Raw genomic sequence first — 56,820 nt, forward strand, 5'->3', positions numbered from 1 at the left:
AAATCCCTTGCAGCATTTCCTGGGCTTTCAATGCCGACAGCACGGGCTTGAGGGCGTAATCGACCACCAGCATGTGGGCGATGCTGCCGCCCGTGGCCATCGGCAGCACAATTTTGTGGTTCAGGGCGCGTTCCGGGAGCAGATCGAGCACGGTCTTCAGCGCGCCGGAAAACGACGCCTTGTACACCGGCGTGGCGATCAGCAGACCGTCAGCGTTTTCAATCTGCGCCAGCAGGTCGAGCACCTTCGGGCTGTCGAAGCGGGCGTGGAGCAAGTCTTCGGCCGGGAAGTCCCGCACCTGATAACTCACCACCTCCACCCCCTGCTCCTGCAACCAGCGTTGCGAGCGCTCCAGCAACACCCCGGAACGGGAGCGTTGGCTGGGACTGCCACCGAGTGAGACGACCAGCATTCAGACGATTCCTTGCGCGTTACAGGCGATTCGCGGGTTGCGATCTCGCTTCGATGGAGTGACCTTACCAGCTGATTTATATATCCATAAATCATATTTATTCATTTGGTTATGCGTTTAAGAGATATGAGGTTTGCTTTGTTCCGGGCAAAAAAACAGGCCGTGAAAACGGCCTGAAATCCCCTGCTTAGTGGTTCTGAATTCTGTACTGCCCGGACTGACGCCTTCGCGAGCAGGCTCGCTCCCACAGGGGACTGCATTTCAAATGTGGGAGCGAGCCTGCTCCGGGCGGCGTTCCGACGAAAGCGCCGGTAGCTACAACAAATAGCTCACTGGATTCACTTATTCGGCTGCGGCGTCAGGCGCAGGTATGGCTTCACCGCGCGGTAGCCCTTCGGAAAGCGCTGCTTGATCTCTTCCTCGTCCTTGAGTGACGGCACGATCACCACCTCCTCACCGTCCTGCCAGTTGGCCGGGGTGGCCACCTTGTAGTTGTCGGTAAGTTGCAGCGAATCGATCACCCGCAGGATCTCGTGGAAGTTGCGCCCGGTGCTCGCCGGGTAGGTGATGGTCAGGCGGATCTTCTTGTTCGGATCGATCACGAACAGCGAACGCACGGTCAGCGTGTCGTTGGCGTTCGGGTGGATAAGATCATAGAGATCGGACACCTTGCGATCGGCATCGGCCAGGATCGGGAAGTTGACGACTGTGTTCTGGGTTTCGTTGATGTCTTCGATCCACTTGTGGTGCGAGTCCACCGGGTCGACCGACAGCGCAATGGCTTTGACGCCGCGCTTGCTGAACTCATCCTTGAGCTTGGCGGTGAAGCCCAGCTCGGTGGTGCACACCGGGGTGAAGTCGGCCGGGTGGGAGAACAGCACACCCCAGCTATCGCCCAGCCACTCGTGAAAACGAATCTTGCCGGCGCTGGAATCCTGTTCGAAGTCGGGGGCGATGTCGCCGAGTCTGAGGCTCATGATGCTGCTCCTGATGAGTTGTTGGAGAACTCAACTGTAGCTCGGGATTTGCCATCATGAAAAAGAATAAATAACTAGATATCTAGCACTTAAATGAATATTAAACATCGTTCACTGGACGCTCGTCGTCATCGCGACGAACATCGACCCCAAGGTTCGAGAAGGCCTTGAGTAGCTGCAAAAGAAGGGAATGTCGGGACAGGCTTACGGGGGTGAGCCTGACCCGAAAATGCAAAAGCCCCGTCCGGCGCAATGCCGGACGGGGCTTTTTTACATCAGCCGCTTGAGCGCGCTATTACAGCAGCGGGATCGAGTAGCTGACGATCAGGCGGTTTTCATCCTGGTCACGCTGACCTGGGATGTCGTTGCGCCAGGTAGCGTTTTTCCACATGAAGCCCAGGTTTTTGGCCGGGCCTTCAGGAATAACGTAACCGATGGTCAGATCGCGTTCCCACTCGGAGTTGCCGTTGCCGTTCTCACGACGGTTGGAACCCACGGTGTCGATGTCGCTGCCGCGCAGGTAGACCATGCCGGCGGTCAGGCCTGGCAGGCCGACTTTGGCGAAGTCATACGAGTAGCGTGCTTGCCAGGTTTTCTCGCCAGCACGACCGAACTTCTGGATCTGCATGTCGGTAATGGTGTAGTTCGACGAACCGTCGCCCTGGTTGAGCCAAGGGAAGTCGGAGCTGCCGTTGGAAACCTGATAGCCGCCACCGAAAGTGTGACCTTCAACGGTATACAGGAACAGGCCGCTGTACAGGTTGTTGTCGATCGGACCTTTACCGCTGACATTGCCGACGTAGTTACCGTTGCCGAAGTAGGCGGCGGTGTTGCCGTTGGCGCCGTCGTCGCTGCTGTGGAAGTAGCGGAAGTCAGACTTCAGTACGCCTGGGCCGATTGCCCAGTTGTGAACCAGACCCAGGAAGTGCTGCTTGTAGAAGTCTTCCAGGTTGCCGTAGTAGTACTGGGCAGTCAGGTCCTTGGTGATTTTGTAGTCACCACCGGCGTAGTAGAACTTGTTGCTGTTGGCCACGCGAGCGTTCGCACCGCCAACAGACAGGTTCTCGTTGTTGCTGGAGTTACGCCCTTTCACTGCTTCGATCTGACCAGCGACCAGAGTCAGGTCCTTGATCTCGCCGGAAGTGATCTGGCCACCCTGCCAGGTTTGTGGCAGCAGACGACCGTCGTTGGTCACGATGACCGGGTTCTTTGGCTGCAACGTGCCCAGCTTCAGTTCGGTCTGAGAGATTTTGGCCTTGGCGGTCAGGCCCAGACTCGAGAAGTTATCAACAGCTTCGCCATTGGACTTGCTCGGGAACACGGTGCCACCGTAGGACGTCGAGGTTGCACCGTTGGTGCCGCCGCCCGAATCCAGACGCACGCCCAACAGGCCGATGGCATCGATACCGAAGCCTACGGTGCCTTGGGTGTAACCGGAGATGAAACGCAGATCGAAGCCTTGGCCCCATTCTTCGTTCTTGTTCTGAGCGCCAGCCGCTTTGGTGCCGGAGTCACGGTTATCAGTGTTGATGTAGAAGTTACGCAGCCCCAAAGTAGCTTTGCTGTCTTCAATGAAACCGGCGGCGCCTGCCTGCTGCGCCAAAACCCCTACGGCCACAGCCAGGGCCAAGGTGGACTTGTTCATGTAAAGCTCCTCTCGTTTCTAATTCTTGTGTTCCTGGCCCGGGGTCTGATGCCCTGGATCCTAAGATGCGCGATTAGCGCCAGACCGTGACTGACAAGTCAATCGTAACCTTGTGTGTCTACGACCAAGGTCTAATCGCAGTGATTTGGTCCGTGCAGAGTAAAGATTTCCTGATAAACCCAAAAAGAATTTATTAATTCTTTTTAATATCATTTCGAAATATGGCCAGTATCGTGCCACCTCCGCCGGGAAACAGCGTATCGGCGACTAAGCTCATTCCTAAATGGTATTTGTTAGCCTTTTTTTATATCGATTAGCTTTGGCGCAACCCCGATTCGTCAAACCCTATCGAAAAGGCGACGCCATGATGGCCAAACGCGCACTATCTAGTCAATTTGTTACAGTTTGTGTATCGGCGCTGATTTCTTTTTCCGCCCATGCCGCCAACCTCACCGTTGGCTATCAAACCGGTATCGACCCGAGCAAAGTCCCTCAGGCCGACGGCGTCTACGAGAAGACCATCGGCGAGAAAATCGACTGGCGTCGCTTCAATAGCGGCCCGGAAGTTGTGACAGCCATCGCATCAGGCGACGTACAGATCGGCAACCTTGGCTCCAGTCCTTTGGCAGCGGCCGCATCGCGCAATCTGCCGATCGTCGCTTTCATTGTTTCAGCGCAGATTAACGCCGCCGAGGCGCTGGTGGTGCGCAATGGCAGCAGGATCAATACCCCGCAGGACCTGGTCGGCAAGACCATCGCCACGCCTTTCGTTTCCACTTCCCACTACAGCCTGCTCGGCGCACTCAAGCACTGGGGCCTGGACACCTCGAAAGTCAAAGTGGTGAACCTGCAGCCCGCAGAAATCGCAGCGGCGTGGAAGCGTGGAGATATAGATGGCGCGTTTGTCTGGTCGCCGGCGCTGGGGGAAATCCGCAAGACCGGCAAGACCCTGACCGATGCCGCACAAGTCGGCCAATGGGGCGCACCGACCTTCGAAGTCTGGGTCGCGCGCAAGGACTACGCCGAAAAGCATCCTGAGGTGGTGGCCAGGTTTGCCAAGGTCACTCTAGATGCGTTTGCCGATTACGCCAGCCATAAGGACAGCTGGACAGCGGACTCGGCGCCGGTGCAGAAAATCGCAAAACTGACGGGTGCCAATGCGGCCGACGTGCCGGAGCTGCTGGCCGGTTCGGCCTTCCCGGATGCCAAGGCGCAGCAATCCACCGCACTGCTGGACGGTGGCACGGCGAAAGCGATTGGTGAGACGGCGAAGTTTTTGAAGGAACAGGGCAAGGTCGAGACGGTGCTGCCGGATTATTCGCCGTACGTCAGTGCGAAGTTCATCGCTGAGTAAACACAAAACCCTGTAGGAGCTGCCGAAGGCTGCGATCTTTTGACTTTGGGTTTCTGAATCAAGATCAAAAGATCGCAGCCTGCGGCAGCTCCTACAGGGGACTCGAATTACAGGGTCTTTTCGAAGATCTTCGAAAAGACCCTGTAATTCGAGTCCCCTGTAGGAGCTGCCGAAGGCTGCGATCTTTTGACTTTGGTTTTCTGAATCAAGATCAAAAGATCGCAGCCTTCGGCAGCTCCTACAGGGGACTCGAATTACAGGGTCTTTTCGAAGATCTTCGAAAAGACCCTGTAATTCGAGTCCCCGGTCGGAGCTGCCGAAGGCTGCGAACTTTTGACTTTGGTTTTCTGAATCTAGATCAAAAGATCGCAGCCTTCGGCAGCTCCTACAGGGGACTCGAATTACAGGGTCTTTTCGAAGATCTTCGAATTGCGCTGATAGTTGTACAGCGATGCCCGCGCCGCCGGCAGGCGTTCGACGCTGCTAGGCTCGAACCCGCGCTCGCGGAACCAGTGCGCGGTACGGGTAGTGAGCACGAACAGGGTTTTCAACCCTTGCGCCCGGGCACGGGTCTCGATGCGCTCCAGCAACTCATCGCCGCGACCGCCATGGCGGTACTCCGGATTCACCGCCAGGCACGCCAGCTCACCGGCGTCCGAATCGGCAATCTGGTACAGCGCTGCACAGGCAATGATCATCCCTTCACGCTCAACCACACTGAACTGCTCGATCTCGCGCTCCAGCACTTCGCGCGAGCGACGCACCAGAATCCCCTGCTCCTCCAGCGGACTGATCAGGTCAAGCAAACCGCCGACGTCTTCAATCGCCGCCTCGCGCACCAGTTCGAATTGCTCCTGAGCCACCAGCGTACCGCCACCATCGCGGGTGAACAGTTCGGTCAGCAGCGCGCCGTCTTCGGCGTAGCTGACGATATGGCTGCGCGCGACACCGCCACGGCAGGCCTCGGCGGCGGCATCCAGCAGTTCGGCCTGATAGTTGTTGCCCAGACGCGCCAGATGCGCAGGCACCTGTTGCGGCCGCAGTTCGCGCACCAGTTTGCCGTTTTCGTCAATCAGACCGAGGTCAGCGCCGAACAGCAACAGCTTGTCGGCACCGAGGTCGATGGCGGCGCGGGTGGCGACGTCTTCGCAGGCGAGGTTGAAGATTTCCCCGGTCGGCGAGTAGCCCAGCGGCGACAGCAGCACGATCGAGCGCTCGTCGAGCAGGCGATTAATGCCTTTACGGTCGACCCGGCGCACTTCGCCGGTGTGGTGATAGTCGACACCCTCGAGTACGCCGATCGGCCGCGCCGTGACCAGGTTGCCGCTGGCCACCCGCAGACGCGAGCCTTGCATCGGCGACGAGGCCATGTCCATCGACAGCCGCGCTTCAATGGCGATGCGCAACTGACCGACTGCATCGATCACACATTCCAGGGTTGCCGCATCGGTGATGCGCATGCCGTGGTGATAGTGCGGGGTCAGGCCGCGAGCGGCGAGGCGGGTTTCAATCTGCGGACGCGAACCGTGGACCAGCACCAGACGCACACCGAGGCTGTGCAACAGCACCAGGTCGTGGACGATGTTGCCGAAGTTCGGATGCTCCACACCGTCGCCGGGCAGCATGACGACGAACGTGCAGTCGCGGTGAGCGTTGATGTAAGGGGACGCGTGACGAAGCCAATTGACGTATTCGGGCATGAACCTGGGCCTGTAATAAATAGCAGCCGGAAAAAAGGGCGAAACGGAAAACGCACAGCGGGCTGATGGTTATCGTCGGAACAGGCTTGGCGACACGCGCGTTCTCCTCATGAATACGGGTTGGATTCCCACTAATTTAACGTCTTCCCCTGTAGGAGCTGCCGCAGGCTGCGATCTTTTGACTTTGTTTTTAAGAGACAAGATCAAAAGATCGTCCGAACGCGGCCCGAGCCTTCGGCAGCGCCTACAAGGGATGTGTTCAATTCTTCAGGCAGTAATGTTCAACCAACTGCCGCAATAGATGCACGGTAGGCTGCAAACGTGACATTTCGAGGTATTCGCCGGGCTGGTGGGCACAGGCGATGTCGCCGGGGCCGAGCACGATGGTTTCGCAGCCAAGGCGCTGAAGATAAGGCGCTTCGGTGCCAAACGCCACTGTTTCGGCACGATGGCCGGTGAGCTTTTCGGCGATGCGTACCAATTCGGCGTCTTCGGCCTGTTCGAACGGCGGTACTTCCGGGAACAACGGTTTATAATCGATCTTCACCTGGTGCCGCTCGGCCACGGGATTGAGCTTGCGCAGGATCTCCGCACGCAGCACTTTCGGGTCCATGCCCGGCAACGGACGCAGGTCGAACTCCAGCGAACACTGGCCACAGATGCGATTCGGGTTGTCGCCGCCATGAATACAACCGAAGTTCATCGTCGGTTGCGGCACGCTGAACTGCGGATTGTTGAATTCACGCTGCCACAACAGGCGCAAACCGCGCAGCTCGCCGATGGCATCGTGCATCGCTTCGAGGGCACTGTGCCCCAAACGCGGATCCGACGAATGGCCGCTTTGCCCGAGGATATCGATGCGCTCCATCATGATGCCCTTGTGCATGCGAATCGGCTTGAGCCCGGTCGGCTCGCCGATCACCGCCGCCCGGCCCAACGGCTTGCCGGCCTCGGCCAGGGCGCGGGCACCGGACATCGAACTTTCTTCATCACAGGTGGCGAGAATCAGCAGCGGTTGCTTGAACGGTTGATCGAGCAGCGGCTGCACGGCCTCGATGATCAGCGCGAAAAAGCCCTTCATGTCGCAACTGCCCAGCCCGACCCAGCGGCCGTCAACTTCGGTGAGCTTCAGCGGATCGGTCTGCCACAGCGCATCGTCATAAGGCACGGTATCGCTGTGCCCGGCCAGGACCAGGCCGCCGGGGCCGCTGCCGAAAGTGGCGAGCAGGTTGAATTTGCCGGGGCTGACCTGCTGGATGTCGCAACTGAAGCCCAGATCACCCAGCCAGCCGGCGAGCAAATCGATCACCGCCCGGTTGGACTGATCCAGGCCCGGTTGGGTGCAGCTGACCGACGGTGCGGCGATCAGTGCAGCGAACTGGTCTTGCATGGACGGCAAAGGCATCGCTGACTCCAACTCCGATTTGAAGTCCATCATAGAGCCATCCGGCGCCAGGAATAAACCGCCGCAGGGCGTAGGAAGTTTGAGTCCTGTACACTGCACGGCCTTGGCAGCCACACATTCCCCCGGCTGCGCTCCCGATCCTGGATTTTCCGGCCATGCAGAAAGAAACCGAAATCAAACTCCGCGTCAGCCGCGAAACCCTCGCAGCCCTGCGCGAGCACCCGCTACTGAAAAAACGCAACAAAAATGGCTGGGAACGCCGTGAGTTGATGAACCAGTACTTCGACACCCCCGAGCGCGACCTGGCCCAGGCCAAAGTTGCCCTGCGCCTGCGCAAGGACGGTGACGAAGTGATTCAGACCCTCAAGACCCGCGGCCAGAGTGTTGCCGGTCTGTCCGAGCGTAATGAATACGACTGGAAGTTGCCCAAAGCCAAGCTCGACGTGAAGAAACTCGACGGCGAATGCTGGCCCGAGTCGCTGGCCGAGCTGGACAAGAAAACCCTGAAACCGATCTTCACCACCGATTTCGTCCGCGAGCGTGCGGAAATCGCCTGGGGCCGCGGCAAGGCCAAAGTGGTCATCGAAGCTGCGCTGGACCTCGGTCATGTGGTGGTCGGCAAACAGAAAGAAGAAATCTGCGAGCTGGAACTGGAATTGCGCGAAGGCGAGCCGGCCGCACTGCTGGAACTGGCCGCCGAGCTGGCCGAAACCCTGGCCCTGATGCCCTGCGACATCAGCAAGGCCGAGCGCGGCTACCGTCTGTACGACGCCAACAGCTACTCGCTGAGCCTGCCGGCGCCGCAACTGACCCCGGAAACCCCACTCGACGACGCCTTCGCCGCACTGGCCTGGCACTTGCTCGGCAGCAGCCAGCGTCTGGCCGAACAATATCGCTTCAATGGCCACTGGCGCCTGCTGCAGGACTGGGTCGAGAACCTCGCCGAAATGCGCGCCCTGCTCAGCAGCCTCGGCCAGGCGGCACCGCGTCCGGCCACTCACGACCTGCGCGTGGCGCTGGACGCATTGCTCGAAGACTGGCGCCCGCTGGTTCAGGTCGGCATCGAAGACGAAGACGTGCGCAAGGCGGCGCCGGAGCAATTCCTCGAAGAACTGGAAGACCCGCGCTGGGGCCTGTTCTCGCTGACCGCATCACGCTGGCTGCTGGCCCGCGCCTGGACCGCCGAGCGCAACACCCGCGGCAACCGCCAGGGCGCCGCGCAATTGCACAGCTGGCTGCCGCGCCTGCTGGGCGAAGAAGCCACCTCCCTGCAATTGCAGCGCTATCAGCAGCAACCGGAAGATCTGGCCGAACAACTGCCGCGCATCGAGCGCATCCAGGTCTGGCTGCACCACGCGCGCAACGTGCTGGAGATCGCGGAAATGGATCGCCTGTACGGCGAACTGAACAAACTGGCACAACTGGCCAACGAACCGACCATCACTGACGAACTGCTCGATGCGCGCAAGCAGCAGGCGATTGCGGTTTATCAGAATCGTGCGTGGAAAATGCTGCTGCGCATGTGATGACTGTATGGTGAGGGGATTCATCCCCGATGGACTGCGCAGCAGTCCCCTGCTTTCGACTAAAGCGGGGCCGCTTCGCGACCCATCGGGAAAAATCCCCTCGCCACAGAGGCCATCAGCGCATGACCGGCAGGCTGGTGGTGGACTTGATCTCCGACAGCGCCACAATCGAATTCACTTCCTGAATCCCCGGCACCAGCGACAGTTTCTCGAAAAAGAACCGCTCATACGCCTCGATGTCCGCCGCGACAATCCGCAACAGAAAATCTACCGCGCCCATCAGCACGTAGCACTCCAGAACCTCCGGAAAACCGCGAATCGCCTCGGTGAATTCGGTGAAGTTCGACCGCCCGTGGGCGTTGAGCTTGATTTCGGCGAAGATCTGCGTGTTCAGGCCGATCTTCTTGCGATCAAGCAAGGTCACCTGACCGCGAATAATCCCCTCCTCCTTCATTCGCTGAATACGCCGCCAGCACGGTGACTGCGACAGGCCCACCTGCTCGGCGATCTGAGCGCTGGACAAGGAAGCGTCCTCTTGCAGCAGGGCGAGAATCCTGCGGTCGTAGCTGTCCAGCTCGCTGTGCATAGAAAAACCTCAAATATGAATTAATGCGAATCAAACTGGTCGATCATTCGCCAATAACATCGATCTTAGCCAAGAAATGCCCGGCACCGAATGTAAAAATTTCTCCAGTGTTTTTTGGAGACTCGCCATGCCGCACCTCGAAACCGTGAATACCGCACCAACCCGGGCCGATGTCTGGAACGTCAACAACAGCCATTGCCTGGCGCAGTATCAGATCCTCGCCGAAGCCGAGCCGGATCTGCTGGTGCGGGTGCTGAACCTGTTCGCGCTGCAGTTCCTGACGCCTGAACAGGTCAATGTGCAGCGGATGGACGACTTGATGTCGATCGACATCGTCATGGGCGGTTTCAGTTGGCATCGCGCCCAAGTGATTGCGGAAAAACTTCGTAACCTGATCAGCGTCTGCTCGGTCAACCTGCAAAACGCCGACGCGGCGTGGGATACGCCCGCGCAAGCGGTTGGCTGAAAAATCCGGCAACGGCTTTGTCGGGTAGTGGCCCAACGGTCTGCGGGGCCACGACTATCCTTTGCGAACTGTCGTTCAAAAGGAGCCCGCATGTCCGTTCAACTCGCCACTCAGGACCGCTGGCTGGATCTCAACGATGTGTTGCGTGAATTGGTCGCCCAAGGCTTCATCAGCCAGGATTCGGCGGAGCAGGCGCTCAACGCCCGGCGCCGCCACGCGACCCACGGCCAGCAGCATCCGCTGGAGTTCATTGCCAGCCAGCAGCTGGATGACCTCAGCCGTCCGGGTAAACATCTGGATCTGGAAAGCCTGACCTTGTGGCTGGCGCAGCAGGCCGGCCAGCCGTACATGCGCATCGACCCGTTGAAGATCAACGTCGCCGCGATCACCCCGCTGATGTCCTACGCCTTTGCCCAGCGGCACAGGATTCTTGCGGTGGCGGTCGACCGCGACGCCGTGGTCGTGGCCAGTGCCCAGCCCTACGTCACCGCTTGGGAAGCCGACCTGACTCACGTGCTGAAGCTGCCGATCAAACGGGTGGTCGCCAACCCGGTGGACATCCAGCGCTTCAGCGTCGAGTTCTTCCGCCTCGCCAAATCGGTCAGCGGCGCCAGCAATGCCGATCAGCAAAGCGGCAACCTCGGCAACTTCGAACAACTGCTCAACCTCGGCGCCAGCGATCAGGAGCCGGACGCCAACGACGCACACATCGTCAACATCGTCGACTGGCTGTTCCAGTACGCCTTCCAGCAACGCGCCAGCGACATTCACATCGAACCGCGCCGCGAACAGGGTACCGTGCGCTTTCGTATCGATGGCGTGTTGCACAACGTCTATCAATTCCCGCCGCAGGTGACCATGGCGATCGTCAGCCGCCTGAAAAGCCTCGGGCGGATGAACGTCGCCGAGAAGCGCAAACCCCAGGACGGCCGGGTCAAGACCAAGACCCCGGACGGCGGCGAGGTGGAGCTGCGGCTCTCGACGCTGCCCACCGCGTTTGGCGAAAAAATGGTCATGCGGATTTTTGACCCGGAAGTGCTGCTCAAGGACTTCGATCAGTTGGGCTTTTCCGCCGATGACCTGCGCCGCTGGCAGGACATGACACGCCAGCCCAACGGCATCATCCTGGTCACCGGGCCAACCGGTTCGGGCAAGACCACCACGCTCTACACCACGCTGAAGAAACTGGCGACGCCGGAGATCAACCTCTGCACCATCGAAGACCCGATCGAAATGGTCGAGCCGGCGTTCAATCAGATGCAGGTGCAGCACAACATCGAGCTGAGTTTCGCCGCCGGGGTACGCGCACTGATGCGACAAGACCCGGACATCATCATGATCGGCGAGATTCGCGACCTGGAAACCGCGGAAATGGCGATTCAGGCGGCGCTCACTGGCCACCTGGTGCTGTCGACCCTGCACACCAACGATGCCCCCAGCGCTATCAGCCGATTACTCGAACTCGGCGTGCCGCACTACCTGATCAAGGCCACGGTGCTCGGGGTCATGGCCCAGCGTCTGGTGCGTACCCTGTGCCCGCACTGCAAGGCGCCGCTGACGCTGGAAGAGGAAGACTGGCAGACCCTGACCCGCCCCTGGCAGGCGCCGCTGCCGGGCAATGCGCAACGGGCGATCGGCTGCCTCGAGTGCCGCGACACCGGTTATCGCGGGCGCGCCGGGGTTTACGAAATCATGCAATTGAGCGACAGCCTCAAAACCCTCATCACCCCGGACACCGACCTTACTGCCATCCGTCGACAAGCCTTCAAGGAAGGTATGCGCAGCCTGCGCCTTTCAGGTGCGCAGAAGGTCGCGGCAGGGCTGACCACCCTTGAAGAGGTGCTGCGGGTGACACCGCAGAGCGAGCAGAAATAGGCCGCTACGGAACCGGATCGGGGAATCGTTATCCAACGCCGTAGTTAACCCCCAGGAGTCACTCAATCATGCGTCTAAAACTTGCTGTCGCCACCCTTGCCTTGCTGTCCCTTCCCGTTGGTTCAGCGATGGCCGACAGCTTTTGGCGTAACGTCATTTCGTCCGGCGCCACCACCGGTTCGACCTACCTGACCTTCAAGGATCACAAGCTGATCGTTGCCGCGCAGGACGACGCCGGCAGCTTCGTCGCCAGCGATGGCAGCATTCGTGGGCCATACCTGGAAGCAGCCATGCAGAAAGTCCGCGCCGACAATCCGGGCCTGCAGGCCACGGACATGGAACTGGCGAATGCGATTCTGGCGAAGAACGCAGTGGCTTCCGAGTAAACCGGGCGCCAACAAAAATGCCGCTCGATCGAGCGGCATTTTTTTGCCCGTAATGTCGAATTCACCACAACCTCTGTGGGAGCGAGCCTGCTCGCAAATAAAGTGGGTCAGATACATGTTTGTCTTCTGACACGACGCCTTCGCGAGCAGGCTCGCTCCCACATTTGGGCGGTTGTACAACCTGGAAATCAGCGGTACTCGTCCACCGGGACGCAGGCACAAAACAGGTTGCGGTCGCCATAAACGTTATCCACCCGATTCACCGCCGGCCAATACTTGTGCGCCTTGGTGTGTGCATCCGGGGTGATGCCCTGCTCGATGCTGTAAGGCCGCTCCCAGACTCCGGTGACATCGGCCAAGGTATGCGGCGCACGCTTGAGCGGGTTGTCTTCCGCCGGCCAGTTGCCGTTCTGCACTTCGGTGATTTCTGCACGGATGCTCAGCATGGCGCCGATAAACCGGTCCAGTTCGGCCTTGGATTCGCTCTCGGTCGGCTCGACCATCAACGTCCCCGGCACCGGGAATGACATGGTTGGCGCGTGAAAGCCGTAATCCATCAGGCGCTTGGCGACGTCTTCTTCGCTGATCCCGGTCTGCGCCTTCAACGGCCGCAGATCGAGAATGCATTCATGGGCCACCCGCCCGTTGCGCCCGGTGTACAGCACCGGGAATGCGCCGGATAAATGCTGGGCCAGATAGTTCGCCGCGAGGATTGCCACTTCGCTGGCATCCGCCAATTGCGGCCCCATCATTGCGATGTACATCCAACTGATCGGCAAAATACTCGCACTGCCCCACGGCGCCGCGCTGACCGCGCCGTTCTGCGGCAGCGGGCCGTCAATCGGCACGACCGGATGACTGGCGACGAACGGCGCCAGGTGCGCGCGAATGCCGATCGGCCCCATGCCCGGCCCGCCACCGCCATGGGGAATGCAGAACGTCTTGTGCAGGTTCATGTGCGACACATCGGCGCCGATGTCCGCCGGCCGCGCCAGCCCGACCTGCGCGTTGAGATTGGCGCCGTCCATATACACCTGCCCGCCGTGCTGGTGGATAACTTCGCAGATCTCGCTGATGCCTTCCTCGTACACGCCATGGGTCGACGGATAGGTCGCCATCAGGCACGACAATTTGTCCCCCGCCTCGGCCGCTCTGGTTTTCAGGTCGTCCAGATCGACGTTGCCGGCCTCGTCGCATTCGACGATCACCACGCGCATCCCGGCCATCTGCGCCGAGGCCGGGTTGGTGCCGTGGGCCGAGGACGGGATCAGGCAAATATCCCGTGCGCCCTGCTGCCGGCTCTCGTGATATTTGCGAATCGCCAGCAGCCCGGCGTACTCGCCCTGAGCCCCGGAGTTGGGCTGCATGCAGATCGCATCGAACCCGGTGATCGCGCACAGCCAGCGCTGCAGTTCTTCGATCATCAAGGTGTATCCGACTGCCTGCTCCCGAGGCGCAAACGGGTGCAGATTGGCGAACTGCGGCCAGGTGATCGGGATCATCTCACTGGTGGCGTTGAGCTTCATGGTGCAGGAACCCAACGGGATCATCGACTGGTTGAGCGCCAGATCCTTGTTCTCCAGTTGCTTGAGGTAGCGCAGCATCTCGGTTTCGCTGTGATGTGCGTTGAACACCGGATGGCGCAAGTAAGGCGTCTTGCGCTGGAGGCTGTCGGGGATGCCTGAAACCAACGTTTCTGCATCGAGTTGCTCGACGTTTAAACCATGATCGGCACCGAGCAGCACGTCGAACAGTTTGGCCACCGTGCTTTCATCGCACGTCTCGTCGAGGCTCAACCCGACTCGACCACGGCCGAGAATCCGCAGATTGATCTGCGCAGCCCTGGCGCTGTCGATGATTGCGCTCTGCGCGCCGCCGACCTCCAGCGTGAGGGTGTCGAAAAACTGCCCGTTGACTCGCGCAATACCATGGCGCTCAAGGCCCGCCGCCAGGATGCAGGTCAAGCGGTGCACGCGCTGGGCGATGCGTTTCAAGCCTTGCGGCCCGTGATACACCGCGTAGCAACTGGCGATGTTGGCCAGCAGCACCTGCGCGGTGCAGATGTTCGAATTGGCCTTCTCGCGGCGAATATGTTGCTCGCGGGTTTGCAGGGCCATGCGCAACGCGACATTGCCACGAGCATCTTTCGACACGCCAATGATCCGTCCGGGAATCGCCCGTTTGTACGCCTCACGGCTGGCGAAAAACGCCGCGTGCGGGCCACCGTAGCCCATTGGCACGCCAAAGCGTTGGGATGATCCGAACACCACGTCAGCGCCCAGTTCACCCGGTGGCGTCAGCAGCAACAGACTCAGCAGATCCGTAGCGACGCAGGCCAGCGCCTGCTGCGCGTGCAGTTGATCGATGACCGGACGCAAATCACGAATCTCGCCGTGGGTGTCGGGATACTGCAGCAATGCGCCGAACACCTGATGCTGGCTGAGGTTATCCACAGCGTCGATGATCAGCTCAAAGCCGAAGCCTTCGGCGCGGGTCTGCACCACGGAAATGGTCTGCGGATGACAGTTTTCGTCGACGAAGAACAGATTGCTCTTCGACTTCGCCACGCGTTTAGCCAGGGCCATGGCTTCCGCCGCAGCGGTAGCTTCGTCGAGCAACGAGGCGTTGGCCAGTTCCAGCCCGGTGAGGTCGATGGTCAGTTGCTGGAAATTCAGCAGCGCCTCAAGACGGCCCTGGGCAATCTCCGGTTGATACGGAGTGTACGCGGTGTACCAACCAGGATTTTCCAGCACGTTACGCAGAATGACGGTCGGCGTCAGCGTGCCGTAGTAGCCCATGCCGATCAGACTGGTCCACACCTGATTCTGCTCGGCGTAACCGCGCAGTTTGGCCAGCGCCGCCTGCTCGTCGAGGGCCGGCGGCAAGTCCAGTGCCCGGTTCAGGCGAATGCCCGGCGGCACCGTCTGCTCGATCAGTTCGACCCGGCTGCCGAGGCCCAGGCTATCGAGCATCGCCTGTTGTTCGGCGGCATCGGGACCCAAATGGCGGCGCAGGAAGGCTTCGGGGTCGCGTAACTGGCTCAAGGATGGCAACTGGGACATGACAGGCTCTCTCTTGGCTGGCGCTCGGCGTCAATGCAACACGGTCAAACCAGCATAGCAGCCGATCCCGACGCGCACGGCTTGGCGGCGCCGGGTGTTCCGGGGCATGCTGTAGCGCCTGCATCAGGCGTCCAACTTGCGGATGATCGAACCCTCATGAGCCAACTGCCGTTCCTGCCGTTTTCAAAACCTGTCATCGATGAAGCCACGATTGCCGCCGTCGGCGACGTGCTGCGCTCCGGCTGGATCACCAGCGGGCCGAAGGTACAGGCCTTTGAAGCACAGCTGTCGGAATACTTCGGCCGGCGCCCGGTGCGCACGTTCAACTCCGGCACCTGCACCATGGAAATCGCCCTGCGCATCGCCGGCATCGGCCCGGGTGACGAAGTGATCACCACGCCGATTTCCTGGGTCGCCACCGCCAACGTGATCCTCGAAGTCGGCGCCACGCCGGTGTTCGCCGACATCGACCCGGTGACCCGCAACATTGATCTGGACAAGCTCGAAGCAGCGATCACCCCGCGCACCAAAGCGCTGATCCCGGTGTACCTCGCAGGCCTGCCGGTGGACATGGATCGGCTATATGCCATCGCGCGCAAACACAATCTGCGGATTGTCGAAGACGCCGCGCAGGCGTTGGGTTCGAGCTGGAATGGCCAGCGCATCGGCGCCACTGGCGACTTCGTGTCGTTCAGTTTCCAGGCCAACAAGAACGTGACCTGTTCCGAGGGCGGCTGTCTGGTGCTGAGCACTGCAGAAGAAGCGCGGCTGGCGGAGAAATATCGCCTGCAAGGTGTGACCCGCAACGGCTTCGACGGTCTCGACGTTGATGTGCTCGGCGGCAAGTTCAACATGACCGACGTCGCCGCGACCATCGGTCTGGGTCAATTCGCCCATATCGAGGCGCTGACCGCCCATCGTCAGGAACTGGCCCGTCATTACTTCAAATGCTTTGGCGATGACTTCGAAGTGACCTATGGCGCACAACTGCCGCCAGCGGATTTCACCCACAGCAACTGGCATCTATTCCAGCTGGTGCTGCCGGAGCGCAAGGACGGCTTGCCGGCGCGGGCCACGTTCATGGAACAGATGCAGGCCAAAGGCATCGGCATCGGCTATCACTACCCGCCGATTCACTTGTTGAGTCTGTACCGCGAGCGCGGTTTCAAGGAAGGGATGTTGCCGGTGGCCGAACGCGTCGGGCGACTGATTGTGTCGTTGCCGATGTTCACCAGCATGACCAAGGACGACGTCGAGCGTTCAGTGGCGGCAGTCAAAGCCGTATTGAAGCCCTGAACCGCCATGCCTGTAGGAGCTGCCGCAGGCTGCGATCTTTTGATCTTGCTTCAAAAACAAAATCAAAAGATCGCAGCCTGCGGCAGCTCCTACAGAGCGAGGATTATTCGCCGATTGCAGCCTTGTAGCCGGCGGCGTCCAGCAGCTTGTCCAGATCAGCAGCGTTGGCTGGCTTGAGCTTGAAGATCCACGCCCCGTACGGATCGGAGTTCAGCAATTCCGGAGAGCCGCTCAGCTCTTCGTTGACAGCGATGACTTCGCCGGCAATCGGCGAGTAGATATCGGAGGCCGCTTTCACCGACTCAACCACGCCAGCTTGATCCTCAGCAGCAAACACCTTGCCCACTTCAGTCAACTCGACGAACACCACATCGCCCAGTGCTTCCTGCGCGTGATCGCTGATGCCCACGGTAACGGTGCCGTCGGCTTCCAGACGCGCCCACTCATGACTTTCGGCAAAACGCAGTTCGGCGGGGATATTGCTCATGCTTGGTGTCCTCAAAAAATTGTCAGCGGTCAGGCCCGCCGGAAAAGGTTAGATCAAGGTTTTGCCATGGCGCACGAAGGTCGGTTTGACCACTCGTACCGGATACCACTTGCCACGGATTTCCACTTCGGCGCGGTCGGCGGTGGCCATCGGTACACGCGCCAGGGCAATCGATTTGCTCAGCGTAGGAGAGAAACTACCACTGGTGATCTCTCCTTCGCCAACATCGGCGATACGAACCACCTGATGGGCGCGTAAAACACCGCGTTCCTCAAGCACCAGCCCCACCAGTTTGTGCGCAACGCCGGCGGCTTTTTCCGCTTCCAGCGCAGCACGCCCGATGAACTGCCGCGAGGCCGGTTCCCAGGCAATGCTCCAGGCCATATTGGACGCCAGCGGCGAGACATCCTGATGAATGTCCTGGCCGTAGAGGTTCATCCCTGCCTCGACCCGTAGCGTGTCGCGGGCGCCGAGGCCGATCGGCGAAATGCCGGCACCGACCAGATCGTTGAAAAATCCCGGCGCTTGCTCGGCCGGCAAGGCGATTTCCAGGCCATCCTCACCGGTATATCCGGTGCGGGCGATGAACCAGTCGCCATCGACGTGAGCTTCGAACGGTTTGAGATGTTTGATCAGTTCGGCGCGGGACTGGGTCACCAGTTCGGCAATTTTCTGCCGGGCCTGCGGGCCTTGAATGGCGAGCATCGCCAGATCCTGACGCTCATGCAATTGCACGTCGTAACCGGCGACCTGCGCCTGCATCCACGCCAGATCCTGGTCGCGAGTGGAGGCGTTGAATACCAGACGATAACGGTCTTCGAGGCGATAGACGATCATGTCGTCGACGATGCCGCCACGCTCGTTGAGCATCGTGCTGTAGAGCGCGCGGCCGGGGCGATGCAGGCGCTCGACGTCATTGGCCAGCAAATGCTGCAGCCAGGCCTTGGCCTGGACACCGGTGACATCGATCACGGTCATGTGGGAAACATCGAACACCCCGCAATCGCGACGCACCTCGTGGTGTTCCTCGACCTGCGAGCCGTAATGCAGTGGCATGTCCCAACCGCCAAAATCGACCATCTTCGCGCCGAGGGCGAGATGCAGGTCATACAGAGGCGTACGCTGTCCCATGGGTTTCTCCTTCCGGGCGTGGCGAAGGTGCGGACAGCCGCTGCACGGGGTGAAAGCCGCTAAATAGAAGGCTTTCAGCCGATTTCAGCGAACGGGTCTGTCAGACGAACCGCACCGAATGCCGCGCATTGTAGCCGCATGATTCAGGACTCACTACTAAGTGTTTCGGTGCGCCGAGCGGCGGATCAGGCCAATGACCGGTAACAGGCCGACCAACACCAAGGTCAGCGCCGGCAGCGACGCCCGTGCCCACTCGCCCTCGCTGGTCATTTCGAAGATCCGCACCGCCAGCGTGTCCCAGCCAAACGGGCGCATCAGCAGGGTCGCGGGCATTTCCTTGAGCACATCGACGAACACCAGCAACGCCGCGCTCAACGTGCCGGGCAGCAACAGCGGAAGATACACTTTGAAAAACAGTCGCGGCCCACTGACCCCCAGACTACGTGCTGCTTCGGGCAATGAAGGCCGTATACGCGCCAGACTGTTTTCCAGCGGCCCGTACGCCACGGCGATGAAACGCACCAGATAGGCCATCAGCAACGCCGCCAGACTGCCCAGCAGCAGCGGCTTGCCGGCGCCACCGAGCCAGCCCGACAGCGGAATCACCAGTTCGCGATCGAGATAACTGAACGCCAGCATGATCGACACCGCCAGCACCGAACCCGGCAACGCATAACCGAGATTGGCCAGACTGACTCCGGAACGGATCGCCCGGGTCGGCGCCAGTCGTCGGGCAAAAGCCAGCAGCAGCGCGACGCTGACGGTGATCAAGGCTGCCATGCCACCCAGGTACAAGGTGTGCAGGATCAGTCCGGCGTAGCGCTCATCGAGATCAAAGCGCCCGCGCTGCCAGAACCACACAATGAGTTGCAGGACTGGAATCACGAACGCACAGGCAAAGACCAGAGCGCACCACCCGGTCGCCGCGAACGCCTTGAGTCCCTGCAAGTGATACAGCGCCTTGACCCGCGGCCGTTCGTTGCTCGCCCGGTTGGCGCCACGCGCACGCCGCTCGCCGTAAAGCACCAGCATCACCACCAGTAGCAACAGGCTCGCCAGTTGCGCCGCGCTCGGCAAACTGAAGAAGCCGTACCAGGTCTTGTAGATGGCGGTGGTGAAGGTGTCGAAGTTGAACACCGACACCGCGCCGAAATCCGCCAGGGTTTCCATCAGCGCCAGCGCCACACCGGCACCGATCGCTGGCCGCGCCATCGGCAACGCCACCCGCCAGAACGCCTGCCAGGGCGATTGCCCGAGCACCCGCGCCGCCTCCATCAGGCCTTTGCCCTGCGCAAGAAACGCGGTGCGCGCCAGCAGGTAGACGTAGGGATAAAACACCAGCACCAGCACCACAATCACCCCGCCGGTGGAGCGCACCCGTGGCAGGCGCAGGCCGCTGCCGAACCATTCGCGCCACAGGGTTTGCACCGGGCCGGCAAAGTCCAGCAGGCCGACGAAGACAAACGCCAGCACATAGGCCGGAATGGCGAACGGCAGCATCAGTGCCCAGTCGAGCCAGCGGCGTCCGGGGAATTCGCAGAGGCTGGTGAGCCACGCGAGACTGACACCGAGCAGCGTGACACCGACGCCAACGCCAAACACCAGCGTCAGGGTGTTGCCCAGCAGGCGCGGCATCTGGGTTTGCCACAGGTGCGACCAGATCTGCTGATCGATGGTCTGCCACGACAATAGCAGGACACTCAGGGGCAACAGCACCAGCGCGGCAATGGCGAGGACGATGGGGTACCAGCGGCGTTGGGCGGGGTGGGCCAAGGTGGTTCTCTAATAAAAAATCACAGGTCGGCGCAAACGTAACGCCAGCCCCAATTGTGGCGAGGGGATTTATCCCCGATCGGATGCGCAGCATTCGTAAAAGCTACGCCCGCGGTGTATCAGTACGCTTTGATTAAGGGCATTGGGGGTGCTTCGCACCCCATCGGGGATAAATCCCCTCGCCACAGGATATAACCAGGTTTTAGTTCCAGCCCGCCCGATCCATCATGCGGATCGCTTCAGCCTGTCGCTTGCCCGCCACTTCCACCGGCAAGGTGTCAGCGACGAACTTGCCCCACGCTGCCACTTCTTCCGAAGGTGCCACCGCCGGGTTGGCCGGGAATTCCTGGTTCACGTCGGCGAAGATTTTCTGCGCTTCAGGTGTGGTCATCCATTCGACCAGCGCCTTGGCTGCCTCCGGGTGCGGTGCATGTTGGGTCAGGCCGATACCGGACAGGTTTACATGCACGCCACGATCGGCCTGATTCGGCCAGAACAGTTTTACCGGCAGGTCCGGTTTCTGCTTGTGCAGGCGACCGTAGTAGTAGGTGTTGACGATGCCGACGTCGCACTGCCCGGCGTTGATCGCTTCCAGCACCGCGACGTCGTCGGAGAACACATCGGTGGACAGGTTGTTGACCCAGCCTTTGAGGATCTTCTCGGTCTTCTCGGCGCCGTGCACTTCGATCATGGTCGCGGTCAGCGACTGGTTGTAGACCTTCTTCGCCGTGCGCAGGCACAGGCGTCCTTCCCAATTCTTGTCGGCTAGCGCTTCGTAGGTGGTCAGTTCGCCCGGCTTAACGCGCTCGGTGGAGTAAGCGATGGTCCGCGCGCGCAGGCTCAGGCCGGTCCAGGCATGGGTGGACGAACGGTATTGCGCGGGAATATTGGCGTCGATGGTCTTCGAGGTGAACGGCTGCAGGATGCCCATCTGTTCGGCTTGCCAGAGGTTGCCGGCATCGACGGTGAGCAGCAGGTCGGCGCTGGCGTTTGCACCTTCGGCCTTGATCCGCTGCATCAGCGGCGCTTCCTTGTCGGTGATGAACTTGATCTTCACCCCGGTTTTCGCGGTGTAGGCGTCGAACACCGGTTTGATCAGCTCATCGATACGCGAGGAGTAGACCACCACCTCGTCGGCGGCCTGGGCGGTAGTGCTGCCGATCAGGGTCAGGGCCAGTGCAGTCAGAAGACGCTTGGGTGCCAACATGGGAGTGATCTCTCGGTCGGAAAATGTGGGCCAAATGATAAGGACTCACATTTACCACCTCAATCGAACTCTTTTCCAAGGAGTTACCAGATGTTGCACAGGGCAACACACCCCCTGTAGGAGCTGCCGAGTGAAACGCGGCTGCGATCTTTTGAGCTTAAAACAAGATCAATAGATCGCAGCCTTCGGCAGCTCCTACAGAGAGCGTTATCGACTCAGGCTTTGGCGAGCGCGGGGAGGTCGCCTGTGAGGCCAAGTGCTTCACGAACAAAGAGAGCCTTGGCCTCGGGCATCTGCTCCACCAGCTTCAACCCGGCATTGCGCAACCAGCGCACTGGCAACGGGTCGGCCTGGAACAAGCGTTCGAAGCCCTCCATCGCCGCCATCAGCGCCAGGTTGTGCGGCATGCGCCGGCGCTCGTAGCGGCTCAGCACTTTCACATCCGCCAGCCGTTCGCCACGTTCGGCGGCTTGCAATAACACTTCAGCCAGCACCGCCGCATCGAGGAAGCCCAGGTTCACCCCCTGCCCGGCCAACGGGTGAATGGTGTGCGCCGCATCGCCGATCAACGCCAACCCTTCGGCGACGTAGCGCTTGGCATGCCGTTGACGCAACGGCACGCACAACCGTGGGTCAGCGCTGAGCACTTCGCCCAGGCAACCTTCGAACGCACGCTCCAGTTCTCGGCAGAACGCGGCTTCATCCAGCGCCATCAGGCGTTCGGCTTCACTCGGGGTGGTCGACCAGACGATCGAGCACCAGTCCTGCTGCCCGTCGCGCTCCAGCGGCAGGAACGCCAGCGGCCCGTGATCGGTGAAACGCTGCCACGCGGTCATCCGGTGCGGCCTGCTGCTGCGCACGCTGGTGACGATGGCGTGGTGCAGGTAATCCCACTCGCGGGTGGCGACGCCGGTCAGCCGGCGCACCGCCGAATGGGCGCCGTCCGCTGCAATCACCAGCGGCGCACGCAACTGGCGACCATCGGCCAGGGTCAGCAGCCAGTCATCTCCGGAGCGGCGCATCTGTTCCAGCCGTGCGTTGGCCAGCATGCCCAGATCGCAGTCGTGCAAACGATCGAGCAAGGCATCCTGCACCACGCGGTTTTCGACAATATGCCCCAGCACATCGGCGTGCACACTGCTCGCCGAGAAATGAATCTGCCCGGTGCCGCTGCCGTCCCACACATGCATGTCGGTGTACGGGCTGCTGCGGCGTTTGGCGATGCCGTCCCACACGCCAAGGCGTTCGAGAATCCGCTGGCTGGCCGCCGACAAGGCGCTCACTCGCGGCTCGAACGGCGCGGCGGCATCGAACGGTTTGACGCTCAGCGGGCTGCCGTCGAGCAGCAACACTTCCAGGCCACTGTCCTGCAGCGCCAACGCGAGGGCGCTGCCGACCATTCCGGCTCCGACAATCAGCAGATCTGCGCGCATTTCCATGCTTTAAGCCTGTCTCGCTGGCGGCATGCGCCGCCCGTAAAGGGTTTTAGCGAGCGCGCCAGTTAGCGGCGCGCTGCTGAAAGTGAAAGTGTCGACCCGCCGCTCAAGCATCCGGCCGCGTCCCCAGCCCCATGGCCTGACGGGCGAACCAGCGCTTGGCCGGTGGCAGCAGATCGAGACCGAGCAAGCCAATGTTGCGCCCCAGCGACACCAGCGGCTGGGTGCTGCCGAACAGGCGGGTGACCTGATCGGAGAAGCCTACTGTAAGGTCCTGATCCAGCCGCTGGCGCTCGCGATAGGCCTGCAACGTGGCGAAGTCGCCCAGCGGCTGGTCGCTGGCGAGCAGTGCGGCGGCCAAGGCATCGGCATCACGCAGGGACAGGTTGAAACCCTGCCCGGCAATCGGGTGCAGGCTGTGTGCAGCGTTGCCGAGTACGGCCAGATGCGAGCGCACCTGCTCTTCGGCCTCGACCAGCGACAACGGGTACAGATGCCGCGCGCCAACCTGTTTCAGGGTGCCGAGGCGGTAGCCGAATACGCCCTGCAGTTCGCTGAGGAAATCGCGCTCGCTCAAATCGGCCAAACGCTGCGCGTCCATGCCCAGGCGGGTCCAGACCAGCGCACAGCGGTTGTCCGGCAGCGGCAGCAAGGCCATCGGCCCTTCGTCGGTGAAGCGCTCGAAGGCCATGCCGTTGTGCGCCTCGCTCGGGGTGATGTTGGCGATCAGCGCGCTCTGGTTGTACGGACGCTTGCGTACGTTGATGCCCAACTGCTCGCGCAGACCGGAGCGGCCACCATCGGCCAGCACCGCCAGATCACATTCGAGCGTGGTTTCATCGTTGAGGGTCAGGCGATAACCGTCGGGCAGCGGCTCCATGCGCGTGACTTCCGCCGGGCAACGCCATCTGATCACGTCTTTATCCAGGTGCTGCCACAGGCACTGGCCGAGCCAGGCGTTTTCCACCACGTAACCCAAGGCCGGCACGCCCTCTTCCATCGCCGACAGACGGGCAGTGGAGAAGCGACCCCGATCGGAGACGTGAATCTGTTTGATCGGCTCGGCGCGGCGGGAAATCTCCTGCCACACACCCAGCCGCTGGTAGATCTGCCGCGAACCGAAGGACAGCGCCGATGAACGGGCGTCGTAGCTCGGCTGCCAGCTGTCGCCGGGGGCGAACGGTTCGATCAGGACGATTTTCCAGCCGCGCGCCTTGGCCCCGGCCTGCAAGGCCAGCGCCAGACTGGCGCCGACCAGGCCGCCGCCGATGATTGCCAGATTGACTCGACTCATGCCGCGTGGGTCCGTGCTTGCGCCATCAGCGCTTCAATCTCGGCGACGGTTTTCGGTACGCCGCTGGTCAATATTTCACAACCGGTTTTGGTCACTACCACGTCATCCTCGATGCGCACGCCAATGCCGCGCCATTTCTTTGCTACGTTCTGGTTGTCCGGGGCGATGTAGATGCCCGGCTCCACGGTCAGCGCCATGCCGACCTCCAGCACCCGCCATTCGCCGCCGACCTTGTATTCGCCGACGTCGTGTACATCCATGCCCAGCCAGTGCCCGGCACGGTGCATGTAAAACGCTTTGTAAGCTTCGGTCGCGATCAATTCGTCGACCTCGCCTTGCAGCAATCCAAGTTTTACCAGCCCCGTGGTAATCACCCGAACCGTGGCTTCGTGCGCCTGATTCCAATTTTTGTTCGGGGCGATTTCAGCGAATGCGGCTTCCTGCGAGGCCAGCACCAACTCGTAAATCGCTTTTTGCTCTGGCGAGAACTTGCCGTTGACCGGCCAGGTGCGAGTGATGTCGCTGGCGTAGCAGTCGATTTCGCAACCGGCGTCGATCAATACCAGATCGCCGTCCTTGAGCAGCGCGTCATTCTGCTGGTAATGCAGGATGCAGCTGTTGCGTCCGGCGGCGACAATCGAGCCGTAAGCCGGCATCTTCGCCCCGCCCTTGCGGAATTCGTAATCGAGTTCGGCTTCAAGGCTGTACTCGTACAAACCCGGCCGACTGGCCTGCATCGCCCGGATGTGGGCCTGAGCGGAGATCCGTGCGGCTTCGCGCATCACCTTCACTTCTGCCGCCGATTTATACAGGCGCATGTCGTGCAGCAGGTGATCCAGGGCAACGAATTCGTTCGGCGGCTGGGCGCCGAGGTGCGCCTTGGAGCGGATCACGTTGATCCAGTCCATCAGGTGGCGATCGAACTCCGGGTTGCTGCCCATCGCCGAATACACCCGGTCGCGGCCTTCGATCAGGCCCGGCAGGATGTCGTCGATGTCGGTAATCGGGAACGCGTCGTCGGCGCCGTAATCACGGATTGCACCTTCCTGCCCGGCGCGCAGACCGTCCCACAACTCACGTTCGGCGTTGCGTTCACGGCAGAACAGCACGTACTCGCCATGCTCGCGGCCGGGCATCAGGACGATGACCGCCTGCGGTTCGGGGAATCCACTGAGGTACTGAAAGTCGCTGTCCTGACGATAGACATGCTCGACGTCGCGGTTGCGGATCGCCACCGCGGCAGCGGGCAGGATCGCGATGCTGTTGGGTTCCATCTGCGCCATCAGGGCCTTGCGGCGACGGCTGTATTCCGCTTTAGGGATATGGGTCATGGGCAGATGGCTTTCCCTGGCACGCGATTAATGCAGCGACGGCTTGGCGGCTGGCGGCACGTCGGCTTTCCTGGTTTCCGAGAACAGCAGCAGCGGCGCGACGCGCAGGTATTCCATGACTTCCATGTAATCGTTTTCGCCGTCGTCGGACTCTTCCAGGGCATCTTGCACCTGGGAAATCGCCGCCAGATCCTGCAGCACTTCGGTAGCTTCGGTGCTGAGCATGCTGCTGTCGCGGCAGTTCAGGCCGAAACCGCTGAGGAAGCCCTGGCACCATTGGCCCAGTGCAGCAGCGCGGTCGGCCAGCGGCGCGTCATCGGTCGGCAGCAGCAGGACGACGGTCACGTCGCTGCCGGTCAACTCACCCTTGACCATTTCTTGCAGGCCGATCAGGGCGTTGCGGACGTTGTCCTGGATATCGCCTTCGAGCAGTTCGGCGGCGTCGATCAACCAGCCTTCGTTATCGAAGCCGGCGCCGGCGCAGCTGCGGCCGAGCAGCAGGCCATGCAGTTCGGCAGGCGAGACGTTGTGGCCGCTGGCAGTCAGCAGGGTGGCAAAGGCTTGGTACGGGGAATTCGCAATGGTCATGGGCAGCTAGGCGCCAGACGGCGCTATGTCTAGAATGAAGGCCTTGTATCCTACATCGACAGACTCGCCAAGACTATTAAAGGCTGTCCGCCAGCTATCCCATCAGACAGACTCCGACTCAGTGGACACAATGGAAGACACCGACCTGCAAGCGCTGATGGCCAGACTCGAACTGCTGATTAGTCGAGTGGAGCAACTTAAGAGTCAAAACGCACTCTTACTAGCTCAGGAAAAGACCTGGCGCGAGGAACGCGCTCACCTCATTGAAAAAAACGAAATCGCCCGGCGTAAGGTCGAATCGATGATTTCGCGCCTCAAGGCCCTGGAGCAAGACTCATGAGTTCAAGCAATAGCGTTACCGTGCAGATCCTCGACAAAGAATATTCGATCATCTGCCCCCAGGAAGAACGCAGCAATCTGGTCAGCGCCGCCCGCTACCTGGACGGCAAGATGCGCGAGATCCGCAGCAGCGGCAAAGTCATCGGCGCCGACCGTATCGCCGTGATGGCCGCGCTGAACATCACCCACGACCTCTTGCACAAAGAAGAGCGCCCGGACATCCAGGCCAGCGGCTCGACCCGTGAACAGGTGCGCGACTTGCTCGATCGTGTCGATCTGGTGCTGGCGACCGATCCGGACGTCACCAAGGGCTGATTCGTCGGGCCGCTTGAGGTATACTCGCGGCACTCCCTGGGGTGCTTGCCAGTTGACGATGTCCCTGAGCCGATTTGCACTACCCTGGAGGTTGCACGTTGGGCTGGTGTGCATGTCCGCCAGACGGAAAGCCTTAAAGTCTACTGCATCCTCCACCTTGAACTTTCGGGTTCAAGGGCTAAGTTGACAGCGGTTCATCCGGGGAGCCTGATTCGAATCCGATGCCGGTTTTTGCCGGCATCGGATTTTTTATGCGTGCGTTTCCGCCCTCACCTGCCGAAGCCGAACCATGATCGAACCCGCGCTGCTGCCCCGCCCGCAACTCCGCCGTCTGCTGCGCAAGGCGCGCCGCGCATTGACCCCGAGCGAACAACGCCAGGCCGCCAAAGGCCTGTTCCGCCAACTGGCGCAAGACCCACACTTTCGCCGGGCCAGACACATTTCCCTGTACCTGCCCACCGACGGTGAAATCGACCCGCGCCTGCTGCTGCGCGAAGCCCAGCGGCGCGGCAAGGCCACCTACCTGCCAGTGCTCAGTGCCTGGCCGCGAACCAAGATGGTGTTCCAGCGGATTCGCCCGGGCGACAAGCTCAAGCCCAATCGCTTTCGCATTCTCGAACCGCGAGCCAATCTGGCTCAGCAACGCAGGATCTGGACCCTGGATCTGGTGTTGCTGCCACTGGTTGGGTTTGACGATGTCGGCGGACGGCTGGGGATGGGCGGCGGATTCTACGACCGCAGTCTGGCCTACCTGGCCCGGCGCAAAACCTGGCGCAAGCCGACGTTGCTGGGGCTGGCCCATGAATGTCAGAAGGTCGAACGCCTGGCGCAGGCCAGCTGGGATGTACCGTTGCAGGGCACGGTCACCGATAAGGCGTGGTATTTCGCAGGGTAGACGCCGCGCAGGTCAGCGACGTCGGGAAGGCTGTTTCAGCGCTTGAACGCGGTCGACTGTTGGACCTGTTGTGCGACTTCAATCGGCGCATCGGTCTTGCTGGTCCACAGACTTTGCGCATAACCGGTGGTCACGACGCCCAGGCCGAACAAAATAACCAAAGTCCATAGCAAATCCGGTTTGCGTTTCATCGATTGCCCCCCTCAAGGCACATCATCACGATGACAGCAGCGGTTTCCGTTCGTAGGCCGTGCAGCAGCGTCAAGCTTTAAAGGCCGGCATTTTGCGACAACGTGAACCCGGGCGCAAATGCTGACGTCAACCGACTGTCGGTTTGTCATAAAATTGCCCGACAACCTGTCCAATCACCGCTTGAGGAGCAAAAGACATGGCCTATTGGCTGATGAAATCCGAGCCGGACGAACTCTCGATCAAAGGCCTGGAGACACTCGGAAAAGCGCGCTGGGACGGGGTTCGCAACTATCAGGCGCGCAATTTCCTGCGGGCGATGGCGGTCGGGGATGAGTTCTTTTTCTACCACTCCAGTTGCCCGGAACCGGGGATTGCCGGAATCGGCAGGATTATTCAGGCAGCCTACCCGGACCCCACCGCACTGGACCCCGAAAGCCATTACTTCGACCCGAAAGCCACGCCCGAGAAAAACGCCTGGAGTGCGATCGATGTTGCACACGTCGAGACCTTTGCCCGGGTGCTGAAACTGGATTATCTGAAGCAGCAGACCGCACTGGCCGAGATGCCGCTGGTGCAAAAAGGCAGCCGTCTTTCGGTCATGCCGGTGACCGCCGAACAGTGGGCCGTCGTGCTCGGATTGCGTTGAGAACTCTCCGGTCACGGTTTTTTACCCGAAAAAAGGGCTAGGCTTGGCGCTCATTTGACTGACATCAAGCGAGTGAAACGCTTGAACAGTCAGACTGGACGCCACAGCCGCAGGATGCCCCCATGTCGACGCACAGCCGTTCTTCACTTCTATATGCCGGTTCGCTCCTGGTGTTACTCGCCGCCGCTGGTGGCCTCGGTTACTGGATGTCGATCAGCAGCCGGCTGGTCGAGGGGCTGTCGATGGGCAACGGGCGCCTGGAAGCCACCGAGGTGCAGATCGCCAGCAAGACTCCCGGGCGCCTGGCCGAGGTGCTGGTGGATGAAGGCGACAAGGTCAGCAAAGGACAACTGCTGGCGCGCATGGACACCCGCACCCTCGAAGCCCAGCGCAATCAGGCCGAAGCCGAAGTCCTGCGCGCCCGGGAGAATCTCAACGCCGCTCAGGCCAATGTGCAGTTGCGTCAGAGTGAGCTGCTGCTGGCCCAGCAAGAGCTCGGCCGCTCGCAGTCACTGTTCAAGCACGGTTACGTCAGCGCGCAGATCATCGATCAATTGCAGTCGCGCATTGGCACAGGCAACGCTGCGGTGACCGCAGCCCGCGCCCAGGTATCGGCCGTCAGCGCAACAATCGGCGCAGCGCAGGCGCAGGTGGCGCAGCTGACCAGCGAAATCGACGACAGCCTTCTGCGCGCGCCGATTGATGGCGTGATCCAGCTGCGCATGGCCGAACCCGGCGAAGTGCTGGGTGCCGGCGGCCGGGTCTTGTTGCTGATCGATCCCAACGACCAGTACATGAACCTCTATCTGTCAGCTGCGGTGTCCGGGCGCCTGGCCGTGGGCGACGAGGCGCGCGTGTTGCTTGATGCCTTGCCCGATAAACCGCTGCCGGCAAAAATCAGTTTCGTCGCGGCCAAATCGCAATTCACCCCCAAAGAAGTCGAGACCCGCGACGAGCGACAAAAACTGGTGTTCCGCGTCAAGTTGCGCCTGACCCAGCCCAGCGCCGTGCCACAGGCCAAGCCCGGCATGCCCGGCGCCGGCTATGTGCGGATCGCACCCGTCGAATGGCCGGCCAATCTGCAATGAGCAGCCTTGCGGTTCAAGCGAACGGTATCGCCCACCGCTACGGCAAACAGCAAGCGCTGAAGGAGATCGCCTTCAGCCTGCCCGCCGGAACCCGCTGCGGGTTGATCGGCCCCGATGGCGCGGGCAAGTCCAGCCTGTTGGGGTTGATCGCCGGCGTGAAAACCCTGCAACAAGGGCAACTGCAAGTGCTCGGAGGCGCGATCCAGGATCGCCGGCATCGGGACACACTCTATGCACGCATCGCCTTCATGCCGCAGGGGCTGGGCGGCAACTTGTACCCCGAACTGTCGATCCGCGAGAACATCCAGTTCTTCTCGACGCTGTTCGGCCTGTCCAGGGTTGAAAGCGAGCAGCGCATGCACAGCCTGTTGCTCGCCACGGATCTGCTGAAATTCGCCGAGCGCCCCGCCGGCAAGTTGTCCGGCGGCATGAAGCAGAAACTCGGGCTGTGCTGCGCGCTGATCCATGAGCCCGACCTGTTGATCCTCGATGAGCCGACCACTGGCGTTGACCCGCTCTCGCGCCGGCGTTTCTGGGAGCTGGTCGACGACGTGCGCAGCCAGCGCCCGCAACTGACGCTGCTGGTCGCCACGGCGTATATGGAAGAAGCCGAGCAGTTCGAGCATTGCCTGATGCTCGACGCCGGCCAGTTGATCGCCACCGGCTTGAGCCGCGAGCTGGCGGCCGTCACCCCCAGCGGCAAACTCGATGACGCCTTTACCCATTTCCAGGGTGACAGCCAGCACGACGCTCAACCACTGGTGATTCCACCGCGCACCGGCAACAGCAACGACATCGCCATCCAAGCCCACGACCTGACGCTGCGCTTCGGCGATTTCACCGCTGTGGATCACGTCAGTTTTGCCATTGGCCGTGGCGAGATTTTCGGTTTTCTTGGCTCCAACGGCTGCGGCAAGACCACCACCATGAAAGTCCTGACCGGGCTGATGCCGGCCAGTGAAGGCAGTGCAACGCTGCTCGGCAACCCGGTGAACGCCAAGGATCTGGCCACGCGCAAGCGGGTCGGGTTCATGTCGCAGAGCTTTTCGCTGTATGGCGAACTCAGTGTGCGACAGAACCTCGAACTGCACGCGCGGCTGTTCGACCTGCCCACAACCGAGAGCGCACAGCGCATCGAGGCATTGATTCAGCGCTTCAATCTGCTCGCGGTCGCCGACCAGCCTTCCGGGGCGTTGCCATTGGGGCTGCGTCAGCGTCTGTCGCTGGCGGTGGCAGTGCTGCACCGCCCGGAAGTGCTGATCCTCGACGAGCCAACCTCCGGCGTCGATCCGGCAGCCCGCGATGACTTCTGGCGACTGTTGATCGAGTTGTCCCGTGAACAAGGCGTGACGATCTTCCTCTCCACGCATTTCATGAACGAAGCCCAGCGCTGCGACCGCATCTCGCTGATGCACGCCGGCAAGGTTCTCGCGTGCGATACCCCGGCGGCACTGCAACGCCAGTTCGCTGGAGAGACGCTGGAAGCGGCCTTCGTCACTTGCCTGGAACAGGCGCAGGGCGCTCAGGCATCGGCGCCTGTAACCGAGCCGCAGATGGCGCCGCCGAGCGCAGCGACAACCCCGGTGCCGCGTCACGGTTTCAGCCTCGGTCGCCTGCTGGCGGTGGCCCGTCGCGAAGGCAAGGAACTGCTGCGCGACAAGGTGCGCATGGCGTTCGCACTGGCGGGGGCGATTTTCATGATGGTGATTTTCGGCTACGGGATTTCCCTGGACGTGGAAAACCTCGCGTTCGCCGTGTACGACCAGGACCAGACGCCGCAGAGCCGGGCTTATCTTGAGGCGTTTCGCGGCTCCCGCTACTTCGACGAGCAGCCGGCCCTTCATGACCCACAGGAGCTGCACCGGCGCCTGCAACGCTCGGAAATCAAACTGGCGCTGGAAATCCCGCCCGGATTCGGCCGCGATCTGTATGCCGGGCGCCAACCCGCTGTGGCGGCGTGGCTGGATGGCGGCATGCCGTTTCGCGCCGAAACCAGCCGCAACTATGTTGAAGCCGTGCACCTGGCCAATCTGCAACAACTGGCCGAGCAAAGCAGCCCCGCGCTGGCCCACCCGACAGCGGCCAGTCTGGAAACCCGCTTTCGCTATAACCAGGACGTAGTCAGCGTCAACGCCATCGGCCCCGGGGTCATGGCGCTGATCCTCGCCTTCATTCCAGCGATGCTGACGGCGTTGGGCATCGTGCGCGAAAAGGAATTGGGCTCGATCACCAATTTCTACGCCACACCCCTGACCCGCTTGGAGTTTCTGCTGGGCAAGCAGGCGCCGTACCTGCTGGTCAGTCTGGTCAACCTCGCGCTGCTGGTGGCGATGAATCGCTGGCTGTTCGGCGTGCCGTTCAAGGGCAGCCTGCTGACGCTGGCATTCGGCGGCCTGCTGTACGTGCTGGCGACCACCAGCATGGGCCTGCTGATTTCGGCGTTCACCCGCACACAAATCGCCGCGATCCTCGGCACCATGATCATCACCAGCTTGCCGACCATCCAGTTCTCCGGGTTGATCGTGCCGCGCTCGTCACTGGAGGGTGCGGCTGCGGTGATGGGCATGCTGTTTCCCGCGGGGCACTTCCTCGACATCGCGGTGGGCACGTTCACCAAAGCGCTGGACGTGCGTCAGCTATGGCCGCAGTGCCTGGCGCTGTTCGGGTTCTTTGTCGGGTTCACCGGGCTGAGCCTGATCATGCTGAAAAAGCAGGAGGCCTGATGCACAAGTTCGCACATATCTTGCGCCTGAGACTCAAGGAACTGACCAGCCTGCGCCATGACAGCGTGTTGCTGCTGTTTCTGTTCTACGCCTTTACCGTGGCGATCTACATGCCCGCCGCGGGTTCGGTGATTGGCGTACACAACGCCAGCGTGGCCATCGTCGACGAAGACCACAGCGCCCTCTCGCGTCAGTTGGCCCAAGCCCTGCAGCCGCCAGAGTTCCAGACGCCGGTACTGTTGCCTTACCCTCAGCTGGACCAGGTGATGGACAGCGGTCAATACACCTTCGTCATCAACATCCCGGCGGGCTTTCAAACCGATCTGCTCGCCGCGCGGCAACCGGCGATTCAGGTCAATGTCGACGCCACGGCCATGAGCCAGGCATTCATGGGCGCTGGCTACATTGGCCGGATCTTTCAACGCGAGTTACTCGACTATGCAGATCAGGGTGAAGCAGCGACCAAGGCGCCGGTGCTACTGACTACTCGCGCCCTGTTCAACACCAATCTGGAGGGTGGCTGGTTTCTGGCGGTGATTCAGATCGTCAACAACATCACCATTCTGGCGATCATCCTCACCGGCACGGCGCTGCTGCGCGAACGCGAACACGGCACGCTCGACCACTTGCTGGTGCTGCCGCTGACGGCGCTGGAAATCATGCTGGCGAAAATCTGGAGCAACCTGCTGGTGGTGGTGCTGTGCACCTGGTTGTCGCTGGAAGTGGTGGTCAAAGGCCTGCTGGGCGTGCCATTGGCCGGCTCGATGAGCCTGTTTTTACTGGTGACGGCGGTTTATCTGTTTGCCAGCACCGCGCTGGGCATCTTTCTGGCGACGCTGGCGCGTTCGACGCCGCAGTTCGGCCTGCTGGCGATTCCAGTGATCATCCCGATGTTGCTGCTGTCGGGCGGCAGCACACCGCTGGACAGCATGCCGCAATGGTTGCAGTGGGTGATGCAGGGCTCGCCGTCCACGCACTTTGTCAGCCTCAGCGCCGCGATTCTGTTTCGCGACGCCGGGCTGAGCGTGGTCTGGCCGGACTTGCTGGCGCTGACGGCCATCGGCCTGCTGTTCTTCCTCATTGCGCTGGCACGCTTTCGCAAAAGCCTGGCGTCCTGAACAGCGGTCAGTGTGGTTACTGAATGATCAGGTTGTTGAACAACAGATCTTCAACCACCGGCTTGCCGGTCTCGTCATTCATCACTTGCTGGGTCTGCTTCAGGGCTTCCTGACGCAGCTTTTCCTTGCCTTCGATACTGCCCATCGCCTCGGTGGTCTGCTGAGTGAACAGCGCCACCAGTTGATTGCGAATCAGCGGTTCGTTGGCCTTGACCAGTTTGGTCGCCTCTTCACCGGTCACACGCAGCGCCACGTCGGCCTTGTAGACCTTCAGCTTCGGCGTGCCGTCCAGCCCGTAATTGCCCACGAACGGCGGGCTCAGAGTGATGTAATTGACTTTCGGCGCCTCGCCTTCTTTGGCTTCTTCGGCCAGCGCTGCCACAGGCAGAGACAGGGCCAGCAACAACATGATCCACGCTTTCACAATTCGCTCCTTATCCGGTTTGCGGCCTAGCATAACGACCCGCCGCGCAAGCACAAGCTTATGGCTGACTATCAGGGCCGGGCATGCTCGTTGACCCGTTGACTGACATACCTACACTTATCGGCCATCACTCCCAAAGGAATAGCCCTGATGAAAGCCGTGCTGTGCAAAGCCTTCGGCCCTGCCGAATCGCTGGTGCTGGAAGACGTCGCCAGTCCTGTCGCGAAGAAGAACGAAATCCTGCTGGAGGTGCACGCCGCCGGGGTCAACTTCCCGGACACGCTGATCATCGAGGGCAAGTACCAGTTCAAGCCGCCCTTCCCGTTTTCCCCTGGGGGCGAAGCGGCCGGCGTGGTCAGCGCCGTCGGTGAAAAGGTCAGCCATCTGAACGTCGGCGACCGGGTCATGGCCCTGACCGGCTGGGGCAGTTTCGCCGAACAGGTCGCGGTGCCGGGCTACAACGTGCTGCCGATCCCGCCGTCGATGGATTTCAACACCGCCGCCGCGTTCAGCATGACCTACGGCACCTCGATGCACGCCCTCAAGCAACGGGCCAACCTGCAACCGGGCGAGACCTTGCTGGTGCTCGGCGCTTCCGGTGGCGTCGGCCTGGCGGCAGTGGAGATCGGCAAAGCCATGGGCGCCCGGGTCATTGCCGCCGCCAGCAGCGCGGAAAAACTCGCCGTCGCCAAGGCGGCTGGCGCCGATGAACTGATCAACTACAGCGCAACCAGCCTCAAGGACGAAATCAAACGCCTCACCGACGGCCAGGGCGCCGACGTGATCTACGACCCGGTCGGCGGCGACCTGTTTGACCAGGCCATTCGCGCCATCGCATGGAACGGCCGCCTGCTGGTGGTCGGCTTCGCCAGCGGACGCATCCCCGAGCTGCCGGTCAACCTCGCGCTGCTCAAAGGTGCAGCCGTGCTCGGCGTGTTCTGGGGTTCTTTCGCCCAGCGCCAGCCACAGGACAACGCGGCGAACTTCCAGCAACTGTTCGGCTGGTTCGCCGAAGGCAAGTTGAAACCGCTGGTGTCGCAGGTGTACCCGCTGAGCAACGCGGCGCAGGCGATCAACGATCTGGGGCAGCGCAAGGCGGTGGGCAAGGTGGTGGTGCAGGTGCGCTGAGTTTTTCCCGGCCGGCGCCCCCTTGGAGCCGGCCCGATTTGCGCCAGGCAGCAACACAGCTTCACTCTCAGCGGCGCTGGTTATCAAAGCAAGTCACGAACCTCTCCCGGCAGAAAACTCATGTATCTCCGCATGGGGGCCTCCCGGCAGCCTCTGACGATCATCGGTACGCGCCGATTCATCCTGGCGATGATTGCCAGACGTTGATCATCGGCCAACTGACTCTTGTGGATCGCGTTCGAAAGGTAAGCGCGGGTGTAATGAAACACGTCCGCGTCGACCCAGGCGTACTCAGGCATATTCCTGAAACTGCCATTGATGACATGACACTTCACTGACTTCAGCCACTGATTGAGGTGGATCGGCTCGTCCCGGCCCAGTCGAAAGAGCATCGGTGCCACCACGGGCTGTTCTGCAGGCCGCCCGTCTTCAGCCGTCCAGGGCTTGAAGCGCCACTGTGTTATTGCATCTTTGACCGCCTCAGCCAGATCAGGGTGATCACTTTGCACAATGCTGATCGCGCTGACCGAACCATCCGCCTTGACGACAAAACTGACCCTGACCTCGCCTTCGACCCCGGCCCTGCGCAACAGCTTCGGGTAAATCGGCTTGGGATTGTTTTCCGGTATGAGTAATCCTTCCGCTGCCAGCGCAAGACTGAAGATCGTCAATAAAAGCCCAGCAAAGAACCACCGCATGATCTCGCCCCTTCCCGATTGAGATGCCTGTCCGGCAACAACAGAAAGGTTACGGAGCACTGCCTGTTAACTGAATGGCGCAGCTTCGCTATTGAATGCAGGACATTTCCTGATCCTGACAAGAAAACAGGCGAACGCCCTGCGCAACGGGCTTCAGGTACATTTTCTGACGGATGTTTAGCCGCCGCTGGTCGCTGCCGCGTCGCCCGGCAATAGATGCTCCTGAACCTTCAGGCTGCGGGACGGAAGCAGCCGTCCCTTGTCATCGAAGCGCAGGACGATCAGCCAGTCGAAGACGTCATCCGGCCATTTTTCCTGCCCCATCAGCGCTGTGGGATCGCCACCAAAGGCCTTGAGCAGTTTGTTGATGTGGCCGTGGTGCCAGGCGATCAGCACCGTTTGCGCCAGATTGCTCTTGCGCAACAGTTTGACCAATTGATGCAGATCGCCATTGACGTAGGGCTGCTCGATCGCGAGGTTCAGGCGTTGGGCCAGCGGGGTCAGGGTCAGGCGCGAGCGCGAACTCTCCGGGGTGTCGCCGGCAGCGATCAAACGCTGGGGGGTGAGCACCTGGCCGTCGAGTTGCAGCGCAGTGAAATAGTCGACGTAGGCGGCTGCACGCTGTTCGCCCCGGGCGTTGAGCACAGATCCGACATCCGGTTTTTCCGCATGACGGATGATCAGCACCGTAGCGTTGCGCAGGCCGGAATGGGAAGGATGATCAGTGACGATCAATGTCAGCAGCACAACGGCGAGCCCCGCCGCCACCAAGAACCTCGGCACCAACATGCGAACCTTCAGGGCCATTTCCTATCTCTGCTGATCAATTGGCTGAACGGGCCGCGAGTCTATGCCACACCGTGTTGATAAGTGGTGAAAACGTCCTGTTTTTACAGCTGAGCGACAGGTTCGTAAAAGAACATGCGACTTCCAACATTTTCCGCTGTTTTGCCGATGCGAACCGGTGCTATTTTCGGTAACGAAACTGTAACATTCGCATCCGCAGTCAAAACAAGAAATCTGGAGCTCTTGAATGTTTGCTTTCTTTCGTCCTGCCGCACATCAGGCTCCATTGCCTGAAGAAAAAATAGACAGCACTTACCGACGCCTGCGCTGGCAGATCTTCGCCGGTATTTTCTTTGGCTACGCGGGTTACTACCTGCTGCGCAAAAACTTCTCGCTGGCCATGCCGTACCTGATCGACGAGGGCTACAGCCGTGGCGATCTGGGTCTGGCGATGTCGGCCATTGCCATCGCCTACGGTCTGTCGAAGTTCCTGATGGGCCTGGTGTCCGACCGTTCCAATCCGCGCTACTTCCTGCCGTTCGGCTTGCTGGTGTCGGCTGGAGTGATGTTCATTTTCGGTTTCGCGCCGTGGGCGACGTCCAGCGTGACCATGATGTTCATCCTGCTGTTCATCAACGGCTGGGCCCAGGGCATGGGCTGGCCGCCGAGCGGGCGCACCATGGTGCACTGGTGGTCGCAGAAGGAACGGGGCGGCGTGGTCTCGGTGTGGAACGTGGCGCATAACGTCGGCGGCGGTCTGATCGGCCCGCTGTTCCTGATCGGCATGGGCCTGTTCAATGACTGGCACGCAGCGTTCTACGTCCCGGCAGCGGTAGCGCTGGGCGTGGCGGTGTTTGCCTTCATCACCATGCGCGACACCCCGCAATCGGTCGGCCTGCCGCCGATCGAGAAGTACAAGAACGACTACCCGGAAGGCTATGACGCCAGCCACGAAGACGAATTCAGCGCCAAGGAAATCTTCGTCAAATACGTGCTGCGCAACAAAATGCTCTGGTACATCGCCATGGCCAACGTCTTCGTCTACCTGCTGCGCTACGGCGTACTGGACTGGGCGCCGACCTACCTCAAAGAAGCCAAGCACTTCGACGTCGACAAGACTTCGTGGGCTTATTTCTTCTACGAGTGGGCGGGCATTCCGGGCACGCTGCTGTGCGGCTGGATGTCGGACAAGATCTTCCGTGGCAACCGTGGCCTCACCGGCATGGTGTTCATGGCACTCGTGACCGTCGCGACGCTGGTGTACTGGCTGAACCCGGCCGGCAACCCGACCGTGGACATGATCGCGCTGTTCTCGATCGGTTTTCTGATCTACGGCCCGGTGATGCTGATCGGTCTGCAGGCGCTGGAGCTGGCACCGAAGAAAGCCGCCGGCACGGCAGCAGGCTTCACCGGTCTGTTCGGCTATCTGGGCGGTTCGGTCGCAGCGAGTGCGGCGATGGGCTATACCGTTGACCACTTCGGCTGGGACGGTGGTTTTGTCCTGCTGGTGGGCGCTTGCCTGCTGTCGATGGCCTTCCTGGCCCCGACGCTATGGCACAAGCAAGTCGCCAGTCAGAGCCGCGAAGCCGTCGCCTGATCGGCTTTTGCCTGACAGCGCTTGAGCCGCGCCTCCAGATTTCGATCCGGCATGGCGTGGCTGCGCAGGGCGTGGGCGGTCTGCTCGACATAATCGCGAGTGGTGCCGTAGCGCCCGCAAGCGCTTTCGAACACCTGACTCAGCACATGATCCGGCAAGTTGCCGGCATAGCTGGGCAGGTGTCGCTCCAGAACAAACCCCAACGCCTGAACCTGACTGCCATCTTCGAGCCGGCAGTTCAGCCAGTGCGGGCGATAGGACGGGAACGGCATCTCGCGTTTCCACAGCGCGTACAGCGCAGCGTCGAGATTCTCTTCCGGCAGCCGATAGGCGAAGCCGCTGCACGAACCGCCACGATCCAGACCGAACACCAGCCCGGGCATTTCCGGCGTTCCACGATGCTCATGCGACCACAGGTACAAGCCGCGATGGTAACCGTGGACTCGCCCGCGCACCCGCTCCACCGCCGTGCACTCCGGGCGCCAGATCAGCGAGCCGTAAGCAAACAGCCACACCGGCCCACCCTTGTGGCGCGCCATGGTCGATTGCATCGAGACGAGAAGTTGTTCGTGGGTCAGCTGCGGCCCCAGATCGAGCCGCGGAGGGTAAGCCAGATTCACAAAAGCAGATTCAATGGCTGTCATGACGGAAGTGTTCGGCCCCGCAAGTATTACAAGATGTAAGCACAATTCGCTTGATAGAACATATAGCAGTAACTGTAAAACGAAAAGTGCTAAAGGATGTATGACCCGCCTGACAACGATAATGCGGGATCATCTGCCCGGTTATCCGGTTTTATATAGCCTAATACCCTTGCAGCAATATCTTAAATACCCGAATGAAATATGCATAAGCCTTCACTTGTTCAGGTTTCGTTCATGAAGGCGCGGGAAACTACCTACTAAAATGTCGGACTTTCTTTCTTCTCCGTCGCTGAACGCCTACGTATAACGGCCTTCCTCTGGCGCAAGCCATCCCGTTTAACCGAGGCTGCACAATGAACATCCGAAGACTTCTGACCGTATTGCTGATGACTCAGACCGGCCATGCATTGGCCGCGGACGATGCGCAGGACACGGGCTTCTGGTATGCCCAGACCAGCGTCTACACCCGACATTACTCGCCCGAGCCCGAGCACAATAATCATCAGGATTTGATCGGCATCGAACGCAATCAGGCTTCCGGCTGGGTCTTTGGCGGGGCAACTTTCCGTAACTCGTTCCGCCAGCGCTCGAACTACGCCTATGCCGGCAAGCGCTATGACAGCCGTGAGTATCCGGTGTATTTGAAAGTCACCGGTGGGCTGTTGCAGGGTTATCGCGGTGATTACAAGGACAAGATCCCGTTGAACCGCTATGGCGTTGCGCCAGTGATCATTCCGTCCGTCGGGACTCACTACGGCCCATTGGCCGCCGAGCTGGTGTTTCTCGGCGCCAATGCGGCGATGGTGACTAGCGGCGTACGTTTCTAGGGACGGGGCTCAAGATCGCGGCGCGTACGCAAATACGTCGGCGCGCATCTGGTGCGCATCCATCCCGGCTTCCACCAGCGCATCCAGCGTGCCGTAGACCATCGCCGGCGAACCGCTGGCGTAGACGTGCAGGGCCTTCAGATCGGCGAAGTCCTCGCACACGGCCTGGTGCAACATCCCGCAGCGCCCTTCCCAACCGCACTGGTCGCTGACCACTTTGTGCAGGAACAGATTGGGTAGCTTCAGCCATTCGTCCCAATGCTCGATGTCGTAGAAATCGTCCGGGCGACGCACGCCCCAGTACAGATGCACCGGGTGTTTGAAGCCGTTGGCGCGGCAGTGTTCGATCAGGCTGTGAATCTGGCCCATGCCGGTGCCGGCGGCGATCAGCACCAGCGGCCCGTCAGGCAATTCGGCAAGATGCGTGTCGCCGAACGGCAGTTCGACGCGCACCAGCGGGTTGCGCTGCAGTTGCTCGATCAGGCTCAGCGCACTGGCCTCACGGGCCAGCACGTGGATTTCCAGATCCCGTCCGCCGTGCGGTGCCGAGGCCATGGAGAACGCTGACTTCTCGCCGCTCTCGCGCTCGATCATCAGGTACTGCCCGGCGTGATAACGCGGTGGCTTGCCGGCCGGCGCACGCAGGCGCACGCGCCAGGTGTCGCCGCCGACGTCCCGGCATTCGATGACCTGACACGACAGGCTGCGCACCGGCAGTTCTCCCAGCGCGAGCACGCCATCCCACAGCAGGACGCAGTCTTCCAGCGGCTCGGCTATGCAAGTGTAGAACTCGCCGTGGTCCTGCACCTTGCCGGCCTGCTCGACCCGGCCTTCCACCAGCAGCGCCGCACACACGTGGCAATTGCCGTTGCGGCAGCTTTGCGGGCAGTCGTAGCCCAGGCGCCGCGCACCATCGAGAATCCGCTCGCCGGGCCGTATCTCAAGCACCGCTCCGGAGGGCTGCAGGGTTACACGCATCAATCTATTCCTAACTGATTCCAGATGGCATCGATCCGCTGGGTGACGGCGTCGTCCTTGACGATCACACGGCCCCACTCGCGAGTGGTTTCGCCCGGCCACTTGTGGGTGGCATCCAGGCCCATTTTCGAGCCCAGGCCCGAGACCGGCGAGGCGAAGTCGAGGTAGTCGATCGGCGTGTTGTCGATCATCACCGTGTCGCGCTTGGGGTCCATGCGCGTGGTGATGGCCCAGATCACGTCGTTCCAGTCGCGGGCATTGATATCGTCGTCAGTGACGATAACGAACTTGGTGTACATGAACTGTCGCAAAAACGACCAGACACCGAGCATCACGCGCTTGGCATGCCCCGGATACGACTTCTTCATCGTCACCACGGCCATGCGGTAGGAGCAGCCTTCCGGCGGCAGGTAGAAGTCGGTGATTTCCGGGAACTGCTTCTGCAGGATCGGCACGAATACTTCATTCAGCGCCACGCCGAGAATTGCCGGTTCATCCGGCGGACGGCCGGTGTAGGTGCTGTGGTAGATCGGTTTGATCCGGTGGGTGATGCGCTCGACCGTGAACACCGGGAAGCTGTCGACTTCGTTGTAGTAACCGGTGTGGTCGCCGTACGGGCCTTCATCGGCCATTTCGCCCGGATGGATCACGCCTTCGAGGATGATTTCGGCAGTGGCCGGCACTTGCAGGTCGTTGCCGCGGCACTTGACCAGCTCGGTGCGGTTACCGCGCAGCAGGCCGGCGAAAGCGTATTCGGAAAGGCTGTCCGGCACCGGCGTCACGGCGCCGAGGATGGTCGCCGGGTCGGCGCCCAGCGCGACCGACACCGGGAACGGCTGGCCCGGATGCTTTTCGCACCACTCGCGGAAGTCCAGCGCACCGCCACGGTGGCTGAGCCAGCGCATGATCACCTTGTTGCGGCCGATCACTTGCTGACGGTAAATACCGAGGTTCTGGCGCTCCTTGTTCGGGCCTTTAGTGACAGTCAGGCCCCAAGTGATCAGCGGACCGACGTCGCCGGGCCAGCAGGTCTGCACCGGCAGCATCGCCAGGTCGACGTCGTCACCTTCGATAACCACTTCCTGGCACACCGCGTCCTTGACGACTTTCGGTGCCATCGAAATGATCTTGCGGAAGATCGGCAGCTTCGACCACGCGTCCTTCAAGCCCTTCGGCGGCTCCGGCTCCTTGAGGAAGGCCAGCAGCTTGCCGATCTCGCGCAACTCGCTGACCGACTCGGCGCCCATGCCCATGGCTACCCGCTCAGGGGTGCCGAACAGGTTGCCGAGCACCGGAATGTCATAGCCGGTCGGCTTCTCGAACAGCAGCGCCGGGCCCTTGGCCCGCAGCGTGCGATCGCACACCTCGGTCATTTCCAGCACCGGCGAGACGGGAATCTGGATGCGTTTCAACTCTCCGCGCTGCTCAAGCTGCTGCACGAAATCCCGAAGATCCTTGAATTTCATTGACGATGGCACCCTCAAAATAGGCGTACATCCTACCTGCTATGCAGCCCTGTGGCAGCCTGTCGCTGCTTACTTGGCTGCATTGGTCTGCGCTTTCCCCCGGTTTTCCCGGGCTTGCAGGCTCATAAACAGCGGCTCGAGGATCGGCGCAACGAAGCGTGCGCCGACTTCGGACAAGTGATTGTCGTCGGTGTACAGCGAATAGCCGCCGAGTTCAGCGTGGCACAAGCCTTTGTCATCGCACAGCCGTGGCGCCGGATCGACCACGCGCACGGCCGGATCCTCCTGCGCAAGTTGCGCAAACAGCTGACTGATGAACACCTGGCGTTTGTGGTGCGCCTCGACGTCCAGCCCGACGTCATCGACCGGACGATCAAGCATCGCCAGACGTGTCAGCCGATAGGGCGGACTGAACGCCTGCAGCGGCGCCTCTTTCACCAGCCATACGCGATGCCCGCCGGCACGCAATTGCGCCACTCGGGCCCGCAGACCTTCGGCCAGGCGCCGCTCGGCGTCGGCACGATCATAGCGGCCATCGGTGGTTCTCAGCACATGGCCCAGATCACCTTTGGCATCGCCGTACAGGTACAGGCTCCAACGCGCAACCAGCACCACATCGCTGACCGATTGCGCCTTCAGCCCCTGCTCGACACGCTGGTTGAAACGCGCACAGACACCGTCATGTTCCAGCCCATCGACCGGAATGCAGCCGGGAGAACTGGCCAGGATCACGCTCACGCCGTAGGCCTTGGCGCCGTCATCGAACACCGGGATCAGCGCCGTGGCGTGACTGTCGCCCCAGACCATGGCGCGGCTCGGCAGGTCCGTCATGCCGTAATGGCAGAACAGCTTGTCGTCCGGGGTCTTGTCATCCGCCAGACACGCCATCAGCTCCGGCCGCCACTCGCGGCCCTTGGCGTATTGCAGGGCCTGCTCGGACAGGCGCCATGGCAGGCCATCGGTCCAGCGCAGCGATTGCCCGGCCAGACCGAGCACCAGGATGCCGCAGAAACCGGCCAACAGAATCTGCCGACGGCCGGCGAGCAAACGCCGTTCACGGAACGGCGTTTCGACGAACTTCCATGACAGATAACCCAGCACCAGGGTCAGCAGGATCAACCCGGCCGTGTCGAGCGCGCCCGGCTCATCGACGCTGGCGTAGCTGGAAAACACGAACACCGGCCAGTGCCACAAGTACCAGGAATAGGAAATCAGGCCGAGGCCGACCATCACCCGACTGCTCAACAATTGACCAACCAGCGTTTCGCGATGACCGTTGGCCAGAATCAGCAGCACCACGCCCAGCACCGGCAGCAGCGCGGTCGCTCCCGGGAACGGCGTCGACTTGTCGTAAACGAACACTGCCAGCAGGATCAACCCCATGCCCAGCAGGCTCAAGGCCTGTGCGGCCAGCGGTTTCAAACGCCAGGCGTGTTTCGGGGCAATCGCCAGCATCGCCCCGGCCAGCAACTCCCAGGCACGCATCGGCAGCAGGAAGAAAGCTTTCTCCGGATGATGATTGATCGCCCACACACTCAGCCCGAACGACACCAGCAGCACAGCGAACAGCGCCAGCCGCCAGTGTTTCAACCGGCTCGAGAGCAACGTCAGCAGCAGCGGGAAGAAGATGTAGAACTGCTCTTCCACCGCCAGTGACCAGGTATGGAGCAGCGGTTTCAAGTCAGAGGCGACGTCGAAGTAACCGTCCTGGCGCATGAACAGGATGTTCGAGACGAACGTCACCTGATAGCGCACCGAACGCCCCAGCTCTTCGTAGTCCTTGGGCGCCAGCAGGAACCAGCCCACCGCCAGCACCGCAATGATCATCGCGAACAGCGCCGGCAGAATCCGCCGCGCACGCCGAGCCCAGAACTCGACGAAACTGAAACGCCCGGCTTGACGCTGGTTCCAGATGATCGAGGTGATGAGGTAGCCGGAAATCACGAAGAACACGTCCACGCCGACAAAACCGCCGGTAAACCCCGGAACGCCAAAGTGAAACAGCACCACGGCGATCACCGCGACTGCGCGCAGGCCGTCGATATCCCTTCGATAAGCGAGTGTGCTCATAAAATCTTTAATGCCAATCAGGTGGTGGTTTTATACAGCGCGAGCCCGAGTCGAGAGGCTCGCGAGCGCTGCTGGTTGTAGTGCCCGATCACAGACCTTACCAGATCGGGAACCTCCCATAATCCGGGCAAAACTCAGGCAAAAAAATGGCGCCCCGCGCGGGACGCCATTTTTATCGGTTCAGCGGCGATGTTACTTGCGTTTCATCGACAGGAAGAACTCGTCGTTGGTCTTGGTCGTTTTCAGCTTGTCGACCAGGAACTCGATGGCAGCCACTTCGTCCATCGGGTGCAGCAGCTTGCGCAGAATCCACATGCGCTGCAGTTCGTCATCGGCAGTCAGCAACTCTTCGCGGCGGGTGCCGGAGCGGTTGATGTTGATGGCCGGGAACACACGCTTCTCGGCGATCTTGCGATCCAGAGGCAGTTCCATGTTGCCGGTACCCTTGAACTCTTCGTAGATCACTTCGTCCATCTTCGAGCCGGTTTCAACCAGCGCGGTGGCGATAATGGTCAGCGAGCCGCCTTCTTCGATGTTGCGCGCAGCACCGAAGAAACGTTTCGGTTTCTCCAGGGCGTGAGCATCGACACCACCGGTCAGCACCTTGCCGGAGCTCGGGATCACAGTGTTGTAGGCACGGGCCAGACGGGTGATGGAGTCGAGCAGGATCACCACGTCCTTCTTGTGTTCGACCAGGCGCTTGGCCTTCTCGATCACCATTTCGGCAACCTGCACGTGACGGGTCGGCGGTTCGTCGAAGGTCGAGGCAACCACTTCGCCGCGCACGGTGCGCTGCATTTCGGTCACTTCTTCCGGACGCTCGTCGATCAACAGCACGATCAGGTGAACTTCAGGATTGTTACGGGCGATGTTCGCTGCGATGTTCTGCAGCATGATCGTTTTACCGGCCTTCGGCGGTGCAACGATCAGACCACGCTGGCCTTTGCCGATCGGGGCGCACAGGTCGATCACACGACCGGTCAAGTCTTCGGTGGAACCGTTACCGGCTTCCATCTTCATGCGCACGGTCGGGAACAGCGGGGTCAGGTTCTCGAAGAGAATCTTGTTCTTCGCGTTCTCCGGACGATCGAAGTTGATCGTGTCGACCTTGAGCAGAGCGAAGTAACGCTCGCCTTCCTTCGGCGGACGGATCTTGCCAACGATGGTGTCACCGGTGCGCAAGTTGAAACGACGGATCTGGCTCGGCGAGACGTAGATATCGTCCGGGCCGGCGAGGTAGGAAGCGTCAGCGGAGCGCAGGAAGCCGAAGCCGTCCTGGAGAATCTCCAGCACGCCATCACCGGAGATTTCCTCGCCGCTTTTCGCGTGCTTTTTCAGCAGGGAGAAAATCACGTCCTGCTTGCGCGAACGGGCCATATTTTCTATGCCCATCTGTTCGGCCAATTCGAGCAGTTCGGTAATCGGCTTTTGCTTGAGTTCAGTCAGATTCATATAGGAATGACGTAATCATTTATGGAGGGGGGAAATTAAGCTTTTGGCTTAATGAGGCCGCGCCGCGGAGAAGGCGACAGGATCGCGAACTTGTTCGAAAAGGAGTGCGTCGGCGACGGCTAGCAGGGGGCAGTGGAGAAACCAGTGCGGGGCCGAATGTACCACCTGAGTTTCGGAGCGTCTAGCCCTGAATACGCAAAAAGCCCCGCAAATTGCGAGGCTTTTTTTCGGCGATTTACAGCGACGCTTAGATGTTGGCGTCGAGGAAAGCAGCCAGTTGCGACTTCGACAGGGCGCCGACTTTGGTCGCTTCAACGTTGCCGTTCTTGAACAGCATCAGCGTCGGGATACCACGCACGCCGTGCTTGGCCGGGGTTTCCTGGTTTTCGTCGATGTTCAGTTTGGCAACGGTCAGCTTGCCTTTGTAGGTCTCGGCAATCTCGTCCAGAACCGGAGCGATCATTTTGCAAGGGCCGCACCATTCAGCCCAGTAGTCGACCAGTACAGCGCCTTCGGCCTTGAGTACGTCGGCTTCGAAGCTGGCGTCGCTAACGTGTTTGATCAGATCGCTGCTCATGGAATTCTCCAGGTTGTAAGCAAAAAAACGTGGCCCATCATATCCGCCCTTCCCTTGTTCAGGAAGCCGCAGTTGATTGAGTCTTGCTATGGCGCCCCATGAGTCTGGGTATAGCCCAAGTCACGCGGTGGCGGGGGCGATGAAGGCGATCCCGGTGCGCAGCGCCGCGTTGCGCACGTGCTCTTGCATGGCCTTCTGGGCGGCGGCGGAGGCCCGGCGCGCGAGGGCGCGGAGGATCTTGCGGTGTTCCTGCCAGGTCTCCATCGCCCGTTCGGCGCGGATGAACGGTAGCTTCTGGCTCTCCAGAAAGATCTCGGCGCTGGCGGTGAGGATGCTCAGCATCGCCTGATTGCCGCTGGCCAACAGTATGCGCCGGTGGAATTCGAAGTCGAGTTTCGCTGCGGCCTCGAAGTCCCCAGCCTTCAATTGCTCGCGCATTGCCGCAACGTTGTCCTCCAGCGCATCCAGATCGATCGTGCTCAAGGTCACTGCCGCCAGCCCGGCGGCAAACCCCTCCAGCGCATAGCGCAACTGAAAGATGTCCAGCGGCGAGGCCTGCGCCGCAAACGGCCAGCCCGGCGCATGGTCACCCTGCGCAATGTCCACCGGTGCCAGCACGAACACGCCTTTGCCCGGCTGGATGCTGACCACGCCTAGCGCACTGAGCGACGACAGCGCCTCGCGCAACGACGCCCGACTGACCCCCAGTTGCACCGCCAGATCCCGTTGCGACGGCAACGCATCGCCCGCACCGAACCCCTGTTCGGTGATCAGTTTGCGAATCGCTTGCAGCGCCACTTCGGGTACGGCGCGGGAGATCGAGTTCATGGTTTTTAAGATGAGTCAGGCCAAGGTGCGGCTAGTTGTAAAGCTATTCGCCGGATCCGGCAAGTCGTGCCCCAGCGGGGTTCGACGCCTTGGCGCAATGCGCTATCGAGGTGCGAAAAACATCCTGACTGTTCAGACCAGTAAGACCGAAAGAACACGCCAAATCCGCGGCCTGCGCGGCATCCGGCGCGGTGTTGGCACGGCGCATGCTCTGTCCGATCGCAGAAAACACTTCCCGCCGATCCGGAGATTTGCCATGAGCCTGCGTTACAGCGCCCTCCTCACCGCCCTGTTTGCCAGCCTGATGCTGAGCCAGGTGCCCGCCCACGCCGACGGTCTGGAAGACGTGGTCAAACGCGGCACACTGAAAGTCGCCGTGCCTCAGGACTTCCCGCCGTTCGGCTCGGTCGGCCCGGACATGAAGCCCCGCGGCCTGGACATCGACACGGCCAAACTGCTGGCCGAGCAGCTCAAGGTCAAACTCGAACTGACCCCGGTCAACAGCACCAACCGCATCCCGTTCCTCACCACCGGCAAGGTCGATCTGGTGATTTCCAGCCTCGGCAAGAACCCGGAGCGCGAAAAGGTCATCGACTTCTCCCACGCCTATGCGCCGTTCTACCTCGCGGTGTTTGGTCCGCCTGACGCAGCGATCAGCAGCCTCGACGACCTCAAGGGCAAGACCATCAGCGTCACCCGTGGCGCCATCGAAGACATCGAGTTGACCAAGGTCGCTCCCGAAGGCGTGACCATCAAGCGCTTCGAAGACAACAACTCGACCATTGCCGCCTATCTGGCAGGTCAGGTCGATCTGATCGCCAGCGGCAACGTGGTGATGGTGGCGATCAGCGAGAAGAACCCGAAACGCGTGCCGGCGCTGAAAGTGAAGCTCAAGGATTCGCCGGTCTACGTCGGCGTGAACAAGAACGAGCCGGCGCTGCTGGGCAAGGTCAACGAGATTCTCGCCACCGCCAAGGCCGACGGCGCGCTGGAGAAAAACTCGCAGACCTGGCTCAAAGAGCCGCTGCCGGCCGATCTCTGATCGATCGCGCGGGAGACAATTGATGGCTTATCAGTTCGATTTCATGCCGGTGGTGCAAAACACCGACCTGCTGCTGCGCGGCGCTCTGTTCACCCTGGAACTGACGGCGATTGGCGCGCTGTTCGGGGTCGGCGTGGGCATCGTTGGCGCGTTGGTACGGGCGTGGAACATTCGCCCGTTCTCGGCACTCTTCGGCGTCTACGTCGAGTTGATCCGCAACACGCCATTTCTGGTGCAGCTGTTTTTCATTTTTTTCGGCTTGCCGTCGCTTGGGGTGCAGATTTCCGAGTGGCAGGCAGCGGTGCTGGCAATGGTGATCAACCTCGGCGCGTATTCGACCGAGATCATCCGCGCGGGCATCCAGGCGATTCCGCGCGGGCAGCTGGAAGCCGCTGCCGCACTGGCGATGAGCCGTTTCGAAGCGTTCCGCCATGTGATCCTGCTGCCGGCGCTGGGCAAGGTCTGGCCGGCACTGAGCAGCCAGATCATCATCGTCATGCTCGGCTCGGCGGTGTGTTCGCAGATCGCCACCGAGGAGCTGAGCTTCGCTGCCAACTTCATTCAGTCGCGCAACTTCCGCGCCTTTGAAACCTACGCGCTGACCACGCTGATTTACCTGTGCATGGCGCTGCTGATCCGCCAGTTGCTGAACTGGGTCGGCCGCCGCTATATCGCGAGGAGCAGCCGATGAGCGACTTCACCTTCTGGGACATCCTGCGCAACCTGCTCACCGGCCTGCAGTGGACGCTGGCGCTGTCGCTGGTGGCGTTCATTGGTGGCGGGATCGTCGGGTTGCTGATTCTGGTCATGCGCATCTCGAAAAACCCGTTGCCGAGCAACATTGCCCGCACCTGGATCGAACTGTTCCAGGGCACACCGCTGCTGATGCAGCTGTTCCTGGTGTTCTTCGGCGTGGCGCTGGCCGGGATCGAAATTTCGCCGTGGATGGCCGCGGCGATTGCCCTGACGCTGTTTACCAGTGCCTATCTGGCGGAGATCTGGCGCGGTTGCGTCGAAGCGATCCCTCACGGTCAGTGGGAAGCGTCATCGAGTCTGGCGCTGAATCCGCTGGAGCAACTGCGCTACGTGATCCTGCCGCAGGCGCTGCGCATCGCGGTCGCGCCGACCGTGGGCTTCTCGGTGCAAGTGGTCAAGGGCACGGCAGTGACCTCGATCATCGGTTTCACCGAGCTGACCAAGACCGGCGGCATGCTCGCCAACGCCACATTCGAACCTTTCATGGTCTACGGCCTCGTCGCCCTCGGCTACTTCCTGCTCTGCTACCCCTTGTCGCTCAGTGCGCGCTACCTGGAAAGGAGACTGCATGCCTCTGCTTAGAATTTCCGCCCTGCATAAATACTACGGCGATCACCACGTGCTCAAAGGCATCGACCTGAGCGTCGAGGAAGGCCAGGTGGTGGCGATCATCGGCCGCAGCGGCTCGGGCAAATCGACCCTGCTGCGCACCCTCAATGGCCTGGAGTCGATCAATGACGGGGTAATCGAAGTCGACGGCGAGTACCTCGACGCCGCCCGCGCCGACCTGCGCAGCCTGCGGCAGAAAGTCGGCATGGTGTTCCAGCAGTTCAACCTGTTTCCGCACCTGACCGTGGGCGAAAACGTGATGCTCGCGCCGCAAGTGGTGCAGAAGGTACCGAAGGCCAGGGCGGCCGAACTGGCGCGCAAGATGCTCGAACGCGTCGGCCTGGGAGAGAAGTTCGATGCGTTTCCGGATCGGTTGTCTGGTGGGCAGCAACAGCGCGTGGCAATTGCCCGGGCGCTGGCAATGTCGCCGAAAGTGCTGCTGTGCGACGAGATCACCTCGGCGCTGGACCCGGAACTGGTCAATGAAGTGCTGGCCGTGGTGCGCCAATTGGCGAAAGAAGGCATGACGCTGATCATGGTCACCCACGAAATGCGCTTCGCCCGGGAGGTCGGCGACAAACTGGTGTTCATGCACCATGGCAAGGTGCATGAAGTGGGGGATCCGAAGGTGTTGTTTGCCAACCCGCAGACGGCGGAGCTGGCGAATTTCATTGGTACCGTTGAAGCCGCCAACTGAGCCGGCACGCTCCTGTGGCGAGGGAGCTTGCTCCCGCTCGGCTGCGCAGCAGTCGTGAAAGCCGCCGACCGCGATTTACCTGAATCTCGAGGTGAATGGCTTGAGTGCCGCTTCGCAGCCCAGCGGGAGCAAGCTCCCTCGCCACAGAAAATGTGTTGGATCAACGGTTTGAACCATGCGCGTTGGCGCCAGCGTTTGATCGTGGCACGATGGCGGGGTTATCGACCGAGACCCCCTGACCATGCCGCAATCCAAAGCCAAGAATCTGTCCCTGATCGCCGCAATCGACCTGGGCTCCAACAGCTTCCACATGGTCGTGGCCAAGGCCCAGAACGGTGAGATCCGCATCCTGGAGCGCCTCGGAGAGAAAGTGCAGCTTGCCGCCGGTATCGACGATGAGCGCCATCTCAACGAAGAATCGATGCAGCGCGGGCTCGATTGCCTCAAGCGTTTTGCCCAACTGATCAACGGCATGCCGCTGGGCGCCGTGCGAATCGTCGGCACCAACGCCCTGCGCGAAGCGCGCAATCGTCTGGAATTCATCCACCGCGCCGAAGAAATCCTCGGTCACCCGGTGGAAGTCATCTCCGGCCGTGAAGAAGCGCGGCTGATTTATCTGGGCGTGTCACACACCCTCGCCGACACCCCGGGCAAGCGTCTGGTGGCCGACATCGGCGGTGGCAGTACCGAATTCATCATCGGGCAGCGGTTTGAACCGCTGCTGCGCGAAAGCCTGCAAATGGGCTGCGTCAGCTTCACCCAGCGCTACTTCAAGGACGGCAAGATCACCCCGGCCCGTTACGCTCAGGCGTACACGGCGGCGCGGCTGGAGATCATGAGCATCGAACACGCCCTGCACCGTCTGACCTGGGATGAAGCCATCGGCTCCTCGGGCACCATCCGCGCCATCGGCCTGGCGCTGAAGGCCGGCGGACATGGTACCGGCGAAGTCAACGCCGAAGGCCTGGCCTGGCTCAAGCGTCGCCTGTTCAAACTGGGTGACGTCGACAAGATCGATTTCGAAGGCATCAAACCTGACCGCCGGGCGATCTTCCCCGCCGGTTTGGCGATTCTCGAAGCGATCTTCGACGCCCTCGAACTGCAACGCATGGATCACTGCGAAGGCGCGCTGCGTGAAGGCGTGCTCTACGACCTGCTCGGCCGCCATCACCACGAAGACGTGCGCGAACGCACCCTGACTTCGTTGATGGAGCGTTATCACGTCGACCTGGAACAAGCGGCGCGGGTTGAACGCAAAGCGCTGCACGCCTTTGATCAGGTCGCTGCAGACTGGGAGCTGGATGACGGCATCTGGCGCGAACTGCTCGGCTGGGCGGCGAAAGTCCACGAAGTCGGCCTCGACATCGCGCACTACCACTATCACAAGCACGGCGCCTACCTGATCGAGCACTCGGACCTCGCCGGATTCTCCCGCGAAGACCAGCAAATGCTCGCCCTGCTGGTGCGTGGCCACCGCCGCAACATTCCCAAGGACAAGTTCGCCGAGTTCGGTGACGACGGCGACAAGCTGATCCGCCTGTGCGTGCTGCTGCGCTTCGCGATCCTGTTCCACCACATCCGTGGCACCCAGGCGATGCCGCAAGTGGCGCTGCACGCCAAGGGCAACACGCTCGACGTGGAATTCCCGGAGCACTGGCTGGATGAGAATCAGCTGACTCAGGCTGACTTTGGTCTCGAAGCCGACTGGCTGACCCGGGTGGGCATCGTGCTGACAGTCCACTGATAACCCCTGTAGGAGCTGCCGCAGGCTGCGATCTTTTGCTCTTTAAACGGCAAGATCAAAAGATCGCAGCCTGCGGCGGCTCCTACACAGGTCGGTGTTTGGCGTACAAAAAAGGCGATCCCGAGGGATCGCCTTTTTATTTCACCTGAAACCGAGGCTTAGCTGCTCACCGGCAGAATCGGGCTGCCCAGCCGCTCCAGCAACGTCGCCTGCGCGCTGCGCGGGTTCTGGTTGCCGGTCGGCGTGTTGCGGATGTATCGACCATCCGACTGCAGGCTCCAGCTGTGGGTGTTGTCGGTCAGGTACAGCTCCAGCTCTTTCTTCACGCGGGTCAGCAGCTTCTTGCCTTCCACCGGGAAGCAAGTCTCGACGCGCTTGTCGAGGTTGCGCTCCATCCAGTCGGCACTGGAGAGGAACATCTGCTCCTCGCCGCCGTTGAGGAAGTAGAACACTCGAGTGTGTTCAAGGAAGCGACCGATGATCGAGCGCACATGGATATTGTGCGAAACCCCGGCAATGCCCGGACGCAGGCAGCACATCCCGCGCACCACCAGATCGATGCGCACGCCGGACTGGCTGGCCTTGTACAGCGCGCGGATGATCTTCGGATCGGTCAGCGAGTTGAACTTGGCGATGATGTGCGCCGGTTTGCCTTCGACGGCGAACTGGGTTTCCCGGGCAATCATGTCGAGCATGCCCTTCTTCAGGGTGAACGGCGCATGCAACAGCTTCTTCATACGCAGCGTCTTGCCCATGCCGATCAACTGGCTGAACAGCTTGCCAACGTCTTCGCACAAGGCGTCGTCGGAGGTCAGCAGGCTGTAGTCGGTGTACAGACGGGCGTTGCCGGCGTGGTAGTTACCGGTGCCGAGGTGCGCGTAACGCACGATCTCGCCGGCCTCGCGACGCAGGATCAGCATCATCTTGGCGTGGGTCTTGAAGCCGACCACGCCGTAAATCACTACCGCACCGGCCGCTTGCAGACGGCTGGCCAGTTGCAGGTTGGACTCTTCGTCGAAGCGTGCGCGCAGTTCGATGACCGCCGTCACTTCCTTGCCGTTGCGCGCGGCGTCCACCAGCGCATCGACGATTTCCGAGTTGGCGCCGGAGCGGTACAGGGTCTGGCGCACGGCCAAGACATGCGGGTCTTTCGCCGCCTGCCGCAGCAGGTCGACCACCGGGGTGAACGACTCGAACGGGTGCAGCAACAGGATGTCCTGCTTGCTGACGACACTGAAAATGTTCTCGCTGTTCTGCAGCAGTTTCGGGATCTGCGGGGTGAACGGCGTGTATTGCAGCTCCGGGTGACTGTCCAGACCGGTGATGCTGAACAGGCGCGTCAGGTTGACCGGGCCGTTGACCTGATACAGCTCGGTCTCGCTCAGGTTGAACTGCTTGAGCAGGTAATCCGAGAGGTGTTTCGGGCAGGTGTCGGCGACTTCCAGACGCACCGCATCACCGTAGCGCCGCGAGAACAGCTCGCCACGCAGGGCGCGCGCAAGGTCTTCGACGTCTTCGGAGTCGAGCGCCAGGTCAGCGTTTCGGGTCAGGCGGAACTGGTAGCAGCCCTTGACCTTCATGCCTTGGAACAGGTCATCGGCGTGGGCGTGGATCATCGACGACAGGAACACATAGTTGTCGCCCGGGCCGCCGACTTCTTCCGGAACCTTGATGATCCGAGGCAGCAGGCGCGGTGCCGGAATGATCGCCAGACCGGAATCGCGACCGAAAGCGTCGATACCTTCCAGTTCGACGATGAAGTTCAGACTCTTGTTTACCAGCAACGGGAATGGATGCGTCGGGTCGAGGCCGATCGGGGTGATGATCGGCGCGATCTCGTCGCGGAAGTAGCGGCGCACCCAGGTTTTGATCTTGGTCGTCCAGTGACGGCGACGGATGAAGCGCACCTGATGCTTTTCCAGCTCCGGCAGGAGGATGTCGTTAAGGATCGCGTACTGGCGATCAACGTGACCGTGCACCAGCTCGCTGATCCGCGCCAGCGCCTGATGCGGTTGCAGACCATCGGCACCGGCCTGTTCCCGGGCGAAGGTGATCTGCTTCTTCAGGCCGGCGACGCGGATTTCGAAGAACTCGTCGAGGTTGCTGGAGAAAATCAGCAGGAACTTCAGCCGCTCCAGCAACGGATAGGACTCATCCAGCGCCTGTTCCAGCACGCGGATGTTGAACTGCAGTTGCGAAAGCTCGCGGTGGATGTACAGGCTGCTGTCATCCAGCCCCGGGATCGCAATCACTGGCGCCGCCGCAACGGCTTCGGCGACCGGCGCGGGCGGCGCAGGTTCGAGTTCCGGCGGGGTTTCGGTGATTTGCTCCACCACCGGTTGAGCTTCTTTTACTGCAACTTCAGTGAGTCCTTCGGTATTCATCGAATGTTCCTGGGAGGGCTATTTCTGCTCTCGTAACAATTGAGCGGCGCGGACAGCAAAGTAAGTCAGGATGCCATCAGCGCCGGCACGTTTAAAGGCGGTCAGTGACTCGAGAATCACCGCCTCGCTCAACCAGCCATTCTGGATCGCCGCCATATGCATGGCGTATTCGCCGCTAACCTGATAGACGAAGGTCGGCACTTTGAAGGCATCTTTTACCCGGAAAAGAATGTCCAGGTACGGCATGCCGGGTTTGACCATGACCATGTCCGCGCCTTCAGACAAGTCGGCGCCGACTTCGTGCAACGCTTCATCGCTGTTGGCCGGGTCCATCTGATACGAGGCTTTGTTGGCCTTGCCCAGATTCGCTGCCGACCCCACGGCATCGCGGAACGGCCCGTAATAGGCGCTGGCGTACTTGGCCGAGTAGGCCATGATCCGCACATTGACGTGGCCGGCGATCTCCAGCGCTTCGCGGATCGCCTGAATCCGACCGTCCATCATGTCTGACGGTGCCACGACCTGAGCGCCGGCTTCGGCGTGGGACAGCGCCTGCTTGACCAGTGCGTCGACCGTGATGTCGTTCTGCACGTAGCCATCTTCGTCGAGAATGCCGTCCTGCCCATGGGTGGTGAACGGATCGAGGGCGACGTCAGTGATCACTCCCAGCTCGGGAAACCGCTCACGCAACGCACGAGTGGCGCGCTGGGCAATGCCCTGAGGGTTCCAGGCTTCGGCGGCATCGAGGGATTTCAATTCGACAGGCGTAACCGGGAACAGCGCCAGCGCCGGAATGCCCAGTTCGACCCATTTCGCCGCTTCTTCCAGCAGCAGATCGATGGTCAGGCGCTCGACACCGGGCATCGAGGCCACGGCTTCGCGACGGTTCTCACCGTCAAGCACGAACACCGGCAGGATCAGGTCATCGACCGTCAGCACGTTTTCCCGTACCAGCCGACGCGAAAAATCATCGCGACGGTTGCGGCGCAAACGGGTAGCGGGGAACAAACGGTTGGCAGGGGTAAAGCTCACGGCAGACTCCTGAGCCCGCGCATACGGGCGAGCGTGACAGTTATAGACGGCCATTATGACGAACAGATTACAGTTGTGCGTACCCCGTGACATGTAGCCGCATTCCATTGTTAGCGTAGGAATTGTTCACGTCGAGACACATTTCGACACTTTCCTGAATGTGTCCGAAGGGTTAGGCTGCGCGTTCATTTCGCCAGCACCCAGACAATGCTCCAACAATTTCTGCATGACTTCGGCTACTTTGCCCTGTTTCTCGGCACGTTCTTCGAAGGCGAAACCATTCTGGTGCTCGCAGGCTTCCTCGCGTTCCGTGGATACATGGACATCAACCTGGTGGTGGTCGTGGCGTTCTTCGGCAGCTATGCCGGCGATCAGCTGTGGTACTTCCTGGGGCGCAAGCACGGGCGTAAATTGCTCGCGCGCAAGCCGCGCTGGCAGATGATGGGCGACCGCGCGCTGGAACATATCCGCAAGCATCCGGACATCTGGGTTCTGAGCTTCCGCTTCGTTTACGGCCTGCGCACGGTGATGCCGGTGGCGATCGGCCTGTCGGGTTATCCGCCGGGACGCTACCTGCTGCTCAACGGCATCGGCGCAGCGATCTGGGCCACCGCCCTGGCAGCCGCCGCTTACCATTTCGGCGCGGTGCTCGAAGGCATGCTCGGCAGCATCAAAAAGTACGAGTTGTGGGTACTCGGCGCGCTGCTGGTGTTGGGTGTCGGCCTGTGGCTGCGTCGCCGCTTCAAGAATGCGCGCCTGGCCAAGCAGGTTTACGCCGATGAACAAGCCGCAAAAGCCGCACTGCTTCAGGCAGAACAGTCAAAACCCGCCGAGCCTAAGACGCCAGCCGAGTAACACGCTGGCGACAGCCATACAGCCCGATGCCACTGAGTAGGCTGTAACCGAGCAGACCAGCCCAGGCCAACGGGCTGGCCGGCCATAGCCCGAGCAGCGGCGCCAGCCACACCAGCGGCACATTCGACCCCAGCCGCAGCAGCTCGACCCGCAACGCCCACGGGCGATTCTCCAGCATCACCCCCAGCACGAACAAACCCCACGCTACTACACCCCACCCCAGTAGCAGCGCGGCGGTCGACAGATGTTGCGCCCGCCCCATCAGGTCACTGCCCAGCGCGATATAGACGCAGAACTGCAGCGCCACATACCACTGGCGACGGCTGTCGAGCGGCACCTCGTACTTGCGGAAGCGGCTCAAGTCGGGTTTGGTCAGCGGGTACTTCGCCGCCACATCCGCCGGACGCCAGCCAGTGCGCATGAACCAGATCCGCAGCTTGTCCCAAAGGCTTTCGGTGCGGCGTGCGTCGTCCCACAACTGCACATAGAACTGCACATTGGCCCACAGCGGATTCCAGCTCGCCAGCGGCGTGGTCACACCGAAAATCACCGGCTCGTTGTCGTCCTCTTCCTGAAACGTACCGAACAACCGATCCCAAAGAATGAACACCCCGCCGTAGTTGCGATCCATGTAGAGAGCGTTCTGTGCATGGTGGGCCCGATGATTGGATGGCGTGACAAAGAACCACTCGAACCAGCCGAGCTTGGGAATGTGCCGGGTGTGAACCCAGAACTGATACAGCAGATTCATCGCCGCGACGCTGACGAATACCAGCAGCGGCACGCCAAGCACGGCCATCGGCAGGTAGAAGATCCAGCCCAGCACAAATCCGGTACTGGTCTGGCGCAACGCCGTGGAGAGGTTGTACTCCTCGCTCTGGTGATGCACCGAATGCGCGGCCCAGAGGATGTTGCGCTCGTGGCCCAGGCGATGCAGCCAGTAGTAGCAGAAGTCATAGAAGACAAAGGCCAG

At 61.1% G+C, this 56,820-nt stretch carries 51 protein-coding genes and 1 other RNA gene (2 of these 52 only partly in view); 23 read left to right on the forward strand and 29 right to left on the reverse strand.

All coding sequences use genetic code 11. From position 1 onward, the window contains the following. The 3 genes from ssuE to HXW87_RS01915 all read right to left on the reverse strand — a co-directional run. Positions 1-412: the 5' portion of an NADPH-dependent FMN reductase gene (gene ssuE, locus HXW87_RS01905; protein WP_041072109.1), read on the reverse strand. Its footprint begins 182 nt before the window's first position; 412 of the gene's 594 nt are visible here — the first part of the coding sequence; its start codon is at positions 410-412; the stop codon falls past the left edge of the window. 338 nt (positions 413-750) lie between these two features. After that, positions 751-1,389 (reverse strand): peroxiredoxin, encoded by a 639-nt coding sequence (locus HXW87_RS01910; RefSeq protein WP_007913831.1) that lies wholly within the window; start codon positions 1,387-1,389, stop codon positions 751-753. Positions 1,390-1,684: 295 nt separating this feature from the next. Further along, positions 1,685-3,034, reverse strand: a complete 1,350-nt coding sequence (locus tag HXW87_RS01915) for an OprD family porin (RefSeq protein ID WP_047297205.1) — start codon at positions 3,032-3,034, stop codon at positions 1,685-1,687. A gap of 367 nt (positions 3,035-3,401) precedes the next feature. On the opposite strand from HXW87_RS01915, the gene tauA reads away from it, so the two are divergent. Further along, positions 3,402-4,388, forward strand: a complete 987-nt coding sequence (gene tauA, locus HXW87_RS01920) for a taurine ABC transporter substrate-binding protein (RefSeq protein ID WP_182402927.1) — start codon at positions 3,402-3,404, stop codon at positions 4,386-4,388. A gap of 401 nt (positions 4,389-4,789) precedes the next feature. Here tauA and argA read toward each other — a convergent pair whose 3' ends face one another. Together argA and argE are read right to left on the reverse strand one after the other, a co-directional pair. Continuing rightward, the gene (gene argA / locus HXW87_RS01925) at positions 4,790-6,088 is read right to left on the reverse strand and encodes an amino-acid N-acetyltransferase (protein ID WP_007967974.1); all 1,299 of its coding nucleotides are present in this window, start codon (positions 6,086-6,088) and stop codon (positions 4,790-4,792) included. Between the two features lie 259 nt (positions 6,089-6,347). Further along, entirely contained in the window at positions 6,348-7,493 is a 1,146-nt protein-coding gene (gene argE / locus HXW87_RS01930) for an acetylornithine deacetylase (RefSeq protein ID WP_131670655.1), read from the reverse strand. Between the two features lie 155 nt (positions 7,494-7,648). On the opposite strand from argE, the gene HXW87_RS01935 reads away from it, so the two are divergent. Then, positions 7,649-9,019, forward strand: coding sequence for a CYTH domain-containing protein (locus HXW87_RS01935; RefSeq protein ID WP_095668062.1), 1,371 nt, complete (start codon positions 7,649-7,651; stop codon positions 9,017-9,019). 115 nt (positions 9,020-9,134) lie between these two features. Here HXW87_RS01935 and HXW87_RS01940 read toward each other — a convergent pair whose 3' ends face one another. Further along, a complete protein-coding gene (locus HXW87_RS01940) occupies positions 9,135-9,605 on the reverse strand; it encodes an Lrp/AsnC family transcriptional regulator (RefSeq protein ID WP_025112016.1) in 471 nt (156 codons plus the stop codon). Between the two features lie 127 nt (positions 9,606-9,732). On the opposite strand from HXW87_RS01940, the gene HXW87_RS01945 reads away from it, so the two are divergent. The 3 genes from HXW87_RS01945 (at position 9,733) to HXW87_RS01955 (ending at position 12,332) form a co-directional block, all read left to right on the forward strand. Beyond that, the gene (locus HXW87_RS01945; protein WP_239778371.1) at positions 9,733-10,071 is read left to right on the forward strand and encodes a hypothetical protein; all 339 of its coding nucleotides are present in this window, start codon (positions 9,733-9,735) and stop codon (positions 10,069-10,071) included. A 90-nt stretch (positions 10,072-10,161) separates the two neighbouring features. After that, positions 10,162-11,946, forward strand: a complete 1,785-nt coding sequence (locus tag HXW87_RS01950; protein ID WP_041072096.1) for a GspE/PulE family protein — start codon at positions 10,162-10,164, stop codon at positions 11,944-11,946. Between the two features lie 65 nt (positions 11,947-12,011). Continuing rightward, positions 12,012-12,332, forward strand: coding sequence for a DUF2388 domain-containing protein (locus HXW87_RS01955; RefSeq protein WP_198759827.1), 321 nt, complete (start codon positions 12,012-12,014; stop codon positions 12,330-12,332). A 188-nt stretch (positions 12,333-12,520) separates the two neighbouring features. Here HXW87_RS01955 and gcvP read toward each other — a convergent pair whose 3' ends face one another. After that, positions 12,521-15,394 (reverse strand): aminomethyl-transferring glycine dehydrogenase, encoded by a 2,874-nt coding sequence (gene gcvP, locus HXW87_RS01960; RefSeq protein WP_239778372.1) that lies wholly within the window; start codon positions 15,392-15,394, stop codon positions 12,521-12,523. A 156-nt stretch (positions 15,395-15,550) separates the two neighbouring features. Here gcvP and HXW87_RS01965 point away from each other — a divergent pair, with 156 nt between their 5' ends. Continuing rightward, positions 15,551-16,690 (forward strand): DegT/DnrJ/EryC1/StrS aminotransferase family protein, encoded by a 1,140-nt coding sequence (locus HXW87_RS01965; RefSeq protein ID WP_239778373.1) that lies wholly within the window; start codon positions 15,551-15,553, stop codon positions 16,688-16,690. A 103-nt stretch (positions 16,691-16,793) separates the two neighbouring features. Here the strand turns inward: HXW87_RS01965 and gcvH are convergent, their stop codons facing one another. From gcvH to HXW87_RS02005, 8 genes are all read right to left on the reverse strand, one after another. Continuing rightward, entirely contained in the window at positions 16,794-17,177 is a 384-nt protein-coding gene (gene gcvH / locus HXW87_RS01970; RefSeq protein ID WP_041072090.1) for a glycine cleavage system protein GcvH, read from the reverse strand. A gap of 48 nt (positions 17,178-17,225) precedes the next feature. Next, positions 17,226-18,308 carry a glycine cleavage system aminomethyltransferase GcvT gene (gcvT, locus tag HXW87_RS01975; RefSeq protein ID WP_239778374.1) on the reverse strand — a complete coding sequence of 361 codons (1,083 nt, stop codon included), beginning with the start codon at positions 18,306-18,308 and terminating at the stop codon, positions 17,226-17,228. A 156-nt stretch (positions 18,309-18,464) separates the two neighbouring features. Further along, the gene (locus HXW87_RS01980) at positions 18,465-20,081 is read right to left on the reverse strand and encodes an iron ABC transporter permease (RefSeq protein ID WP_239778375.1); all 1,617 of its coding nucleotides are present in this window, start codon (positions 20,079-20,081) and stop codon (positions 18,465-18,467) included. A 202-nt stretch (positions 20,082-20,283) separates the two neighbouring features. Further along, a complete protein-coding gene (locus HXW87_RS01985) occupies positions 20,284-21,288 on the reverse strand; it encodes an extracellular solute-binding protein (protein ID WP_047297214.1) in 1,005 nt (334 codons plus the stop codon). Between the two features lie 215 nt (positions 21,289-21,503). Next, complete coding sequence (locus HXW87_RS01990; protein WP_239779133.1) at positions 21,504-22,721, reverse strand: 2-octaprenyl-3-methyl-6-methoxy-1,4-benzoquinol hydroxylase; 1,218 nt, start codon at positions 22,719-22,721, stop codon at positions 21,504-21,506. Positions 22,722-22,830: 109 nt separating this feature from the next. Then, entirely contained in the window at positions 22,831-24,018 is a 1,188-nt protein-coding gene (ubiH, locus tag HXW87_RS01995) for a 2-octaprenyl-6-methoxyphenyl hydroxylase (protein WP_239778376.1), read from the reverse strand. Beyond that, positions 24,015-25,349: a Xaa-Pro aminopeptidase gene (gene pepP / locus HXW87_RS02000; protein WP_041072078.1), complete on the reverse strand. Its 1,335-nt coding sequence runs from the start codon at positions 25,347-25,349 to the stop codon at positions 24,015-24,017. Before pepP ends, ubiH begins: the two co-directional genes overlap by 4 nt. A 27-nt stretch (positions 25,350-25,376) precedes the next feature. Next, on the reverse strand, positions 25,377-25,937 hold the full coding sequence (locus tag HXW87_RS02005) for a YecA family protein (RefSeq protein WP_121182553.1): 561 nt from the start codon (positions 25,935-25,937) through the stop codon (positions 25,377-25,379). A 130-nt stretch (positions 25,938-26,067) separates the two neighbouring features. Between HXW87_RS02005 and HXW87_RS02010 the strand changes: the two genes are divergently transcribed. From HXW87_RS02010 to HXW87_RS02025, 4 genes are all read left to right on the forward strand, one after another. Then, a complete protein-coding gene (locus tag HXW87_RS02010) occupies positions 26,068-26,277 on the forward strand; it encodes a TIGR02449 family protein (protein ID WP_025112001.1) in 210 nt (69 codons plus the stop codon). Next, positions 26,274-26,591 (forward strand): cell division protein ZapA, encoded by a 318-nt coding sequence (locus HXW87_RS02015; protein ID WP_008055229.1) that lies wholly within the window; start codon positions 26,274-26,276, stop codon positions 26,589-26,591. Before HXW87_RS02010 ends, HXW87_RS02015 begins: the two co-directional genes overlap by 4 nt. 30 nt (positions 26,592-26,621) lie before the next feature. Further along, positions 26,622-26,800, forward strand: a non-coding RNA gene (gene ssrS, locus HXW87_RS02020) — 6S RNA. A gap of 80 nt (positions 26,801-26,880) precedes the next feature. After that, positions 26,881-27,486, forward strand: a complete 606-nt coding sequence (locus HXW87_RS02025) for a 5-formyltetrahydrofolate cyclo-ligase (protein WP_239778377.1) — start codon at positions 26,881-26,883, stop codon at positions 27,484-27,486. A 35-nt stretch (positions 27,487-27,521) separates the two neighbouring features. Here the strand turns inward: HXW87_RS02025 and HXW87_RS02030 are convergent, their stop codons facing one another. Then, positions 27,522-27,677 (reverse strand): hypothetical protein, encoded by a 156-nt coding sequence (locus HXW87_RS02030; RefSeq protein ID WP_086792358.1) that lies wholly within the window; start codon positions 27,675-27,677, stop codon positions 27,522-27,524. Between the two features lie 197 nt (positions 27,678-27,874). On the opposite strand from HXW87_RS02030, the gene HXW87_RS02035 reads away from it, so the two are divergent. The 4 genes from HXW87_RS02035 to HXW87_RS02050 all read left to right on the forward strand — a co-directional run bounded on the left by HXW87_RS02035 (position 27,875) and on the right by HXW87_RS02050 (position 33,253). Next, the gene (locus tag HXW87_RS02035; protein WP_047297220.1) at positions 27,875-28,324 is read left to right on the forward strand and encodes an EVE domain-containing protein; all 450 of its coding nucleotides are present in this window, start codon (positions 27,875-27,877) and stop codon (positions 28,322-28,324) included. Positions 28,325-28,446: 122 nt separating this feature from the next. Continuing rightward, positions 28,447-29,412, forward strand: coding sequence for an HlyD family efflux transporter periplasmic adaptor subunit (locus tag HXW87_RS02040; protein WP_131670664.1), 966 nt, complete (start codon positions 28,447-28,449; stop codon positions 29,410-29,412). Continuing rightward, positions 29,409-32,135 carry a ribosome-associated ATPase/putative transporter RbbA gene (rbbA, locus tag HXW87_RS02045; protein ID WP_239778378.1) on the forward strand — a complete coding sequence of 909 codons (2,727 nt, stop codon included), beginning with the start codon at positions 29,409-29,411 and terminating at the stop codon, positions 32,133-32,135. Before HXW87_RS02040 ends, rbbA begins: the two co-directional genes overlap by 4 nt. Beyond that, on the forward strand, positions 32,135-33,253 hold the full coding sequence (locus HXW87_RS02050) for an ABC transporter permease (protein ID WP_239778379.1): 1,119 nt from the start codon (positions 32,135-32,137) through the stop codon (positions 33,251-33,253). Before rbbA ends, HXW87_RS02050 begins: the two co-directional genes overlap by 1 nt. Positions 33,254-33,269: 16 nt before the next feature. Here the strand turns inward: HXW87_RS02050 and HXW87_RS02055 are convergent, their stop codons facing one another. Next, positions 33,270-33,677, reverse strand: a complete 408-nt coding sequence (locus tag HXW87_RS02055) for a flagellar basal body-associated protein FliL (protein WP_027610485.1) — start codon at positions 33,675-33,677, stop codon at positions 33,270-33,272. Between the two features lie 150 nt (positions 33,678-33,827). On the opposite strand from HXW87_RS02055, the gene HXW87_RS02060 reads away from it, so the two are divergent. Next, positions 33,828-34,805 carry an NADPH:quinone oxidoreductase family protein gene (locus tag HXW87_RS02060; protein ID WP_047297223.1) on the forward strand — a complete coding sequence of 326 codons (978 nt, stop codon included), beginning with the start codon at positions 33,828-33,830 and terminating at the stop codon, positions 34,803-34,805. An 83-nt stretch (positions 34,806-34,888) separates the two neighbouring features. Here HXW87_RS02060 and HXW87_RS02065 read toward each other — a convergent pair whose 3' ends face one another. Both HXW87_RS02065 and HXW87_RS02070 read right to left on the reverse strand, forming a co-directional pair. Continuing rightward, positions 34,889-35,503 carry an energy transducer TonB gene (locus HXW87_RS02065; protein WP_239778380.1) on the reverse strand — a complete coding sequence of 205 codons (615 nt, stop codon included), beginning with the start codon at positions 35,501-35,503 and terminating at the stop codon, positions 34,889-34,891. Between the two features lie 177 nt (positions 35,504-35,680). After that, the gene (locus HXW87_RS02070) at positions 35,681-36,310 is read right to left on the reverse strand and encodes a flagellar basal body-associated protein FliL (protein WP_131670668.1); all 630 of its coding nucleotides are present in this window, start codon (positions 36,308-36,310) and stop codon (positions 35,681-35,683) included. A 226-nt stretch (positions 36,311-36,536) separates the two neighbouring features. Here HXW87_RS02070 and glpT point away from each other — a divergent pair, with 226 nt between their 5' ends. After that, complete coding sequence (gene glpT, locus HXW87_RS02075; RefSeq protein ID WP_003229323.1) at positions 36,537-37,886, forward strand: glycerol-3-phosphate transporter; 1,350 nt, start codon at positions 36,537-36,539, stop codon at positions 37,884-37,886. Here glpT and HXW87_RS02080 read toward each other — a convergent pair. Further along, complete coding sequence (locus tag HXW87_RS02080) at positions 37,862-38,530, reverse strand: gamma-glutamylcyclotransferase (protein ID WP_041072057.1); 669 nt, start codon at positions 38,528-38,530, stop codon at positions 37,862-37,864. The two genes, glpT and HXW87_RS02080, sit on opposite strands and share 25 nt — an antisense overlap. Before the next feature lie 353 nt (positions 38,531-38,883). On the opposite strand from HXW87_RS02080, the gene HXW87_RS02085 reads away from it, so the two are divergent. After that, positions 38,884-39,357, forward strand: a complete 474-nt coding sequence (locus tag HXW87_RS02085) for a sn-glycerol-3-phosphate transporter (protein ID WP_275588834.1) — start codon at positions 38,884-38,886, stop codon at positions 39,355-39,357. Between the two features lie 9 nt (positions 39,358-39,366). Here the strand turns inward: HXW87_RS02085 and HXW87_RS02090 are convergent, their stop codons facing one another. The 6 genes from HXW87_RS02090 to HXW87_RS02115 all read right to left on the reverse strand — a co-directional run bounded on the left by HXW87_RS02090 (position 39,367) and on the right by HXW87_RS02115 (position 46,728). After that, positions 39,367-40,335, reverse strand: a complete 969-nt coding sequence (locus HXW87_RS02090) for a CDP-6-deoxy-delta-3,4-glucoseen reductase (protein WP_121182565.1) — start codon at positions 40,333-40,335, stop codon at positions 39,367-39,369. Further along, positions 40,335-41,801 carry a 4-hydroxy-3-polyprenylbenzoate decarboxylase gene (gene ubiD / locus HXW87_RS02095; RefSeq protein ID WP_007968427.1) on the reverse strand — a complete coding sequence of 489 codons (1,467 nt, stop codon included), beginning with the start codon at positions 41,799-41,801 and terminating at the stop codon, positions 40,335-40,337. The genes HXW87_RS02090 and ubiD overlap by 1 nt, the downstream gene beginning before the upstream one ends. Before the next feature lie 69 nt (positions 41,802-41,870). Further along, complete coding sequence (locus HXW87_RS02100; protein ID WP_131670669.1) at positions 41,871-43,871, reverse strand: acyltransferase family protein; 2,001 nt, start codon at positions 43,869-43,871, stop codon at positions 41,871-41,873. A 192-nt stretch (positions 43,872-44,063) separates the two neighbouring features. Next, positions 44,064-45,323 carry a transcription termination factor Rho gene (rho, locus tag HXW87_RS02105; RefSeq protein WP_003229334.1) on the reverse strand — a complete coding sequence of 420 codons (1,260 nt, stop codon included), beginning with the start codon at positions 45,321-45,323 and terminating at the stop codon, positions 44,064-44,066. 247 nt (positions 45,324-45,570) lie between these two features. Continuing rightward, positions 45,571-45,900 (reverse strand): thioredoxin TrxA, encoded by a 330-nt coding sequence (gene trxA, locus HXW87_RS02110; RefSeq protein ID WP_003206727.1) that lies wholly within the window; start codon positions 45,898-45,900, stop codon positions 45,571-45,573. A gap of 120 nt (positions 45,901-46,020) precedes the next feature. Then, on the reverse strand, positions 46,021-46,728 hold the full coding sequence (locus HXW87_RS02115; RefSeq protein ID WP_131670670.1) for an FCD domain-containing protein: 708 nt from the start codon (positions 46,726-46,728) through the stop codon (positions 46,021-46,023). 256 nt (positions 46,729-46,984) lie between these two features. Here HXW87_RS02115 and HXW87_RS02120 point away from each other — a divergent pair, with 256 nt between their 5' ends. From HXW87_RS02120 to ppx, 5 genes are all read left to right on the forward strand, one after another. Beyond that, on the forward strand, positions 46,985-47,770 hold the full coding sequence (locus tag HXW87_RS02120) for a transporter substrate-binding domain-containing protein (protein ID WP_121182570.1): 786 nt from the start codon (positions 46,985-46,987) through the stop codon (positions 47,768-47,770). Positions 47,771-47,792: 22 nt separating this feature from the next. Continuing rightward, positions 47,793-48,461, forward strand: coding sequence for an amino acid ABC transporter permease (locus HXW87_RS02125; protein ID WP_047297230.1), 669 nt, complete (start codon positions 47,793-47,795; stop codon positions 48,459-48,461). Beyond that, a complete protein-coding gene (locus HXW87_RS02130) occupies positions 48,458-49,108 on the forward strand; it encodes an amino acid ABC transporter permease (protein ID WP_041072041.1) in 651 nt (216 codons plus the stop codon). Before HXW87_RS02125 ends, HXW87_RS02130 begins: the two co-directional genes overlap by 4 nt. After that, on the forward strand, positions 49,095-49,832 hold the full coding sequence (locus tag HXW87_RS02135) for an amino acid ABC transporter ATP-binding protein (protein WP_041072039.1): 738 nt from the start codon (positions 49,095-49,097) through the stop codon (positions 49,830-49,832). The genes HXW87_RS02130 and HXW87_RS02135 overlap by 14 nt, the downstream gene beginning before the upstream one ends. 241 nt (positions 49,833-50,073) lie before the next feature. Then, positions 50,074-51,576 carry an exopolyphosphatase gene (gene ppx / locus HXW87_RS02140; RefSeq protein WP_182402948.1) on the forward strand — a complete coding sequence of 501 codons (1,503 nt, stop codon included), beginning with the start codon at positions 50,074-50,076 and terminating at the stop codon, positions 51,574-51,576. Positions 51,577-51,734: 158 nt separating this feature from the next. Here ppx and ppk1 read toward each other — a convergent pair whose 3' ends face one another. Next, complete coding sequence (gene ppk1 / locus HXW87_RS02145) at positions 51,735-53,960, reverse strand: polyphosphate kinase 1 (RefSeq protein ID WP_123585821.1); 2,226 nt, start codon at positions 53,958-53,960, stop codon at positions 51,735-51,737. 18 nt (positions 53,961-53,978) lie between these two features. After that, a complete protein-coding gene (hemB, locus tag HXW87_RS02150; RefSeq protein ID WP_047297234.1) occupies positions 53,979-54,992 on the reverse strand; it encodes a porphobilinogen synthase in 1,014 nt (337 codons plus the stop codon). A 207-nt stretch (positions 54,993-55,199) separates the two neighbouring features. On the opposite strand from hemB, the gene HXW87_RS02155 reads away from it, so the two are divergent. Next, positions 55,200-55,847 carry a DedA family protein gene (locus tag HXW87_RS02155; protein ID WP_095668047.1) on the forward strand — a complete coding sequence of 216 codons (648 nt, stop codon included), beginning with the start codon at positions 55,200-55,202 and terminating at the stop codon, positions 55,845-55,847. On the opposite strand, the gene HXW87_RS02160 is transcribed toward HXW87_RS02155, so the two are convergent. Then, positions 55,828-56,820 carry the 3' portion of a sterol desaturase family protein gene (locus HXW87_RS02160; RefSeq protein WP_239778381.1) on the reverse strand. 243 nt of this gene lie beyond the right edge of the window, so the window shows 993 of its 1,236 coding nt (coding positions 244-1,236); its start codon lies beyond the right edge, outside the window — the gene reads right to left on this strand; the stop codon is at positions 55,828-55,830. The genes HXW87_RS02155 and HXW87_RS02160 overlap by 20 nt on opposite strands.

It is taken from the genome of Pseudomonas sp. Y5-11, from assembly GCF_022368695.1.
Taxonomy (GTDB): domain Bacteria; phylum Pseudomonadota; class Gammaproteobacteria; order Pseudomonadales; family Pseudomonadaceae; genus Aquipseudomonas; species Aquipseudomonas parakoreensis.

Coding starts and splice junctions, on each gene's coding strand:
- HXW87_RS02080 (WP_041072057.1), bottom strand. CDS start 38,530: ATGACAGCCATTGAATCTGCTTTTGTGAATCTGGCTTACCCTCCGCGG.
- HXW87_RS02090 (WP_121182565.1), bottom strand. CDS start 40,335: ATGCGTGTAACCCTGCAGCCCTCCGGAGCGGTGCTTGAGATACGGCCC.
- HXW87_RS02085 (WP_275588834.1), top strand. CDS start 38,884: ATGAACATCCGAAGACTTCTGACCGTATTGCTGATGACTCAGACCGGC.
- HXW87_RS02005 (WP_121182553.1), bottom strand. CDS start 25,937: ATGACCATTGCGAATTCCCCGTACCAAGCCTTTGCCACCCTGCTGACT.
- HXW87_RS02125 (WP_047297230.1), top strand. CDS start 47,793: ATGGCTTATCAGTTCGATTTCATGCCGGTGGTGCAAAACACCGACCTG.
- argA (WP_007967974.1), bottom strand. CDS start 6,088: ATGCCCGAATACGTCAATTGGCTTCGTCACGCGTCCCCTTACATCAAC.
- HXW87_RS02100 (WP_131670669.1), bottom strand. CDS start 43,871: ATGAGCACACTCGCTTATCGAAGGGATATCGACGGCCTGCGCGCAGTC.
- HXW87_RS01985 (WP_047297214.1), bottom strand. CDS start 21,288: ATGTTGGCACCCAAGCGTCTTCTGACTGCACTGGCCCTGACCCTGATC.
- HXW87_RS01950 (WP_041072096.1), top strand. CDS start 10,162: ATGTCCGTTCAACTCGCCACTCAGGACCGCTGGCTGGATCTCAACGAT.
- argE (WP_131670655.1), bottom strand. CDS start 7,493: ATGCCTTTGCCGTCCATGCAAGACCAGTTCGCTGCACTGATCGCCGCA.
- HXW87_RS01945 (WP_239778371.1), top strand. CDS start 9,733: ATGCCGCACCTCGAAACCGTGAATACCGCACCAACCCGGGCCGATGTC.
- HXW87_RS02070 (WP_131670668.1), bottom strand. CDS start 36,310: ATGGCCCTGAAGGTTCGCATGTTGGTGCCGAGGTTCTTGGTGGCGGCG.
- HXW87_RS01910 (WP_007913831.1), bottom strand. CDS start 1,389: ATGAGCCTCAGACTCGGCGACATCGCCCCCGACTTCGAACAGGATTCC.
- HXW87_RS02025 (WP_239778377.1), top strand. CDS start 26,881: ATGATCGAACCCGCGCTGCTGCCCCGCCCGCAACTCCGCCGTCTGCTG.
- rho (WP_003229334.1), bottom strand. CDS start 45,323: ATGAATCTGACTGAACTCAAGCAAAAGCCGATTACCGAACTGCTCGAA.
- HXW87_RS02035 (WP_047297220.1), top strand. CDS start 27,875: ATGGCCTATTGGCTGATGAAATCCGAGCCGGACGAACTCTCGATCAAA.
- HXW87_RS01990 (WP_239779133.1), bottom strand. CDS start 22,721: ATGCGCGCAGATCTGCTGATTGTCGGAGCCGGAATGGTCGGCAGCGCC.
- HXW87_RS02155 (WP_095668047.1), top strand. CDS start 55,200: ATGCTCCAACAATTTCTGCATGACTTCGGCTACTTTGCCCTGTTTCTC.
- HXW87_RS02120 (WP_121182570.1), top strand. CDS start 46,985: ATGAGCCTGCGTTACAGCGCCCTCCTCACCGCCCTGTTTGCCAGCCTG.
- HXW87_RS01935 (WP_095668062.1), top strand. CDS start 7,649: ATGCAGAAAGAAACCGAAATCAAACTCCGCGTCAGCCGCGAAACCCTC.
- ppk1 (WP_123585821.1), bottom strand. CDS start 53,960: ATGAATACCGAAGGACTCACTGAAGTTGCAGTAAAAGAAGCTCAACCG.
- HXW87_RS01915 (WP_047297205.1), bottom strand. CDS start 3,034: ATGAACAAGTCCACCTTGGCCCTGGCTGTGGCCGTAGGGGTTTTGGCG.
- HXW87_RS02010 (WP_025112001.1), top strand. CDS start 26,068: ATGGAAGACACCGACCTGCAAGCGCTGATGGCCAGACTCGAACTGCTG.
- HXW87_RS01940 (WP_025112016.1), bottom strand. CDS start 9,605: ATGCACAGCGAGCTGGACAGCTACGACCGCAGGATTCTCGCCCTGCTG.
- ubiH (WP_239778376.1), bottom strand. CDS start 24,018: ATGAGTCGAGTCAATCTGGCAATCATCGGCGGCGGCCTGGTCGGCGCC.
- HXW87_RS02050 (WP_239778379.1), top strand. CDS start 32,135: ATGCACAAGTTCGCACATATCTTGCGCCTGAGACTCAAGGAACTGACC.
- pepP (WP_041072078.1), bottom strand. CDS start 25,349: ATGACCCATATCCCTAAAGCGGAATACAGCCGTCGCCGCAAGGCCCTG.
- HXW87_RS02135 (WP_041072039.1), top strand. CDS start 49,095: ATGCCTCTGCTTAGAATTTCCGCCCTGCATAAATACTACGGCGATCAC.
- ubiD (WP_007968427.1), bottom strand. CDS start 41,801: ATGAAATTCAAGGATCTTCGGGATTTCGTGCAGCAGCTTGAGCAGCGC.
- gcvH (WP_041072090.1), bottom strand. CDS start 17,177: ATGAGCAATATCCCCGCCGAACTGCGTTTTGCCGAAAGTCATGAGTGG.
- glpT (WP_003229323.1), top strand. CDS start 36,537: ATGTTTGCTTTCTTTCGTCCTGCCGCACATCAGGCTCCATTGCCTGAA.
- HXW87_RS02030 (WP_086792358.1), bottom strand. CDS start 27,677: ATGAAACGCAAACCGGATTTGCTATGGACTTTGGTTATTTTGTTCGGC.
- HXW87_RS02015 (WP_008055229.1), top strand. CDS start 26,274: ATGAGTTCAAGCAATAGCGTTACCGTGCAGATCCTCGACAAAGAATAT.
- HXW87_RS01965 (WP_239778373.1), top strand. CDS start 15,551: ATGAGCCAACTGCCGTTCCTGCCGTTTTCAAAACCTGTCATCGATGAA.
- HXW87_RS02065 (WP_239778380.1), bottom strand. CDS start 35,503: ATGCGGTGGTTCTTTGCTGGGCTTTTATTGACGATCTTCAGTCTTGCG.
- HXW87_RS02115 (WP_131670670.1), bottom strand. CDS start 46,728: ATGAACTCGATCTCCCGCGCCGTACCCGAAGTGGCGCTGCAAGCGATT.
- rbbA (WP_239778378.1), top strand. CDS start 29,409: ATGAGCAGCCTTGCGGTTCAAGCGAACGGTATCGCCCACCGCTACGGC.
- gcvP (WP_239778372.1), bottom strand. CDS start 15,394: ATGTCCCAGTTGCCATCCTTGAGCCAGTTACGCGACCCCGAAGCCTTC.
- gcvT (WP_239778374.1), bottom strand. CDS start 18,308: ATGGGACAGCGTACGCCTCTGTATGACCTGCATCTCGCCCTCGGCGCG.
- HXW87_RS02040 (WP_131670664.1), top strand. CDS start 28,447: ATGTCGACGCACAGCCGTTCTTCACTTCTATATGCCGGTTCGCTCCTG.
- ppx (WP_182402948.1), top strand. CDS start 50,074: ATGCCGCAATCCAAAGCCAAGAATCTGTCCCTGATCGCCGCAATCGAC.
- HXW87_RS02130 (WP_041072041.1), top strand. CDS start 48,458: ATGAGCGACTTCACCTTCTGGGACATCCTGCGCAACCTGCTCACCGGC.
- trxA (WP_003206727.1), bottom strand. CDS start 45,900: ATGAGCAGCGATCTGATCAAACACGTTAGCGACGCCAGCTTCGAAGCC.
- tauA (WP_182402927.1), top strand. CDS start 3,402: ATGGCCAAACGCGCACTATCTAGTCAATTTGTTACAGTTTGTGTATCG.
- HXW87_RS02060 (WP_047297223.1), top strand. CDS start 33,828: ATGAAAGCCGTGCTGTGCAAAGCCTTCGGCCCTGCCGAATCGCTGGTG.